Genomic DNA, 57,671 nt, shown 5'->3' with positions numbered 1-57,671 from the left:
GCCTGCGCCTGCTCGCGTGCTTTGTCTAGCTCAATCGCATCCTGGGTCTCGCGAAGCGCGGTCCCTTGTTGGGCCAGTCCGTCTGCGAAGGCGGCCTTGTGGTCACGCGTCAGCCGATAGAGCTGGTTGAGATGCGCATTGACATAACGTCTGTAGGGATAGGCCAGCGCCCAGGTCAAGAGCGTCGCGACCATGCCGCCGATCAGCGGCAGACGGACCAGGCGGCGCTTGAGCCGGTTGCCCCGCAGCTGCCGGAAGGGCTCGCGCTGTCGATCCGCCTCGGCGGAGCTGCTGATCCATGCCAGCACCTGCGCCTTGTCCTCTCCGCCGCGCAGCTCGCCGAGACAGTGCGCAAGCTCCTCGGGCGTCGGCGGACGGTGCAGCAGGAGCAGATAGGCCTGCTCCACCAGCTCCTGATCCTCCAGCCCCAGAAGCTCGGCCAGCGAGCCGACCACGGCGGCCTGCCGTCGCACTGGCCTCTTGCTGAGATCGAATTCCGGGGGGCGCTGCTCCTCGCCCTGCGCATAGCGCTTCAGGCGTGCGCGGATGCTGTCGCTCAGGCGATCGAAGTCGATGTCGGGGTTATTTCTGATCAGCATAGGGTCCTACCGCGGCGCTGGTGCATCGCCAGCGCAAGTGATCGCGTCTCGCTGCTTGGTCGGCCTCGCGCTTCGCTCAGCGCTCGAGCGCCTCTAAGATGACCTGCGCCTCGGAACTGAGGCGGCGAGGATCGGAGCTCAGCGGCAGACGATATCCGACGGGCCTTGAGCGTATCTGACGCAACAGACGAATGTTCCAGCGCCGCTCGAGATATCCGCCGACGCCGGGGATCTTGCTGGCGACCTCGAAGACGATCCAGACGAGCCTGGGGTAACGGTTGAGCAGGGCGCGAGCCAAGGCAACGAGCTTGTACATGAGTAAGGTTCTTGTGCGGACCGCGACGGGGCGGCGGACCGAGGTCACTCCATCTGATCGCGGGGCCGGCGAATTCTAAACCCGATCCAAGAGCGCCTGCACGGTTTCGCGCCCTTGCGATGCCAAGAAGCCGTCCAGCGATCGTCCCCGATGCTGGCGGTGCCGGCGTCGATTGGCTGGCCTCCCGCTGTAGGGGGGCAAGCGCAGCGCAGTCCACCAACGCCGGCGCGGGATTCGGTGGAGCCCTAGGAGCCCGCTTGAAAGGCCATCCCCAAAAGCCGCTTATGGACGCTCAGTATTCCGGCGGTCGTTGCAGTGCCTGGATGACTCCGGCGGGATCGACCGGCCGGTGAGAGGCGATCGCAAAGAGTGAGCGGGCCTCGCGCCAATCGCTTTTTCCGAAGCGCCGCGCCAGGGATCCCGTCGGCTCCTCGTGGTCACCGGCCCAAAGCAGGACATGCGGGAACACCGCGCCGAGCTGGCGACGCATCTGTGTCGGCGATTGCTCGTTGATATGCATTTGCAGCTCGTAGGGGCTGCGTGGCTCGGCGGGCAAGGGTGGCCTGCCCTCTTGGGCCGCGAGACGGCGCTGGCGCGGGTAGGCGTACCTGTAATACCAGAGATTCGGAAAGGTGTGCGCGATGAAGACGCCATCCGCGGCCAGGTGTTGGTGAATCAGGCGATAGAGCTGATCGAGCTCCTCGGGCGCCAGGTGCTCGATGAGATCTGAGGCGAGCACCAAATCGTAAGGTCCGCGATACACGCCCGGATCCGTGACCGAGGCGCACTGCAGCACGGCGCGGCGACGCAGCTCGGGCTCGCCGGCGAAGCAGGCGCCTGCCAGGCGCAGCGCTTCGGGCGAGTAGTCGATGGCATCGACCGCGTGACCGAGTGCGGCGAAGTAGCGCGCGAGCTCGCCGCGCCCGCAGCCCAGGTCCAGCACGCGCAGGCTGGCCTTGTCGTCAAGAAGGCCGGCAAGCCGGGCCATGCAGTCGAGCCGAGGGTCGAGGATCTTGCCGCCGTGTGCGCGATAGGTCTCGTAGCCCCCGCAATCCTCCAGGTAATAATGGGCGCTGTAGGCGTCGCGGATCGCCTCGCTGGTGACCTGGCCCGCTCGGCTCTGGGTGCCGGATGGTGCGGCTGGCGATGCGGCAGGCTCCGAGGGCTCGGCGACCACATCGATGTGGTCGATGCCGCTTGCCTCGAAGCGCCCAAGAAGGAGCTGTGAGTCCTGGGTCCAGGCGAGCGCCTCCTCGGACGTCAGCTCGGCGAAGCGGTAGCCGAGGTCCGTCAGCCAATGGAAGATGGCCTTCCAGTCGCCGCCTGAGACCGCAGTGAGCGCATGCGGGGAGAATGCGAAGACGATGGTCGGATGACAGCGCTTCAATGTCTGCTCGAGCCCCCGGAGCGCCAGATATTCGCCGCCCTCGACGTCCACCTTCACCAGATCGATCTGACGCTCGGGTGCAACGACGAGATCGAGCGGGATCTTGGGCACCAGCGTCTCGGACAGCAGGCCATCGAGCGTCTCGGCCGCTGCGCCGGCAATCCCGTTCGAGTGCGAGCTGTTGTAGGCCAGCAGTCCAAGCTCTTCGCCCGCCGCCGCCAAGAGGACATGCAGCTGGGTGAAGGCGTTGCGCCGCCGGCTCGCCTCGATCAGCTTGACGTTGCTCGCGCTGGGCTCGACCGCGAGCACGTATCCGCTCGGTCCTACGAGAGAGGCGGCCAGCATGGAGAAGTAGCCGATGTTCGCGCCGATATCGATCGCCGCGCCCCCCGCGCTCAGCCTGCGCCGAAAGAGGCCAGCGACATGCGGCTCATAAGCGGTGCCGGCGAGCAGGTGCTTGCCGACCGCGAGATCCGACCGCGAGGCATGAAGGATGAGGCCGTCTCGCTCGAAGGACTCGATGTCCTCCAGGCAAAGGCCGCGGATGAGTCCCTTCATTGCGAACTCGCGCGAGCTCACATAGCTGCTGACGACGCTCGTCAGCTCCTCTCCCGCGCGTGCCGAGTGTCCGCTCCATTCGGCGCGGCTGGGTACGCGCCCCAGGATCAGCCGGAAGCAGTGGAAGATATCGGTCAGCGACGCCTCTGGGATGTGGCTCGCGCTCCACCAGCTCGGGTCGTCCGCGCTGCTCGGAAATGACGCCGCATCCTTGGAATCGCTCACGCCATTGCCTCCTCGTGAATCACGCTGACTTTAGGGTGCATATTGAAATAGCCGTCGTAGCGGATGGCGTCCGGATCCATCTCGACCGTCAGCATCGCCAGGTCGTGCGAAAAGAACAGGATCTCGTCGAAGCTCCCGGTGCCATAGGGCCGATTGCCCACGCCGACGCTGATCGAGTAGTCGCCCTTGATCAGGTTGGCGGCGAGCCGCCACTCGACGCGAATGCGCTCGCCGGCCGCGACCGACGGCGGCGTCTCGCCCATGCAGTAGGTGTTGGTCTCGAACACCGAGTGCCCGAAGCGGTTGCGGATGCCGATCCCATAGTGGGGCTGCTCCAGGTCGCGCCGCGCGCGCAGCTCGGCGACGATGGTCAGGGGCGCCTCGCTGGTGATCTGCTCGATGCGCCGGCCCTGCGCGTCCGCCAGCCGGAGGTCGACCAGCTCGACCTCACCTGTTCCCGCCAGCGGGCTGGCGGGGCGCTCGCTCGCCTGGGGCTCCGGCTCGCTTGGCGTCACGGGCCGGTTGATCGTCACCGGCACATCGCCCTGATGACTGCGGTGCAGGAGCATGGCGTGGTAGTGGTCGACGACGTCCTTGGGGCTGCCGATGTCCACAATGCGCCCGTCTTCCAGGAGCATGGCCTGGTCGCAGAGCGTCTTGATGGCGCTCATGTCGTGCGAGACGAAGAGGATGCTGCCGCCGCGGGCGCGAAAGTCCTGGATGGCGCGCATGCATTTCTGCTGGAAGTAGGCGTCGCCGACCGAGAGCGCCTCGTCGACCACGAAACAGCTCGGATCGGCGTGAATGGCGATCGAGAAGGCCAGACGCATCACCATGCCGGAAGAATAGGTCTTCAGCGGCTCGTGAATGAACTCGCCCAGCTCCGCGAAATCGACGATGAGATCCCGCCGGGCCGCGATCTGACTCGCGCTCATGCCCAGCAGCATGGCATTGGCGCGGATGTTGTCGAGACCGCTCATCTCCATGTTGAAGCCGGTGCCCAGCTCCAGCAGCCCGGTGACCCGCCCCGACATCTGAATCTGTCCACTGTCCGGCAGCAGGACGCCGGTGAGAATCTTGAGCAGCGTCGACTTGCCGGCGCCGTTCTGCCCGATGATGCCGAAGGTCTGCCCGTCCGCGACCTGGAAGGAGACCTCCTCCAGCGCCTGGTAGAGCGTGTGATAGGAGCGCCGCAGCAGGATCTCCTTCAGCCGGTCGGACGGCTTGCGATAGAGCCGGAAGCGCTTGCAGATGTTCTCCGCGCGGATCATGAGCCCTCTCCGAGCAGCCGCTGCCCGACCTGGAAGACGATGAGAAAATAGGCCGTCGACAGCAGGATCATGGAGAGCGTCGTCTGCAAGCCCTGCAGACGACGCAGCAGCACCCAGGCCGTGGCGGCCGTCAGCAAGCCCAGCCCCAGGGCCAGGATCAGAAACACAATCATAGGAAGTCCCGAACGTCGCGCTCCAGCCACTTGAGCAGCAGCCAGCCGAGCAGCAGAGCCGCATGCGCGATCAGCACCAGGCGCGACAAGGCGCCGAAGTCCGGCATCTGGCCGTGCACGAAGATGCCGTGATAGGCGTTGACGAAGAGATAGGCCGGGTTGAGCGTCTCCTGGAGCTGCTGAACCAGTGGCGGCGCGACGCTCGGCACCCAGACGATGGGCGTCAGCCAGAACCAGAAGGTCAGCATCACCCCGACCAGCTCCCTGATGTCCCGCAGGAAGACGTTGAGCACGCCGAAGATCAGCCCGAGTCCGAAGGCGAAGATCTGCTGCAGCACGAAGATGAACGGCAGCATGACGATGGCTTTACCCGGAAGCGCGCCCACCGCGATCAGGAAGACCGCGAAGATCGTCATGGAGATGAGAAAGGTCACGGCCTCGGAAATGACGATGTAGACGGGCAGATAGGCCAGCGCGATGGGGATCTTGCCGATGATGTTGCGCCGGTCCAGAAAGACCGTGGAGCCCCGCGTGACTGTGTTGGCGAAGGCCATCCAGGGCAGCAGCCCGCTCACCAGGTAGACGGCGTAGCCATAGTCGCCCGCCACCCCCGGCAGCCGGGCGCCCATGATGTTGGTGAAGATCACCGTGAAGATGAAGATCATCACCAGCGGATGGATCAGCGCCCACAGCACCCCGAGCACCGAGCCGGAGTAGCGGTCGACGAAGTCCTGGCGGGTGAAGTCCAGCAGCAGGAGCAGATTCATGGTGTACCCGGAAGGATGCGCCGGCGCTCGCCGGCGAGCCGAATCAGTCTTCCTTGAACGCCTTGGCGATGCGGTCCGAGAAGGGGCGGATTAGGTAATCGAGGAAGGTGCGCTCACCCGTCTTGATCATGGTGTCCACAGGCATGCCCGCCTGCAATGTCCGGCCTTTGATCTTGGCGAGGCCCTCCGGGGTGACGCGGATCCTTGCCAGGTAATAAGGCATGTTGGTGGCCTGGTCGATGAGCCGATCCGCGGAGACGGTCTCGACGCGCCCGGAGATCACCGGCGTGGTGCGTGCGTTGAAGGCGCTCAAGCGCAAATCGGCCTCCAGCCCGACGGCCACCCGGTCGATATCGATCGGCTGCACCCGCGCCTCGATGATGAGCGAATCTCCTTCGGGCACGATATCCATGATGTGATCGCCAGCACGAATGACTCCGCCCTCGGTATGGACGCTAGTCCCGACCACGGCGCCGGACACGGGCGCCTTCATCACCGTGCGCTCCAACCTGGCCCCGTAGGCCCGGATCTGCTCGCGCAGGTCGGCGAGCTTGGTCACCACGTCGCGCAGCTCCGACACCACCTCGCTGGTGAATTGACGCTTCAGCTGGGCGGCCTGGATCTCCGTCTCGCCGATCTGCACGCGGGCCGCGGCGACATCGGATTGATGCTGGCCGCGCTCGCCTTCCAGCTCGGCCACCAGTCGCTCCCACTCCCGAAGGCGGCTCTTGTCCCCAAGCCCCTTGTCGAAGAGCTTCATGAGGCCGGCGATCTCTTCCTGATAGAGCTTGATCCGCTTCAGCTTGCTCTCGGCGAGGGCCTCCAAGCCGCGGATCTGCTCGTGAAGCTGCTCGCTGCGCTGCTCCAGCACCTCACGCTCGCCGTCCAGGGCCTGGCGTCGGGCGCGGAAGACGCGCTCTTCGCCCCTGACCGCCTGCTCGATCCTCGGGTCGTCCTGAGACTCCAGCAGCTCAGAGGGGAACTCGATAGCCGGCAGGTCATCCCGCTCGGCCGTCAGCCGAGCCTGCTGAGCGAGCAGCGAGAGGTACTGCCCGCGCGCAATCTCCAGCTGTGCCTCGGCCTCCGTGTCATCGAGCCGGATCAGCACATCGCCTTCGGCCACGCGGTCGCCCTCGCGCACAAAGATCTCCTTGACGATCCCACCGTCTAGGTGCCGGATCGTCTTTTTCGCCGATTCCACCGCGACCACGCCTTGAGCCACGACCGCGCCGTCGAGCGGCGCTAGCGCGGCCCAGGTGCCGAAGCCGCCGAAGGTGATCAGCAGGATGAGCAGGCCGACGATGCGCTCCTTTCGATCACTGGTAGGAAGCGGCGCGTTGTCGCCGTCATGGTCCTCGACGTGGCTTGGGTTGACCGTGATGTCCATCTGGCTGGGTAAGCGTCTCTAAATGTTGTTTGCTTCGGCGTTGTGACCGACCGCAGGTATTCGGCTCCAGCTCATGATCTGAGACTTGGCGGGTCTTGGGATGTTGACCTCAAGGTCAAGCCGTGACGGCTTGGAGGCCGGCACTCCCAGCATGAGCATCGTCCGCATCATGACCGATGCGCGACCTAAAGCAAGATGCCAGCTAGTTGCCGGCGGCATGTCCCGGCAGCGGCTTGAGCCGGCTAGCGCCGACACCGGTGGGCCGAGCGAATTGCGCGAGAACCTGATCGCGCGGACCGAACGCTTCTACCATGCCCTCGCGTAACATCAGGATCTTGTCCACAGCATTGAGGATGCTCAGTCGGTGCGTAATGATCAGAACCGTCGTGCCCTCGGCCTTGAGCTGGCCGACCGCGCGAACCAGGGCGGCCTCGCCCTGATCGTCCAGATTGGAGTTGGGCTCGTCCAAGACGACCAATGCCGGACTGCCGTACATGGCGCGTGCAAGGCCGATGCGCTGACGCTGTCCGCCTGACAAGGCCGCGCCACTCTCGCCGATTGGCGTGTCGTAGCCCTTGGGTAGGCGCAAGATCATTTCGTGAACCTGGGCGCGTCTGGCCGCGGCCACCACCAGATCCGAGTCGACGTCGCCGAAGCGCGCGATGTTCTCGCTGACCGTGCCATCCAGCAGCTCGATGTCTTGCGGCAGGTAACCGATGTAAGGACCCAGCTCATCGCGATTCCAGTGCGTGATATCGGCATCGCTCAGGCGTACCTTGCCGGCGGCCAATGGCCAAACGCCGAGAATCACCCGAGCCAAGGTCGACTTACCAGCCGCGCTTGGCCCGATGATGCCGACGACCTCTCCAGCATTGACGTCGAAATTGATGCCTCGCAGCACACGCGCCGTTGTACCCGGCGGTGACGCGACCACTGTTTCCAACCTCAGTGCGCCGTCGGGGGCGGGCAGACTCATGTACCGCGGCCGCTCTGGGATCGTGCTCAGTAGTGAGCTCAAGCGTCGGTAGGACGATCGCGCGCCGAGGAAGCCCTTCCAGCCGTTGATGAGTAGATCGATCGGCGCCAAGGCCCGCCCGAGAATGATGGAGCCGGCGATCATGACACCGGCCGTGAACTGTTGCTCCAACACCAGATAGGCGCCGAGCCCCAAGATCATCGACTGCAACATGACGCGCAGCGCCTTACTCGTGTTGGCGAGCACAGCCGCGCGATCGCTCGCAAGTGCTTGGAGTCTCAAGACCTCATGATGCATCTGAGACAGCCACCTATCGTGGACGCGATGCAACATGCCCATCGCCTCGAGCGCTTCGACATTGCGTAGATTGCCGCCGAGGTAGCTGCGGCCCGCAATCGCCATCGAGTTCGCCTTGTTCAAGGGCTTGCGGGTCACAAGCTCGTTTGCCATCGCGAGCGCGAGCAGCAGCAGCGCCGCGCCGATGCCGAACCAGCCCAGCCAGGGGTGCATGAAGAACAAGACAGCAATGTAGACAGGTATCCACGGAGTATCGAAGAAGGCGAACAGCCCGTTGCCCGTCAGGAATTGCCGCAAACTCGTGAGATCGTCGATCGGCTGCGTTCCTGCGCCGCGCCCGTCTCGCAGTTTGGCGTCGAACATCGCTCCGAAGAGGCGTCCGTTCAGCAACATGTCCAAGCGCGCACTGACCCGAACTAGAATGCGCGCGCGCAGAACCTCCAATGACCCCATGACGACGAACAGTCCGACGACGACGATCGTCAGCATCAACAGTGTCGACTCGCTCCTGCTCGCCAGTACGCGGTCGTAGACCTGGAGCATGTAGATCGCGGGCGTCAGCATCAGCAGGTTAATGAAAAGGCTGAACAGCCCGGCGAACAGAAAGGAGTTGCGGCTCGTTTTCAAGGCCGCGCGAAGCTCATCCTCGTGACGATCGTGCGTGCTCACAGGTGCTCTCGGGAGGGGTGAATTGGATCTATGGTGGGAGCTGGCGCGCAAAGACGAGCCCAGATAGCGCCGCAGCCCCCAAGTATACACTCATGTAGAAGCGAAGTGCAGATGCCGAAGCGCGGTCTTGCCCCAACGCGCCCAGCCTAGCGCTCAATCCCCGACCAAGCCGGCCAGGAGGCCAGGGATGCTTGCGATTGCCGCATCTCTCGTGGCCGTATCAGCGGTGACGCCTGACAGCACCTCGGCACCCGCATGCCGAAGCCTGAGCTGCCCCGCTTCATCCAAGCTGCTGTAGGTGATGCCCTGTGTCGACTGATAGGCAGCGAACTCCAGCGCGACCTCCACGCGATTGCTGAAACGCGCCATGTCTTCGGCTGCCTCGATGTTCGCCCAGCCGCCGTTGATCAGGCTGATGATCATCTGGTTGCGCAAGACGCGATTCGCCGCCAGCTCGGCAAGCCAATACTCGCGCCCGGCGTCATCCGGATCCCTCCCGAAGATGTTCTGGTAGAGCGCCGTGATCAGCGGAGAATGCCCGAGGGTTTCCGGATACTGCTCCTGAACGAGCGGCTGATCGAAGAAGCTCTGTGCCACCGTGGTCGCCGTCCAGCCGATCCCTGCATCCAGCTCACCCACCCAGTACTCCAGCCCTTGGTTGTCGGGCGCATAGCCCATGGTCGCGATATAGATCTCCGCGACCTGCCAGGCGTGGCCGCGCGCGGGGCGCTGAGCCACATCCCAGACATGGATGACGGTCTCGCCGGACGGGCCTGCTATCTGCTCGGCGACGTAGAGCCGTTGCCGCTCAGCGTCATAGGCGACGTCACCGAGCCCGTTGCAGCTCGCATCGCCAAGCACGCGGCTGCTCGCGTCGACGATGGCGTAAGGAAGCACCGACCAGGGATCCCGCTCGCCCGAGGTGGAGGCACGCAGATCCTCGGGATCGTATAGCAGGATCTGAGCTTGGTAGGGATAGGCATGATAGCCGCGGGACTCGCGACAGGGATCGCCGCCACAGGCCTCTGCGGTGTCGTAGCAATTGGCTCCCAGCGCCTTGGTGCCGAAGAGGAGCACGGCGGCGCGCTCGCCGCTCTCGACCCAGGCGCCCCCGTCCCATCGATCCGCGGCCCGGTAGCTCGGAAAATCGCATTCCCCCGCTGTGGGCATCGGATTGATGCGCTCCTCGCCGAGCCAGACGCAGTCGTAGTGCTCGCGGTAGTACAGCAGCGACTGAGCAGCCAGCTCCTGGCTCGCTGCCGGCGGGCTTCCATCCTGCCAGGGCGCGACGGCAACGAGTGTCGGTCCTTGAGAGCCGCCAAAGGCGCCCGCCTCGCGGTGATTGCCCGCGATCAGGGTGCGACCGGACAGATTGCTAGCGGCAAACGCGGATGGGGCCGAGAAGAGATAGTCCGCCGTCTTCGCATTGTGAAACACCTCGTTTCCACGCGGACCGATGTGCCAGACACCGGCCGCCCCGCTCAGGTCCAGATCGCTCCACCCCAGGGAGTCTTGGTCGTAGCCGGCGGTGTTGTACCAGTCGTTGAGATTCCAGGCGATCCGCTCGACATTCGCCAGATAGGCAAGGCCGTCGACCACGCGATAGATGCACTCCGGATGATAGGTGCAGTTATCGATCCAGCCACCCGTGATATCCGTGAGCGGACGCAGCACGGAGGCAGCCGGAAGCGCTGTGAAATCGTCTGAAATAAGGGGTGCCGGAATGGCAATCTCGCCGACGAGATTCTGGGTGGCGTTGCCGGCCAGATAGAGCGACCCCGGATAACCGTCCTCCGAGCCTGCAGCATCGCCGTTCGGATAGTAAGTGACCGCCTGGCCTCCATAGGCCCAGTCATCGCCAGACACCGCAAAGGCGCCCTGATAGATGAGATCGGCGGGCTGGAGCCGCTGCGCCCCGGTTTGCGCTAGAGCTGTGAGCTGCGCGCCAACGCAGAGCAGGCCTATGGCAGCGATCAGGTATTGCGTAACGATCGTCGATGGCTGTCGCATGAGAGAACCCTCCCGTCGAGCAGTGACGCCAGCACGGCCGCTTGGGCTGAAAGCGCTGTCCTGCAGCCCGATCATGACGTCGCGCTCAATCATTGGCAGCCCACCGCAAAGGAGGCTGCGCCACCGCTCAGGGCACAACCACTTGGCGAGGGGACAATTTCCGCGCCCGACTTCTGTCGATCGACGCCGGGCATGCCTGGTCTTGTCGCTTCTCCACGGACCGCCTCAATCGCCGACCGCCCTGATGGACCGAAACGACATCCCCATGAGCAAGTAAAGCAGAGCTTCGCCGGCTAGCAATCAAGCACCCCCAACGAACACGGAGAGGCGGAGAGGCGGGTTTCAAGCCACCCAAACGAGCGTCACCGCGTCGCATTTTCCGATCGAAGATCTTGACTTGCATCAAAACAGTGCCCGTTTTGCGCTCTCCGGTTCTTATATAGTTGCCTAGGGGGTTATCGTGCCGTGGGGTTACAGCGCAGGCTCTGAACAGGGGCTCGAGGAACGACTCTACCTATAGATTCAACCTGTTCCGCGTGAGAAACAGCCCCCAAACCCAGCCTATTCTTGCGCCAAAGTCAATGCACGATCATCGGGAAGAGGTAAACAATGGCTACCGATGCAGTCAACAGACTCAGCAGGCGCCTTTCGCGAAGTTGGCGGATGGCATTTCTTTTGATTTCTACACTCATGGTCTCTGTCGCCCAAGGACAAGGAATTTTCAGTCAGACCGATACGCTCGCCGAGGTCAATCGCAACACCGTTTGGCGCGTCGCAGAGATCTATGTCGCAACCATGGGCTATGCCCCAGACGACGAAGGCCTGCAGTATTGGGTAGGCAACATCCAGTCGGGGGGATGGCAGCCGGTCACCGTCGCACAGAGTTTTTTCGACCAGCCCCTCGTCAAGGAAAAGTACCCGGATTCTCTTGGCTATGGTGCTCTCATCGATGCCCTGTACCAGAATATTTTTGGCCGCGCGGCGGACGATGAAGGCAGGGCCTATTGGCTAGCCGAGCTTGAATCCGGCACGCGCATGCGCAATGAAATGATCATCGCCCTCATCGAGGGAGGCTGGGCGAATCCAGACGCGGCCGAGGACATGGAGCGATTTGGCAATCGCATCCAAGTCGCGATCGCCTTCGCCGAGGCTCAAGGAGAGCGCGGGATCGTCTACTCGGCACTGTCCAGCGATGTCCAGCAAAGCCTTCGCCAAGCGGGTACAGATGTGCTTGCCGGAGTCTCCTCCGACCCGGCAACCCGCGACGCCGCTATCGCCCAAATCGATGGACTGCTCGATGCCGTCGTGGGGGGCAATACGCCTCCGGTTGCAAGCGATCTATCGGTACAGGCAGACTTGGCGATTCCTCTCGTGCAGATCGACCTGATCGCCAGCGACGCAGACAATGACACGCTGAGCTACCTCCTGGTCTCGGAGGACGACGGCGCAGGTTATCAGGACGCCTATGTGGGTCCGGAATCTGGGCGTCTCTATGCGAACCTGGATGGCTCAGGGCAAAGCTTCGCACTGACCTACCGGGTCTCGGACGGTCTTGCTTACAGTCAGCCTGCCACGGTCAGCGTCACCGTCGTGACCGATGCAGAAGACCGCAATACCGGAGACGAAGGCGTCGATCCACTCGACTACGGCCAGTTTCCGATCATCAACCCCTATGGTGACCTCTCTGGAGCGCCAGGCGACACGCCCCAGTTGCCTAGCTCGGTGGATCTCAGCAGCAGTTTCCCGACTCCCGGCAACCAGGGCGGACAGGGCAGTTGCGTGGGCTGGTCGACCGCCTACGCACTCAAGAGCTATCAAGAGCGGGTCGAGATCAACTGGGAGCTGAATCGCCAAGACCATCTCTTCAGCCCGGCTTTCGTGTATAACCAGATCAAGGTCGGAGGATGCGACGCCGGCTCCCGGATCTCAGACGCGCTCGAGCTCTTCCGGGCCACGGGTGCCGCCACCTGGGACAAAATGCCCTACACGGATACCGAATGCTCGACACAGCCCTCGAGCGAGGCGCTTCAACAAGCTGCCGGATTCAAGATTGCCAGCTGGGGGCGCCTGCAAGGTAACGACTCGATCAAAGCCGAGCTCGCCAACCACCGCCCCGTCGTAATCGGCATTCCCGCCTATGATTCACTCATGAATCTGAGCGGTCCGGACTCCGTCTACAACACGCTCAGTGGCACCAACAGGGGCGGCCACGCAGTCACCATCGTTGGCTATGACGACAACAGCTATGGCGGCGCCTTCAAGGTCATCAATTCCTGGGGCACGGGCTGGGGTGACAACGGCTACTTCTGGCTGACCTACGACCTCGGTCGGCAGGGCGTCATTCAGCAGGCTTACAGCGCACAGGATGCCGAAAACCAAGACGACCCGGAGCCAGTCGACCCCGAGCCGCCTCCATCCAGCGCACCGAACCTTGAGATCATGAGCTGGACTGCGGATTACGATCCGTCTCCAGGCGGGCAAGGCGAGCTGCAGTGGCGCGTTGCCAATACAGGCTCGGAGCCCGCGCCTGCTGGTGCCTACGTCAACCTGATGCTCTCGGAGAATGCGGATATTTCGAGTGGCGACATCTTCGTGGTCTATGAGCAGATACCCTTCGATCTAGATCCCGGCTCCGCCGCTTATCGTGACGAAGGTAACACGATCGGGTTCAGCTTCCCCGATACCCTAGCCCCTGGCACTTACTATATGGCGCTTTGGGTGGACGACCTGAACTGGGTCGAAGAGTCCAACGAAGACGACAACATCTCATTTGGCACAGATCTGATCTCGATCACCAGTAACCTACCCGATCTCGTGATTCAGTATTGGTACGCGGAATGGGATTGGGCCGGCCAAGGCGCATTCCTTTACGAGGTGGTGAACAGCGGGCAAAGTCCGTCCGCCGCTGGCTGGGATATCAACCTGGTCGTCACCCCTGATGAAGTCCTTGGCAATGGCAATGACTACTTCCTCTTCTATGAGGACGTGCCCTATGAGCTCTACCCAGGCGAGTACGTCTATCGCGACGAAGGCAATTCGGCTTCCTTCGATATGTCATCGCTGCCAGCCGGCGTCTACTACATGGCCGCATGGGCGGATGACCTGAACGAAGTGAGCGAGTCCAACGAGCGCAACAATACGTCCTGGGGCTGGGGGCCGATCACCTGGGGCTGGGGGCAGACGGCGAGCGAGCAATCCGGGCTGCTGGATGCGGTAACGCCGCCTACGTCCAGATTCCAGACTAGCGAGCGGTCGTGCATGCTGAACGGCAAGAACCTCTCCGAGAAGCCAATCGCGCTGCGTCAGGTCGAGATCGTCGCGACCCCGTCTGGTGGTGGTGTCATGCGACTCGTCGAGGGAGCCAAGGCAGCGTTGACCGAATCCGCGCCCATCACGCGGCCGGATGTCAGCGCAACGCAAGCATTGCGGCCATTGAAGACGATCGAGTCGCACGACATTGGCATCTTCCCTGTAGCCACGGAGATCCCCATGCCTGGCACCGACTGATCGGTTGCGGATCCAGCGCACTAGAGAAGCTTCGGTGCGATACATGGAAGACCATGGATGGTCACTTACGGGGCCGCGCCCCTAGGCTCGACCCATGCCGCCACTGCATGGGTCTTTTTCATCGAGGTTGATTGTGAAGATGACTGCCAGCGCCCCGCCCTGGATCACAGAGCGGGGCGCTCTCGCCATTTGCATGTTGATCTGCGCTTGCTTTTTGAGCGCGAGCGGGTTTGGGAGCAACGAAATACCGAGCCAGCCCAAGGAGAAACCGTCGTCCTCGAGCAGCCTGACCGCAATGCCTTTTGCGGGCCTCGCAAACCCGGCGGAGCGGAAGTGCCGGGAAGCCGGGTATGTGGTCGTACCCAGCTTCACCAACGGAATTCCCACTGACAGCCTCTGCGTCAACCCGCGCAACGCGCGCCGCTGCCCAGTCTGGGATTTCTATCGCGGCCGCTGCCGGTTGAACGGCAAAGGACGGTAGACACCCTCGACAGGGAGCTGGAAAGTGGACGGAGCAGTTTCGCGCATCTCCGCATTCCGGAAGCCAGGCCCGGACAAGCGATTGCAAAGCCCACCGAGCCCCGCACCTGCGCTGGTGAGCTGCGCGGCGCTTTTGCCCCCGAGAGATAATTGTCCGACACCATGGTCAGAGCCAGAAACCACCTTTGGTCCACCTTAGAAATGCAGAAGATCGTCGTCCTGAAGCACGAACTGATCCGCAGCCGGCTTCTTCGGAACGAGCGCGGCCTTGGCCTTCACGGCCGCGAGCTGTTGCAGGGCGCCGAGATGATGCATGGATAGCAACTGGCAATAGGCCATTGGCAGAGCACCCGACTTTCGCAGACGCAGGAATGCGTCGTCCGGGAGCTTGCCGAGGCCACCCTCGTCGACCTTGAAGAGACCTTCCACTTGTCGGTCTCCAGCTGTTGTCTTGATCTTGATCGGCCAAGGCTGAAGCAGATCATGGCTCGCAAGCTCGGCGCAGGCCGCGCGCGTCGGCGCCTTGTTGCGCTCGATCTCCTGGAGGAACCCCAAGACCTGAGCCAAAGCATCGCTTGGCTCCCCCTGCTCGCTGAACAAGCCCTCTCCCTCGGCACCATCCGTCAACAATCCGCTCTCTTCGTCGACGCAGAGCACCAGCTGGTCTCCATCCGCTTGGGCCAGACTGAAAGGGTGGCTGCGAAAGGCAGAGGGAACATAGCTGCCGGCCCAACGTCCGTCGTCCTGCACGAATAGATTCATGCCTGGCTCCAGTCCCAAGACCGCGACTGGAGCATAGGCGTCCCCCTGCTCGATGAATGCCAACGGCAAGGACACGGCCGCTCTCGGAAGCTCAGCCGCAACCAGTTGGGCGAGCGCGGATCGCGCAGCGAACGAATAGGACGTGAAACGTCTCCAACGCTTTGTCCCGTGTCTCTCACGGGAAATGGGAACAAACTTCGGCATAGCAGATAGAGCCCTCCTCAGATGATCGGATCCTGGCCAAAGCCTACCGGTGGATGATTGAGGGACATCACGGAGATCGCGAGCCAGCGCGCATCCTCAGCGCGAAGAAACGCCACCTAAGGCGATTTCCGGGAAACAGATTCCCCGATGGACAAAGCGCAGCTTGCCCATCGTCCAGGCGCCTGAGCGACCTGGGTGGGCACGCCCCACAAACGTCTTCCCCATGCGCGCCGGCGTGCCAGGGGCTTTGCCCATCTTACTGGAGGCGCTGTTCTGGGTAGGATCATTTCAGGAAATCGCCTAAAGACATCGGGAGGCCGTTCGCCAACGAGCCAATGCCGCCTCCCCGTGCCTGGCTAGAGCCGCACCAAACGGTTTGCCAGGGCTCGGTACCACACCGCATAAGGCTGAGCCAGCCACCACTTCAGCGGGACACGCCCGTAGTACTTCCGAACGACACCCATGGCTTCATCATAGTGGAGGCGGCGCTGGGTCTGCGTCTTGGTCTCATCATGCTCACGGTTGACCGCAACCCAAGCGTCGACAAAACAAAGGGGACCGCAGTCTTTATGGAGCCGCCACCAGAGGTCGTAATCCATCGCCATCTGGAGGCTGGTGTCCAGACCTCCCACGGCTTCCCATGCCGAGCGCCGCATCAGCGTGCCTGGCTGAGCGATCGTGCAAACCCGCGCAAACAGCCACTCGCTGAATGGCATCACGAGCGCAGAACGGCGACGCCCAGTAGCCTGGCTGAGATTCCAGGCTCGGCCATAAACGCCAGCGGCATGGGGCCGAGAGCGCAGGTCACCGAGCAAGCGCGCCAGCCCGCCAGGCAGGTAGAGGTCATCGCTATTAAGCCAGCAAACGTAGGGCGCACGGCCTGCGGCGATGCCCTCGTTGATCGCCGCGGACTGACCGGCGTCCGGATGACTGCGCCAGCCTGCCAATCGGTCCGCCCAACGCCGGATGATGTCGACCGAGCCGTCGGTCGATCCTCCGTCTAGGACATAGACTTCCAGCGGAAGATCCTGCTGGAAGATGGATTCGAGCGCCAGCTCGAGGTACCGCGCCTGGTTGAAGGACGGGACCGCGACGGTGACGAGAGGCTCCGGCGACATCGCGCTACTCGTGACGATCGAACGCCTTGAAGCCGTGCTGCTTGACCAGCTCGTCGCGCTCAGTCGCCTTGAGATCTTCGCGCACCATCTCCTTGACGAGCTTCTGGAAGCTGATTTTGGGCACCCACCCGAGCTTCTCGCGCGCCTTGGAGGGATCGCCGAGCAGGGTCTCCACCTCGGTGGGCCTGAAGTAGCGAGGATCGACTTGGACGATGACCTTGCCCTGGTCGTCGGTGCCGATCTCCTCGACTCCTTGCCCGGACCAGGTCATCGACATCCCAAGCTCGCGCGCGGCGGCCTCGACGAAGTCGCGGACGCTGTATTGCACCCCGGTCGCGATGACGAAATCCTCGGGCCGCTCCTGTTGGAGCATCAGCCACTGCATTTCGACATAGTCGCGCGCATGGCCCCAGTCGCGCTTGGCGTCGAGATTGCCGAGATAGAGGCAATCCTGGAGACCGAGCTTGATCCTCGATAGCGCGCGCGTGATCTTGCGGGTGACGAAGGTCTCGCCCCGAATAGGCGATTCGTGGTTGAACAGGATGCCGTTGCAGGCGTAGATGCCGTAGGCCTCGCGATAGTTTACGGTGATCCAATAGGCGTAGAGCTTGGCAACGGCATAGGGACTGCGCGGATAGAAGGGCGTCTTCTCCGTCTGGGGCACTTCTTGGACCAGGCCGTAGAGCTCGGAGGTCGAGGCCTGGTAGAAGCGGGTCTTCTTCTCGAGCCCGAGGATTCGAATCGCCTCGAGAATCCGCAGCGCCCCGAGCGCATCCGAGTTGGCGGTGTACTCGGGCTCTTCGAAGGAGACCGCGACGTGACTCTGCGCAGCCAAGTTGTAGATCTCGTCCGGCTGCGTCTGCTGGATGATGCGAATCAGACTGCTGGAGTCGGTGAGGTCGCCATGATGCAGCACGAAACGCCGGTCCGGCTCGTGCGGATCCTGGTAGAGATGGTCGATGCGATCCGTGTTGAAGAGGGACGTGCGGCGCTTGATACCGTGCACGACATAGCCCTTCTCGAGCAGCAGCTCGGCGAGATAGGCGCCATCCTGCCCGGTCACGCCGGTAATGAGAGCAGTCTTCTGGTTGGACATGGTCAAGCGGATCCTTCGGATGCTTTGTTGGAGAGCGACCGCACCTCGAAGTCGGTCATTTCGCGGATGAGCGCATCGAACGAGGTCGTCGCGGACCAGCCGAGCTGCGCCTCGGCCTTGCTGGGATCGCCGACGAGGTGAAGCGGCTCCGCCGGGCGCAGAAAATGCGGATCGAACCGCACGAAGGCTTGCCAATCGAGGTCTACGGCGGCAAACGCGGCTTCGATCACATCTTGGACACGGTGCAGCTTCCCTGTCGCGAAGACGTAATCGCCGGCGGTCTCATGCGTGAGCGCAAGCCACATGCCTCGCACATAGTCGCGGGCATGCCCCCAATCACGCTGGGCGCTGGTGTCACCCAAGGACAGCTCTTTCTGCCGCCCGAGCTTGATCGCCGCGGCGGCCCGACAGATCTTGCGCGTCACGAAGTTCTCGCCGCGCCTGGGGGACTCATGGTTGTAGAGAATCCCGTTCACCATGAAGAGGCCATGGCTCTCGCGATAGACGCGCACCATCTGGGTCGCAAACCCCTTCGCGCAGCCGTAGGGGTTGACGGGTGCGATCGGCGTCTCCTCGGTTTGCGGGCTATGCGCCGGCCGCCCGAAGATCTCGCTCGAGGTGGCGTGGAAGAAGCGTGGGGGCTCCGGCAGGTCACGTACGATCTCGAGCAGGCGCAGGGTTCCCATGGCGGTGAACTCGCACGTCGTCTCCGGAATCTCGAAGCTCAGCCCGACGTGGCTCTGTCCGGCAAGGTGATAGAGCTCCTGCGGCTGGACCCGCCCGAGGACGCGTCGCAGCGTCGTGGGATCGTCGAGATCCGCATAATGCAAGAACAGACGCTCGTTGTAGATCCTGGGGTCCGCGTAGAGGTGCGCCAGACGGCTCCTCTCGAGCGTGCTGGTGCGCCGCACCGAGCCATGGACCTCGTAGCCTTGCTCGAGCAGTAGCTCGGTCAGGTAAGATCCATCCTGACCCGTGATTCCGGTGATGAATGCCTTTTTCGTCACAAGTCCTCTTCCGTCAAGAGCTCAGAGCCGCCGGCGATGGCGGATGTACGAGGAGACGCCGCACTGCCCGCGAGACGAGCGATCGGCCCCCGTCCGCGCCGAAACCGATCGAAGCGCAGCAGACACGCCCTGCTCACCACAGAGATACGGATGGGCGGGCGCGCAGGGCGCCGTCCGCTTTGCGAGGTCTCATCATAGCGCACTCGCCTTGCTAGCCGGCTCGAGCTGAGCCAGTCACGGATGCGCGAGCGCTTGCGACCGCCTCCTGAAAGACGCGCCAGTAGTCGTCCGCCATCCGTCGCGCGTCCTCGTAATCCCGAGCGCGGGCCAGACCGGCACGAAGGAGAGCCGCCCTGTGGCGCTGATCCTTTGCGAGGGAGATCAAGGCCTGGGCGATGTCATCGGCCGACATGGGATCGAAGTAGATGGCCGCATCCCCCGCAACTTCCGGCAAAGCGGTGCAGTTGCTACACGCGACAGGGATGCCTGCGGCCATGGCCTCGAGAACCGGCAGTCCAAAGCCCTCGTAGAGCGAGGGGAAGACGAGCCCAGCGGAGCGAGCCATTAGATTGCCGAGATCCGCATCTGAGACATAGCCTGGCAGAGCCACGACGGCCTCGAGCCCCATGTCCCTCGCGCGCTCGCGCAGTGCCTCCATGCCCGGCCCCGGCGCCCCGGTGCACAGCAGCTTGATTCCGGTCGGCAGCCCGCGCTCCCGCGCCCGCAAAAAGGCCTCGAGCAAGCGCACATGATTCTTGTGCGGCCAGAAATTCGCCGGGTAAACGAGGTAAGCCTTAGCCGCGAGACCGAAATCTGCGAGCGTGCGCCCTGACTCCTGGTGCTCACAGCTCAAGCGGCGCGCCATACGCAGCGGAATCGCCACGACACGCTCGGGGTCGGCGCAGCCCTGGGAAAGGGCCACCGCCCGAGAGTACGCTGAGATCGTAACCATGCGAGAGGCACGCCGACAGGCTTCGACGAAAGCATGCTCTCTGTTGGCGAGATCTTCGTCCGTAAAGAACGTTGGGTACTCCTTGAACTGCAGGTCATAGAGAACGCAGACGGTTGCGATGCCCGGCTCCCGATAGGTCGGTGCGGTGAAAGGACAGAACAGCAGATCGACACCCCAGCGCCTGAGCCGGGTCGAGGCCCCACCCCGCTTGAGCGCGGTGTGCAGCCCATAGCCCAGTCGACCGCTCCATCTTCGCAGCGGTTTGGGCAGCAGCGGCAGCCCCCAGCGAGCCGCCGCGACGAGACTCGAGCGCAACGTCCCGCCGACCAGCTTTCCGACGACGAGGCGTCGCGTCACATTGGGGCGATCGAGCTCGGCCAGCTGCTCGTGCGATGCGGCTTGGGTCAAGAGAACGAAGTGCGTCTGGGGGGCCAGGGCGAACAACTGCCGAAGCAGCTCCAAGACGAAGACCCTGGCACCACCGTTCTCTCCGCCAGGCAGGACCGGGGTCAAGTCGACGGCAACGCAAGCCGGCCCCTTCGCCGCCAACCCAGCAGAGCCCTCCCGCGTGGGCATCGACTCGCTAGGCGAGCGGCTGGCCGCGCTATACTCCGCAACGGAGACGTCAGGCAATTGCGCCAATTCTAGAGCTCTCGCTGGATCGTCGGCCTAACAAGCTGGGCCGACTGTTCCGCAACCGATGGAGGGGATCATGGTACGGCATCGCTATCTCACACTCTGCTCTATGCTGGCCTCCGTTCCGCTGCAAGCGGCGGTACTCTCCCCCTGCAGCGACACCTGCCTGCTCGAAACGACGGGCAGCGACGCGAGCTGCGAGCTTTGGGAGACGTCGAGCCAAAGCTGGCTGGCGTTGCCGCCGACTGGTGGCGATGCCATGCACAATCTGGCCCGCGACTATACCAGATGGCTGCACGCTTGGATGATGCCCGCCGGGGGCGTCATGGCTACTCAGTTCACGGATGACACCCTGAGCGAGGTGCTGGCCTACAGCAGCCGGCGTGACTCGGCGATCTGGACGGGCACCTATCTGGCCTCCGAGGCGCTACGCTTCATGACGAACGAAGCGCCGGATGCCGCACGCTGGATGGACGAGACACTGCAGACGCTGCACCTTTGGTGGAATATTGCTGGCGACCCAGGCTACCTGGCCCGCTATGCGGCCCCCGCCGACAGCCCGGCGCCCATCCAGGCGATTCTCAGCGACAGCGAGGACGAAGTTCACCGTGACGTGCTCTACGAAGGTGAGCTGTGGCATTGGCGCGGCAACATCAGCCGGGACCAGTATCAGGGCGTCATGCTCGGCTACTCCTTCGCCTACGAGGCCACGCAGAGCCCGGCGCTGCGCGAGCTGATCCGTCAGGATGTGGTCGAATTCGTCGAGCAGCTGATGAACAGCGAGAGCCAGCCCGTGCGGCTCATCCTCGACGGCCGGGTGCTGAGCACCGAGGCCGAGATCCCATACGCCGTCTTCAGCCAGGCGGACGCGCCAGAAGGCGGACCCGCGCTGACCCTGACATTGAGCCCCTTCGATGCCGCGGGCGAGGGCATCCTCTTCTTCTCGCCCAATGCGGCCGAGCTGGCTCGCCAGGTCCCTGGCTTCGGCTCCTTCCCGAATATTTACCAGCCGACGCAAGCGATTCAGCTCGGCGCCATGTTCAATGTCGCGCTTCAGGTCACGGAGGGCATCCCGGACTATGCCGAGCGGCGCGCGGCGATCGCCCAGCACTACGCGCAGCACGCGGACGAATGGCTGGATATCGCCTCGGGCTGGCGCAACACCAACCGCTGCGACGATGGCTATTTCGGGCTGAACATCGGCTTCATGCCGCTCTACAGCTGGATCCGCCTGGAGCAAGACCCGGCGAGGAAGCTCAGACTGCAGCGCGAGGTGCTGCGCGACGCCATGTGGGAGGAAGTGAAGGATCACAAAAACGTCTTCTTCGCCTTCATCTACGCCTCTCAAGCCGCGGCGGAAGACGATGTGCAGTCGGTTGCCGATTTCCACGCGGATCAGCTCGCGCGCTTCCCCACCGCACCCAATCTGGCGCTGCCCCGTGACTTGACCGGCATCTACCCGGAGAGCGAGCAGTGCGAGGGTATCTCGGCGGTTGCGGTGAATGTCGACGAGCGCGTGCCAGCCTCCTTCACCTGGGAGCGGCAGCCCTGGAAGCTGGTCGACGCCGGCACCCCCAACCAGGCCTATGGCGGCGTGGACTATCTGATGGCCTACTGGATGGGGCGCCATTACGGCTTCATCGAGGATGACGCGCCCGGCACCTGCCTGCTCTGGCGGCGGAGTGAGTAGCCCGCTCGGGGACCAAGCTCCAGAGAGACCAATCCAATGAGCGCCGGCCTACAGCCAGAGGATCTCCCGCACTACAGCGTCGAGGACTACGTGCAGTGGAGCGGAGACTGGGAGCTAATCCACGGCATTCCCTATGCCATGAGCCCCGCGCCGACGAAGCTGCATCAGAAGCTGACGTTGGCGATCGGCAATCAACTGCTGAGCGAAAGCGCGGAGTGTCCGGATTGCGAGGTCTTGCTGGAGACCGACTGGGTGATCCGCGCCGACACCCTGCTGCGGCCAGACGTCGCAGTGGTCTGCGGTGACGACAATCCTAGGCATATCGCCAAGACGCCCGACATCGTCTGCGAGGTGCTCAGCCCCTCGACCGCGAGGCGCGATGAGGGACTAAAGCTGCGCGAGTACGAGGAGGCGGGCGTCCGCTACTACGTCCTTATCGATCCGGAGCAGCTCATGGCGAGAGTCTTTCAGCACAGTGGCAAGGGTTTTCAGGGGCCAGCCGAGTGTACGCGTGAGCACTTCCGCTTTGAGAAAAGCCGCTGCCCCCTCAGCCTGGACTTCGACGCGCTGTTCCGACCTTTTCGGTAATCCCCACGCACGCACTTGACGACGTCGCGGCTTAGGGTGGACGAGCCAGAGAGACTGTGAGAGTCATCCAAGCGCACCGCGAAGATCGCAGATTGCTGTAGGTTGGGCCGACGCAGGAGGCCAAACAATCAAAGCGTTAGGCTAGCCGCCATGTTGGGCTTCGTACCTCAGCCCAACCTACGCAGAATTTCTTCACAGTCTCCAGAGCGAAGTCCACCGAGCCCCGCTCCGAAGCCGGCGGACTGCGCTGCGCTTGCCCACCCCACGGGCTCAGCGCTTCTTTCTTGGCTTGCGCGATGCGGCGGTTGCCGTACGCCCAGCAGCGATTCCCGCCGGAACAATATTTGCTTTATAAACAAGCAGCTGGCTTCGAGCGCCGGGGCGCCGCGTGGGATGACTCCCCCACGGCTCCCGCAGGTCCGGACGTGCCCAATTCGGGCATCCGGCTCCTCGATCTAACACGCACTGCGTCACGTCGATGCTATGCACGACGCGCGCGGGCGGGAGTGGGCCGCGCGTGGCAAGACGGGCGAAGGCGGCCGCCGCGCGTCGTCTCCCCCGCTCGAAGGCCAGCGTTGGTCGACAAACCCACTCTGGTGGCGATCTGGGCGGCTGCTACTGCGGCGCCCGCACCGCATCGTTGGCGAGGAACGGCTGAGCCCTCCCAGGCTCCTGGGTGACCCTTGCGACCATGCCCTGCTCTCAGCCCCCAGTGGAGCGCTCAAGTCCGTTGGGTGCGCTGCGACCTCAGCTCCAGAGGTTGCTGAGCTCAAGCTTTAGAGCGTCGAAGGGTGCGACCGCAATGGCCTCGTTCCCCGAGGCCTTGGCAAGTAAACGCCATTCGCCGTTGTCCAGTGCATAGGCCTCCAGGGTGCACCGCTTGGGATCGACGAGCCAAGCATACGCCACACCATAGTGGGCGTAGATGGGCATCTTGACTTCACGGTCTTTGCTTTCGGTCGATGGTGAAAGGATCTCGCAGACCCAGTCCGGTACCACCTCGAAGCGGTGACCTTCCGGGATCTGCGGCATGCGTTCCTTACGCCAGCCTGCCAGGTCGGGTACGGCGACTTCGCGATCGGTGATGAAATGGATCTCTGGCTCCACAAGTATCCACCAGCCGCCCGGTCCGCCCCGACCACGCCCATAGCTGCCGACGAGATCGTACGTCAGCTCGCTCGCTGTCCGAGCGTGGGGTCCGGCTGGCCGCGGCTGTGTGTGCAACTGTCCGTTTAGGATCTCTCCGGTCAATCCCTCGGGCAGCGCTTCGAGCTGTTCGTAAAGCGTTTGCTTGTAGGCATGTTGCATGAGGTTTCCCCGAAACTCCGTCCTCCAAGCAGGGCGTAGACGGTTCGTTCTACCTGTCGAGGCCGACACTTTAGATCATAATCCGCTCGACCTCATCGAGGTTGACCTGGTCGTTGCGGAGAGATTCAGTGATCCCCGTGGCCCGAAAGGTATGGCAGCCGGCCGCCGTCCCAATCCCGGCGTCGAGGACGCGCCGACGGATCATTCGGTAGACCTCGTTCTGCTGCAGTGGTGGCTCGGTGAGCTCACCAGGCTTGCCAGGAGCGGTAGGGAAGAGGACCGCCTTGGGCTGGCTGCCTAGTCCGGTCACCTCCAGATCGCGCTCTAGCGAGGCTTCGAGGTTATGGTGGCAGGGCATTTCATGGCGCTTTCCACCTTCCTCATGCAATCTGACCCAGGTGCGCCGCCCCTGAATATCGACGTCCTAAACACGCATCAGCAATTCCCGCCGGAAACATATTTGCTTTATAAACACGCAACTGGCTTCGAGCTGAAAAAAGTCTTTCGTAAACTTTTGACGTGAAATCAATCTACTGCCATCGCTTTCCCAGGTTGCGAGGCAGGTATCGATGACTGCGCCCTTCTCACGTGAGCATCTCAGCGCGGCTGGACTCTTGCCCGAGGCGCGCCGGGTCGCTGCCAAGATTCCTGATGGTACCGGCAACGAGAGCGAAGTCCACCGAGCCCCGCTCCGAAGCCGGCGGACTGCGCTGCGCTCGTCCACCTTCGGGCTTACCGCTTCTTTCTTGGCTTGCGCGATGCGGCGGTTGGCGTGCGTCTAGGAGACGCCTTGACAGGCTTGCGCCGCCCCTCGGGCACGCCCCCCGTCCCGGCCGGCTGAAAGCTGGGCACTAGGTGCCGCTTTCCGTTCCCGATCAGATCGGCGCGCCCCATCTCGTTCAAGCGGCGGGTGGACGAGCCAAAGAGACTGTGAAGAAATTCTGCGTAGGTTGGGCTGAGGTACGAAGCCCAACATGGCGGCTAGCCTAACGCTTTGATTGTTGGGCCTCCTGCGTCGGCCCAACCTACACCAATCTGCGATCTTCGCGGTGCACTTGGATTACTGTCACAGTCTCCAAAGCGAAGTCCACCGAATCCCGCTCCGGAGCCGGTGGACTGCGCTGCGCTCGTCCACCCGGATCTAGCGACGCTTTCTTGGCTTGCGCGATGCGGCGGTTGGCGTGCGTCGAGAAGACGCCTTGACAGGCTTCCGCCGCCCCTCGGGCACGCCCCCCGTCCCGGCCGGCTGAAAGCTGGGCACTAGGTGCCGCTTTCCGTTCCCGATCAGATCGGCGCGCCCCATCTCGTTCAAGCGGCGGGTGGACGAGCCAAAGAGACCGTGAAGAAATTCTGCGTAGGTTGGGCTGAGGTACGAAGCCCAACATGGCGGCTAGCCTAACGCTTTGATTGTTGGGCCTCCTGCGTCGGCCCAACCTACACCAATCTGCGATCTTCGCGGTGCGCTTGGATGACTCTCACAGTCTCCAAAGCGAAGTCCACCGAATCCCGCTCCGGAGCCGGTGGACTGCGCTGCGATTGTCCACCCGGATCTAGCGACGCTTTCTTGGCTTGCGCGATGCGGCGGTTGGCGTGCGTCGAGAAGACGCCTTGACAGGCTTGCGCCGCCCCTCGGGCACGCCTCCGGTTCCGGCCGGCTGGAAGCTGGGCACCAGATGGCGCTTGCCGTTGCCGATGAGGTCGGCCCTGCCCATGTCCTTGAGCGCTTTGCGCAGCAGCGGCCAGTTCTCCGGATCATGGTAGCGCAGCAAGGCTTTCTGCAGCCGGCGCTGGCGCTGGCCGCGTACCACGGCGACGCGCTCGGACTGGCGCCTGACCTTCTTCAGCGGATTGAGCCCCGTGTGGTACATGGCGGAGGCGATGGCGAGCGGCGTCGGCAGGAAGGCCTGGACCTGGTCCAGCCGAAAGCCGTTGCGCTTGAGCCAGAGGGCGAGGTTGACCATGTCGGCGTCCGACGTGCCTGGGTGCGCGGAGATGAAGTAGGGGATGAGGTACTGCTCCTTGCCGGCCTCCTTGGAGTACTTGTCGAACAGGGCCTTGAAGCGGTCGTAGGCGCCGATGCCGGGCTTCATCATCTTGCTGAGCGGCCCGGCTTCCGTGTGCTCGGGCGCGATCTTGAGATAACCGCCGACATGGTAGGTCACCAGCTCGCGGATGTAGGCGGGCGAGCGCACCGCCAAGTCGTAGCGCAGCCCGGAGGCGATCAAGATGCGCTTGATGCCCGGCACGGCGCGCGCCTTGCGGTAAAGCCGAATCAGCGGACCATGGTCCGTATTGAGATTGCGGCAGATGTCCGGGTAGACGCAGGAGAGCTTGCGGCAGGCGGCCTCGATGCGGCGATCCTTGCAGGCCAGGCGCCACATGTTGGCGGTGGGCCCACCCAGGTCTGAGATGGTGCCGGTGAAGCCGGGGGCGCGGTCGCGCACGTCGCCGATCTCGCGCAGGATGGACGCCTCCGAGCGATTCTGGATGATGCGCCCCTCGTGCTCTGTGATGGAGCAGAAGGTGCAGCCGCCGAAGCAGCCGCGCATGATGCTGATGGAGTGGCGGATCATCTCCCAGGCCGGCAGCCGAGCGCCTTCGTAGCGCGAGTGCGGCTTGCGGGTGAAGGGCAGCTCGTAGATCTGATCCAGCTCCTCGCTGGTCAGCGGGATGGGCGGCGGATTGAGCCAGACGTCGCGGTCGCCGTGCGCCTGGACCAGGGCGCGGGCATTGCCGGGATTGGTCTCCAGGTGAAAGACGCGCGAGGCGTGCGCGTAGAGGACGGGGTCAGCCCGGACCTGCTCATACGACGGCAGCCGCACCACGGTCGTCGCCCGGTCGCTCCTGCGCGGCGGCCCGTGCAGGGTGGAGGTCTCGGGCCTGTCGTCGCAGGCGGGGTCCGGCTCGTAGGGGTCGTTGTACCGCGTCAGCGGACCGGGCGCGTCGATCTGGCTGGAATCCATCAGGGTCCAGCCCTCGGGCAGATCGCGGCGCAGGAAGGCGGTGCCGCGCAGGTCGCGGATCTCCCGGATCGGATCTCCGCGCGCCAGCCGATGGGCGACTTCGACCACCGCGCGCTCGGCATTACCAAAGATCAGCAGGTCCGCCTTGGAGTCCATGAGGGCCGAGCGCCTTACCTTCTCGGACCAGTAGTCGAAGTGCCCGATGCGCCTCAGGCTTGCCTCGATCCCGCCGATGACGACCGGCACGCCCTTGTAGGCCTCCCGCGCGCGCTGGGCGTAGACGGTCACCGAGCGGTCGGGGCGGCGCCCGGCCTCGGCATTCGGGGTGTAGGCGTCGTCCGAGCGCAAGCGGCGGTCGGCCGTGTAGCGGTTGACCATGGAATCCATGTTCCCCGCCGTAATGCCGAAAAAGAGGTTGGGCCGCCCGAGACGCCGGAAGTCCTCGGCGGAGGTCCAGTCCGGCTGATCGAGGATGCCGACCCGGAACCCGTGCGCCTCCAGCAAACGCCCGATGACGGCCATGCCGAACGAGGGGTGATCGACATAGGCGTCGCCCGTGACGATGATGACGTCGCAGCTATCCCAGCCGAGCAGGTCCATCTCGGCGCGCGAGATCGGCAGCTCGGGCGCTGGGCCGAGCTTGTGCGCCCAATGCTTGCGGTAAGAGAAGAGATCGGGCACGGCGCTCATAGCTGCTGTGATACCAGGTTCACCCTTTTCGGATCGGCCGAAACGGATCGGTGGATTTGACCGGCGGGAAGGTCGAGAATGCAGCCCCTAGGCTGGGAGCCGACGAACAGACGTCGGCGTCACATACTAATGTACAACGACCCGACGGTCAGCAGACCGTCGAGCTGATGTTTCGGGGAGAGCTGTAGTGGATCTGGCGACCTTGCTCGGGCTGATCGGCGCTGTTGGCGTCATCGTGGGCGCGATCGCGCTCGGCGGCGACGTCATGCTCTTCATCAACGTGCCGTCCCTGGTCATCGTCATCGGCGGCACCGCCTTCGCCGTCCTCTTCCGCAGCACGCTCGGCCAGTTCCTCGGCAGCTTCAAGGTCGCCTTGGGGGCCTTCTTCGCCAAGACCACACCGCCGCAGAAGCTCATCGAAGAGGCGGTCGACCTGGCCAATGTGGCGCGCCGCGAGGGCCTGCTCGCGCTCGAGGGCAAGGAGATCTCCCACCCCTTCTTGGAAACTGGCATCAGCCTCTGTATCGACGGCCACCCGCCGGAGGTCGTCTCCAAGGTGCTGAGCAAGGACATCAACCTCACCATCCAGCGCCAAGAGGCCGGCTACAACGTCTTCAAGGCGACCGGCGACGTCGCGCCCGCCATGGGCATGATCGGCACCCTCATCGGGCTGGTGCAGATGCTCGCCAACATGGACGACCCCAAAAGCATCGGCCCCGCCATGGCCGTGGCCTTGCTGACGACGCTCTACGGCGCGGTCATCGCCAACGCCTTCGCAATTCCCATCGCCGAGAAGCTCAAGCTGCGGAGCGCCGAGGAGAAGCTCAACAAGACCCTGATTCTGGAGTCGATCTCCGGCATCCAGGAGGGCCTGAACCCGCGCGTCTTGGAGCAGCTGCTCATGACCTACTTGCCCGAGAGCCAGCGCACGAGCAAGGACAAAGACTGACCCCAATCATCGCGCGCCGCCAATAGGGTGTAGAGATGGAAGAGACCGAATGCGATCAGCAAGAGTGTCCGGAGGGAGCGCCCGCATGGGTCATGACCTTCGCCGATCTCATGTCCTTGATGATGTGCTTCTTCGTGCTGCTGCTGTCCTTCTCGGAGATGGACGTGCTCAAGTACAAGCAGGTCGCGGGCTCCATGAAGTTCGCCTTCGGCGTCCAGCGCGACGTCAAGGTGTCCGACATCCCGGCAGGCACCAGCATCATCACCCAAGAGTTCTCCCCCGCCCAGCCCGAGCCGACGCTGATCAATCAGATCACGCAGGAGACCATCGACGAGATGCGCGACTTCCTCAAGATCGAGGAGACCATCGCCGATGCGGAGGAGAAGGCCGAAGAGCTTCGCGAGGCGCTCAAGGAAGAGATCGAGCAAGGCCTGCTCGAGATCAGCACCATCGACGATCAGGTCGTCATCCGCATCCGCGAGAAGGGCTCTTTCGAATCGGCATCGGACGCGATCAGCGCGGAGTTTCGCGACATGCTGGTCAAGATCGGCGATGCGCTCAACCGCGTCGATGGCAAGATCATCGTCGCCGGGCATACCGACGACATCCCGATCGAGACCTATGAGTTCCCCTCCAACTGGGTGCTCTCGGCGGCGCGCGCGGCGGCGGTTGCGCACACCATGACCGAGATCGGCGCCGTGGATCCCAACCGCATCGAGATCCGGGCCTACGGCGATAACCAGCCGCTGGAGTCCAACGACACCGCCGAGGGCCGCGCGGCCAATCGGCGCGTCGAGATCATCGTTCTCAGCGACCGCGATACCGAGACCATGATCCAGGACCTCACCCAGACGCTCGACGAGCAAGCAGCGAAGGCCCAGCCCGATGAGTAAGGCATCCGAGCAAAGCGCACAGGACCAGGAAAGACGCAGGTACTTCCGGATCGAGGACGAAGTCGGACTCTCGGTGGTGCCCATCGCCGCGGCGGACGAGGCCGCGGCAATCTCAGGCTTCGACGACGAGGGAAGTCACGCCAGTCTCATGAACGAGCTGCGCGCCCTGCGCGATACGCATCTCCCGCAGCGGCGCAGTCTGGAGTACAAATTCCCCACGGTTGCGGCCTACATGCGCATGGTCGAGAAGCAGATCGATCTGCTGGCGGCCTCGGTTGGCGACGGGGACGGCTACGCCTCGGCGCCGGACACGCGCGTCAACCTGAGCGCTCAGGGTCTGAGCTATGAAGCCAGGGAGACCTTTGAGCTGGGGTCGCTCGTAGAGGTTCGGCTCACGCTCTTCCCGGATCGATGCGGCATCAAGACGCTCGGGCGCATCGTGCGCTGCGAGCGTGGAGCGGGCTGCGAATCCACCGCCGTGGAGTTCACGCAGATCCGCGACGCCGATCGCGAGGCCATCATCCGGCACGTTCACATGCTTCAACGGCTGCGCCTTCAGGCAAGCTCAGAGAGCGCATTCGACTAGCGGCCAGCGGCCAGCGGCCAGCGGCCAGCGGCCAGCGGCCAGCGGCCAGGATTCTAGCCAGCCATCGAGGACGCCGCGCAATCGGAGCCGTCAGCCCCTCGCATGGCATAGCGTTGCCGGCGCCTGATGACTGATTCCGGCACCAATGACAAGAAGCGTCTTTGTCTTTCTTTGCGCCCTTTGCGCCCTTTGCGGCTCCAATTGGGGTGGCTACCTTCCCTTACATCGCGTTGACACGCCGCTCCGCACCCGGCCATTCCGAGCAGGGCGCACGCCGGTGATACTCGCGAGCCTCGATCGGCCGACCGCCGAAGAGCTGACCGTTCAGCCGAGCGATCAAGGCCAATCCATCCGCACGGCTAGCCGCCCGGGCGACGAAGTAGTGATAGTTGCGGTTGTCTTTGTCGCGCCCCTCGTAGCAATGGTAATCCGGCTTGAGCGCGACGCCTTCCAAGAAGCCCGTCAGCTCGACAATCGTCGCCTGGCCAGGCAGGTTCCCAATGAATATCTCCATCCGCCAGCTCCTCATGATCTCTACCAACCGCAGCACTGCCGGCAATTAGAGACGGGGAGAAACGGCGAAAACTTGACGTACTACAGGTTATGACGACAAGGTCTGGCGATCTCAGGGATCCTGTTGCGCATCTGTGAACTGGAGCAGCCAAGCGCCCCGGCCGGCCTAGGTCGCTTCGACCGACGCGCGCTCTACCTTAGCCGCCGCAGGCTTCATCCGTCCGCGAATCAGCACGAAGAACAGCGGCACGAAGAGCACGCCGAGCATGCTCGCCGCAACCACGCCGCCGAGCACGCCGGTGCCGATGGCGTTCCGCCCGCCCGAGCCTGCCCCCGTGCCGATGGCGAGCGGCAGCACGCCGAAGCCGAAGGCGAGCGAGGTCATGACGATGGGGCGAATTCGCATGCGCGCCGCCTCCAGCGCCGCGGACACCGCGTCCTTGCCCTGCTCCTGCAGCGTCTTGGCGAACTCGACGATGAGGATGGCATTCTTGGCCGAGAGGCCGATGGTCGCCAGCAGCCCCACCTGGAAGTAGATGTCGCTCGGCAGCCCAACCGCGCTCGCGGCGACCACCGCGCCCAAGACACCCAGGGGCACCACCAGCATGACCGAGAAGGGCACGGACCAGCTCTCATAGAGCGCCGCCAGCGCCAGGAAGACCACCAGCGCTGAGAGCGCATAGAGCGCCGGGGCCTGGGCGCCCGCCGCCCGCTCCTCGTAGGAGAGCCCGGTCCACTCCAGGCCGAAGCCCTTGGGCAGCTTGGAGGCGAGCTCCTGGACCAGGTTCATGGCCTCGCCCGAGCTCACGCCAGGCGCCGCCTGACCGAGGATCTCCGACGACGGCAGGCCGTTGTAGCGCTCCAGGCGCGGCGAGCCGAAGGTCCAGCCCCCCGAGGCGAAGGCCGAGAAAGGCACCATGTCGCCATCCCCGTTGCGCACGTACCAGTCGTCCAGGTCCTCGGGGAGCATGCGGTAGGGTGCGTCGGCCTGCATGTAGACCTTCTTCACGCGGCCCTCGTGGACGAAGTCGTCGACATAGGCGCTGCCCCAGCCGACCGACAGGGTCTGGTTGATGTTGTCGAGCGAAAGGCCGAGCGCACCCGCCTTGGTCCGGTCGACCTCGACCTGGAATTGCGGCTCATCCTCGCGGCCGTTGGGGCGGACGCCGACGAGCTTGGGATGCTGCATCGCCATGCCGAGCAGCTGCCCGCGCGCCTCCATCAGCGCCTCGTGCCCGAGCCCCGCGCGGTCCTGCAGCTGAACGTCCCAGCCGGAGGCCGTGCCCAGCTCGATGACCGCAGGCGGCGCGAAGGCGAAGACGCGGGCATCACGGATCTGGGACAAGGCTCCCATGGCACGGCCCGCGATGGCCTGGACCCTCAGATCCGGGCGATCGCGCAGGTCCCAGTCCTTTAGGCGCACGAAGCCGATCGCCATGTTCTGGCCCTGCCCGGCGAAGCTGAAGCCGGCGACCGTGATCAGCTCCTGAACGGTCTCCTGCTCGTTCTCGCGAAAGTAGCCCTCGACCTGCTCCAGCACCTGGATGGTGCGCTCGCGGGTCGCGCCCGAGGGCAGCATGACCTGGAGGATGAGAATGCCCTGGTCCTCTTCCGGCAGAAAGGAGGTCGGCATGCGCTCGTGCAGGCCCCACATGACGGCCGCCAAGATCAGATAGACGCCGACGAAGCGCCAGCGCCGCTTGAGGATGCCGCCCACGCCCTTCTCGTAGAGATCCACCGAGCGCGCGAAGTTGCGGTTGAACCAGCCGAAGAAGCCGCGCCGCGGGCCGTGCGGGATGGGCTTGAGCAGGGTCGCGGTCAGGGCGGGGCTCAGGGTCAGCGCGACCACCACGGACAGCAGCATGGCCGAGACGATGGTGATGGAGAACTGGCGATAGATGACCCCGGTCGAGCCGCCGAAGAAGGCCATGGGGACGAACACGGCGGAGAGCACCAGGGCGATGCCGACCAGGGCGCTGGTGATCTGGTCCATGGAGCGACGCGTCGCCTCCTTGGGCGGCAGCTGCTCCTCGCGCATCACGCGCTCGACGTTCTCCACCACCACGATGGCGTCGTCCACCAGCAGGCCGATGGCCAGCACCATGGCGAAGAGCGTCAGGGTATTGATGGAGAAGCCGAAGGCCGCCAGCACGCCGAAGGTGCCCAGCAGGACGACCGGGACGGCGATGGCCGGGATGAGCGTCGCCCGGAAGTTCTGCAGGAAGAGGTACATCACCAAGAAGACCAGGATGACCGCCTCGATCAGGGTCTTGATCACCTCCTTGATGGAGATGCTCACGAAGGGCGTGGTGTCATAGGGATAGACGGCCTCCATTCCCGGCGGGAAGAAAGCGGACAGCTCCGTCACCTTCTTCTTGACGGCCTCCGCCGTTTCCAGGGCATTGGCGCCCGTCGCGAGCCGAATGGCCATGCCGGCGGCAGGCTTGCCATTGTGCCTGGCCGTCTTGGTATAGCTCTCGCTGCCCAGCTCGATGCGCGCCACGTCGCGCAGCAGCACGGTGGAGCCATCGGCCTCGGTGCGCAGACGGATGGCGCCGAACGCATCCGGCGTATTCAGGCGGCTCTGGACATTCACCGTCGCGGTCAGACGCTGCCCTTGGACGGCCGGAATCGCCCCGAGCTGGCCGGCCGAGACCTGGGCATTCTCGGCCTCGATCGCCGCCATCACGTCCGCCGGGCTCAGCCCGTACTGGTTGAGCCGGTTCGGGTCCAGCCAGATCCGCATCGCATACTGGGCCTCGAACAGGGTGATCTCGCCGACGCCCGGCACCCGGCTCAGGGGGTCCTTCACCAGGCTCGCGGCATAGTCGCCCAGGTCGGCGCTGCCCAGGCTGCCGTCGCGCGAGACGAAGGCGACGACCATGAGGAAGTTCCTCACGGACTTGGCGACCTGAAGCCCCTGCTGCTGGACCGCCGAGGGCAGGACGGCGGTGGCGAGCTGCAGCTTGTTCTGCACCTGCATCTGCGCGACGTCGGGGTCCACGCCGTTGTTGAAGGTCAGCGTCACCGTGGCGACGCCGTTCGACTCGCTGGTCGACGACATATATCTCAGCCCATCCAGCCCGTTCATCTGCTGCTCGATGACCTGCGTCACCGAGTCCTGCACGGTCTGGGCGGAGGCGCCCGGATAGGTCGCCGTGATCGAGATCGCCGGCGGCGCGATGCTCGGGTACTGGGACACCGGCAGCGACAGGATGGAGAGGACGCCCGCCAGCATGATGACGATGGCGATCACCCAGGCGAAGACGGGACGGTCGATGAAGAAACGGGCCATGGATGAGGGTCCTCGGGTCCTATGGGTGGGTCCGGTGCGAACGCGCGCACCGAGCGCGAGAATCGATCGATCAGACGCTGCCAGCCACCAGCGGCCAGCCTAGCGCTTTGGTTTGGAGCTGCGCTCAGTCGTTCTACCTGGATTCGGCAATTCGAGCCTCAGAGCAAAGGCGCAAAAGACACCAGGTAAAACAAAGGGTTGCTCAATACATCCATGTCACCCCCTTGGGCATCGATCATCGATTCGGCCAGTGGTCTCCCGTCGGGTGGACGAGCGCAGCGCAGTCCACCAACGCCGGCGCGGGATTCGGTGGACTTCGCTCTCGCTCGTCCACCCTACCGGCCTGCTCGATCTAGGATTCAGGATCGCGTAGCGTCTGCCTCCTTGCTCGGGCACGAGCTTCGTGGGAGCGCAGCCCCGGCGCGACGAGGCATGCTCCGACCACGCCAATCGCGGCGAGGCGCCGCTCCCACGGATCGCGCGCTCTTCGTGCGCTTTGCGGTCCAAGGGCTCTTTTCAGGATCAAGGGCTGGTCGAGGCGACTGCCTCCGCGAGCTTCTCGCTCAGGTCGACGCCCTTCGCCTTGGCCCCGGCACGCACCTTTTGCGTGCCCTCGACGATCAAGCGGTCGCCCGGGGCCAGACCCGAGTCGATCAGCCACTGATCGCCCATGGCGCGATCCGTCTTCAAGGTGCGCTGCTCGACCTCTCCCGATTCGGTCAGGACCAAGGCCGTGGGGTTGCCGCGACGGTCGCGCTGAACGCCCTGCTGGGGCACCAGGATGGCGTCCGGCCGGATGCCCTCCTCCACGCTGGCACGCACGAACATGCCGGGCAGCAAGACATGATCCGGATTGGGGAAGCTCGCGCGCAGGGTGACCGCACCCGTGCCCTGGTCGACCGTAACTTCGGAGAATTCCAGACGCCCCTCCAAGGGATAGCGCGTGCCGTCTTCCAGCGTCAGGGTCACCTTGGGCTGATCGCCGTCGGGCCGCTTCAGGCGACCGTCCTCCAGGGCGCGACGCAGGCGCAGGAGCTGAGCGCTCGACTGCGTCAGGTCGACATAGATGGGATCGAGCTGCTGCACCGTGGCCAGCGCCAGCTCTTGGTTGGCGGTCACCAGGGCGCCCTGGGTCACGGTGGAGCGCCCGATTCGCCCGGCGATGGGCGAGGTCACGCGCGTGTACTCCAGGTCGATGCGCGCCGTGGCCAGGTCGGCCTCGTCGACCGCGACGCTCGCGGCCGCCTCCTTGAGCGCGGCCTCGGCGTCGTCGTGATCTTCCTGACTGACGGCATTCGCCTTGACCAGGCCGGCATAGCGCTCGGCCTTGAGCCGGGCGCGCTCCAGGGTCGCCTTGGAGCGCGCCAGCGCGGCCTTGGCGCTGTCGTAGGTCGCTTGGTAGACCGCCGGATCGATCTGGTAGAGCACCTGACCGATGGAGATCTGCCCGCCCTCTTTGAAGAGACGCTCCTGGATGATGCCGCCGACCTGGGGCCGAACCTCCGCGATGCGGTAGGGCGTCGTGCGGCCGGGAAGCTCCGTCGACAGGGTCGCTGGACGGGTCCGGACGGTCACCGTGCCCACTTCAGGAGTCGCCGCACCACCACCGCCCGGCCCGGCGGCCTGGTCCGGCGCGCCGCAGCCCGTCAGGAGCAATGCAGCGGTCAGCGGGAAGAGCGCGGCCGTCAATGGCCGCCGAGCGTCGGCAATCATGATCACCTCGGGCTGGAAAAACAGCGACTGAACGTTCATTCTAGAATGAATGTTCAATCTAGTGATCGAGACGGCCGACGTCAAGTGTCAAGCTTGCATTCCCGAGACGAGCCTCGACCCCCCAAAGGGGCGGCACGGCCCGCAGACAGCCGCAGACGCCAGAGCCAGACGAGGAGCCACGCATGACAGATCAGCCGACCTGCGAATCAGCCCGCTGCCACGCCAGACGCAGCCAGATTCTCGAGGCGGCCGCCAGCTGCTTCGCGCAGCACGGCTTTCACGCCACCAGCATCGCCAAGCTCTCGCAGGCGTGCGGCATGAGCCCGGGGCACATCTACCACTTCTTCCCGAGCAAGGAGGCGATCATCACCGCGCTGATCGAGCAAAAGCTCGATCAGTCGCTGGACATGGTGCGGCAATTCGAGGACGCGGAAGACGTCTTCCAGGCCATGCTCGACCGCGTCGACCTCGGTCTGCAGGAGAGGTCGGATCTGGAGAGCGCCGCGCTAGAGCTGGAGATCCTGGCGGAGGCGGCCCGCAACCCCAGGGTCGCGGAGAGCGTTCGGACGGCGGACAAGGTCAGACGGGAGCGTCTGCGCGAGCTGATGCAGCGGGCGAGCCGCGAGCGCGGCCGCGAGCCCACGGACAAGGCCGCCGAGACAGAGATCATGATCACCCTGTTCGACGGCCTCTACGCGCGCTTCGTCAATCATCCGGAGCTAGACCGCGAGGCCCTGGCTCCATTGTTGCGGAAGGCCTTGGAGACCTTCGTCTAGCCGAGCGCTCGGCGCCGCCGCGAGCTTGAACTGCGTCGCCCGCTCGCGCAGCTCGGAGGCAAGGCCCTCGAGGCCCTTGCCCGCCTGCTCGAGCTCCAGCATGTTGTCGCTCGAGCGGCGGCTGGCCTGGTGGATGGAGGCCGCGCCGCGGCTGATCTCAGTGGCCACGGCCGTTTGCTCCTCGGCGGCGCTCGCGATCTGCGTCATGCTCGTCGAGATCCCGTCGACGGCCGCCGTGATGGCGCCCAGCGCCTCGCCCGCCTTGCCCGCCGTCTCCACGGAGGAGGCCGCGCCGTCCTGGCTGCGCACCATCTCGTAAGCGACCTGCTGCGCTCTCTGCTGCAGCCGGCGCACCATGTCCTCGATCTCCTCGGCCGAGGACTGGGTGCGCTGCGCCAGTGTCCGCACCTCGTCCGCCACGACGGCGAATCCCCGGCCGGCCTCGCCCGCGCGCGCTGCCTCGATGGCCGCATTCAGCGCCAGAAGACCGGTCTGGCTGGTGATTTCCTGAATCACGTCCAGCACCTTACCGATGTCCTGGGTATCCTGCTCCAGGATGCGCACGCTCTCCGCCGCGTCCGCGACGCTCGACGCCAGTCCCGACATGGCCTCGATCGCCTGAGTCACGGCACCTTGCCCCTCGTCCGCGAGGCGCTTGGACTGCTGGGCCGCGCCGGCTGCCATGGAGGTATTGCGGGCCACCTCCTCGGCAGAGGCGGTCATCTCCTCGACGGCTGTAGCGACCTGATCCGTCTCCTGACGCTGCCGCTCGGCCACCTCCCGCACCTGGATCAGATTGCCCGACATCTGGCCGGTCGCGCTCGAGAGAGTCATGGCGGAGCCGTTGATCTGCTCCACCAGCAGACGCAGCTTGGCGACCATGTCATCGAAGCTGCGGGCGATGGCGCCGATCTCGTTCTTGGAGACGATGCCCGAGGAGACGGACAGATCGGCCTGCTCGACGATGCGCCCCATGGCGGTCCTCAGGCGGCCGAGCTGCCCCATGATGGAGCGGTAGAAGACCCAGCCGAGGAGCATGCCACCAATTACGGCGACGCTCGCGAGCAGGACGAAGGCCCTCAGCGAGGTCGCATAGAGCTGGTGGGCATGCTCGCGCTCCTCTTGTGCAACCCTGAGCTGAAGATCGACCAGCTCGGTGATCTTGCTGCTGATGGGGTCGATTTGGTCGTAGAGGGGACCATCGAAGGCCGCCAGCTGTCCCTCGACGCGCCCGCGCAGGCGGCCGAGCCGCTCGGCCAGGGCCGCGATGGTCGCGTCCGCCTGCTCGAAGAGCAGCTTCGTCTCTGCCACCAGCTGCGCCTCCTCGGGCGTGAGCTGGGTCTCGAGATAGGCGGCCCAGCGCGCATGGATGCTCTCTTGCGCGCGGCGAATGCTCTCGAGCGCCTCCTCCGCGCTGAAGCGCCCGGCGTTCGCTTTATTGACTGCGTCGATCACGAGCACGGCGTAATCGTCGGCGATGGTCTTGAGGTCCTGAAGCGGCACGACGCGGTCCAGGTAGATCCGATCGACGCCCTGATTGACTTGTTTCAGCAGCGTGGAGGCGACCAAGCCGAGGAGCAGCATGGCCAAGGTGGGAAAGAGCACTAGCGCGATCAGCTTGGCGCCGATCTTGGTGTCATCGACGATTCTCACTGGGATCCTCCTGGGCAATCCCTGAATCCATTGCCCGAGTAAGCCAAGATTCCGATGGTCGCACCTCGCCGCCAGCCGATTCGGGCCGGTCGGGTCATTGGGTGCAGCTAGGGGAGCAAAGACGCGGTCGATTGCCATCGTCGCGGGCATCCAACAGCGACGCCCATTCCAACGGAGGATGGCGAGGCGCCGACCACGTCGCTGCGCGGTCGCGCCTTGGACCCCAATTGTCCGGCAATCCGGGCGGTGCCGGTAGTCGGCAAAGCTTGCGTAAGGTCACAGTTCGGGAAACCGGCGACCGATGGCCCCGAAACGAGATCGTCATGAAGCACGCCCTGGCGCGCCGCCGAGACGGCACGCCAGGGGGCTCACCGAGAGGCGAGAATCAGTCGGTCCAGTAGAAAGACTGCTCCAAGGCCCCGCTCGCCGGGACCTTGACCTCCCGGGTCTGCGCCTGCCCGGCGTTATCGACCGTCAGGATATAGCGTCCGGGAGACAGGCTGGCGTAGAACCAAGGCCCCTGGGATACGGCATCGAGCAGCGTCGGACCGGCCGCGTCGTCGATCCGCACCTTGACGTCGGCCAAGTAGGATCCGGACCCCTTGATCGCGAAGAGCAGGCGCAGATTGAACCTGGATTTCAGCGATTCCATCTCCTCGCGGCCGGAGACGCCAATACCGCCGCTGATGTAGGGAACCCCGGTTGCGGCATCCACGTCCACGGCATTCTTGGGGGCCGGCGCATAGGTCGAGGCGGGCGCCACAGGCGTCTCCGGCAGCAGGGCACCACCAGGCAAGACAGTGCCAGCGGGCAAGACGGTCTCGTCTTGCAGCACCGTCCCCTCTGGAAGCGCCCCGGCCGGCGCGCCTGTGCCCTCTGGCGCAATCGCCCATTCGGTGCGCACACCGTCCCGCCATCTAGGCTCTGGCTGCATCTCCTCCGCCCCGGCCGAGGGGGCAGCCCCGCAGACCGAGAACCCGATCCACGCGGTCGAGCACAGCATCAGCTTGCGTCTTCTCATGTAAAGCCTCCTTCATGTCGGCTCGAACGATTCAGGTCGAACGATCGAAACACCCAACAACCAGCTTGGAGCTACGCCCAAGTCTAATGCAGGTGAGGCACACTGCTCATCTGTGGCCGAACGGGGGATGAGCCCAAATAGAGCTGCCAGCTTCCTGCCTCCAGCGACCAGCTTTTTCCGATCAATCAGTTGGTCGACACGGCGTGCCCGCCCGAGCTCACCCAATGGGTGAAGGCTTCGCCAGGCGAGGACCTAGGCAAACCAACAGCTGGCCGCTGGCGGCTGGCCGCTGGCGGCTGACGGCTGACGGCTCTTTCTAGGATGAAACACCGTCGACCCGGAAACCCCACCGTGGGCTGAGGCTCCAGTCCGATCTGCCGTTAGGAGTCATCGACGGTCTTAGCGCCCTGCGCGGCCTTGGGATTCGCAGAAAGCCCTGGGGCGCCGACGGCCCTCAATCCTCTGCATCCGCAGGTGCGCCCCCCTGACCCTGCTGCGGCCCGGCCGCGCACCCGCTCCAGCGGCGCGGAAACTGGCTCTCGATGACGCCCGAGCGATGGAAGATGGCGACGCCCAGGGCATGGCCGGCATAGGTCACCATCATCTGTCCCCGCTGATCCAATGCCGCTTGCGCCGCGGTCGGCTCGAAGGTCTCGCGGCGCATGTAGGCGTCGCGCTGCGCCTGTGTCAGCTCGAGCCGAAACCGGCTGACGTCACGCCCGAGCAGCAGGGCACCGGCGGTCGTCGGCTTGGGCGGGCGCACGTTGGTGCGGTGAAAGAAGAGGCCGCTGCCCTCGGACTTGGGCACGGCCGGCGGGACGTGATCCGCCGCCATCAGGTGCAGCCCGCGCCGCGTCTGGCGGTTGACGCGGTAGTGCGTCCAGTAGTCCTCCGGAAAGCCGTACTTGGCATCCAGGCCCGTCAGCCAGTCGTCATGCTCCGCGTCGCTGAGCTCGGCGGGCTTGGGCTCGGGCTCCGACGGCAGGTCGCCGCGCTTCTCCAGCACCGCGATGAAGAAGCCGCCCGTGTCGTTATGGTGGGGCCAGAAGCGATGACAGTGCGCGAGATCAGCGGGTAGCTCCCTCCCCTGCCAGGCGGTGATGCCAGGCGCCGTCCGAAAGCCCGGGATGCTCACAGGCACCAGCCGCAGGGCATCCGGCAGCTCCGCGAGGATATCCGCGACCACCAGCTCGTTCTCCTCGGGCGCGAAGGTGCAGGTCGAGTAGAGAATGCGACCGCCCGGACGACAACGCTGGACCGCCTTGCGCAGCAAGGCGCGCTGCCGCGGCCCGAGACGCTCCGAGTTGGCTAGAGCCATCCGCTGCAGCAGCGAGGCATTGCGCCGTACCGTGCCCTCGCTGGAGCAGGGCGCGTCGACCAGGATGCGGTCGAACTGGCCGCCGGCGGCCGGCCAGTTGCCCGCGTCGCCGCAGGTCGTCGTCACATTGACCACACCCAGCCGATCCAGATTGCCCTGCAGCGCCTTGATGCGCTGAAAGGAGACATCATTGGCGACCAGGGTGCCGCGATTCCCCAGCGCGAAGGCGATCTGCGCCGTCTTGCCGCCGGGCGCCGCGCACATATCCAGCACCCGCTGCCCGGGCCTCAGGTCCATCAGCGTCGCCGGGATCTGCGACACCACCTCCTGGGCATGCGCCAAGCCGATGCAATACCACCACTGCTGACCCGTCCGAAAGCTCGCCGGCACCTGCAATGCGCCAGGCAATCCCGACACCGGCACAGCCTCCACGCCCTGCTCCGCGAGCAGCCCTGCAAGCGCGTCGACACCGATCCGCGTCGGATTCGCCCAGACGCTCCCGGGCAGCGGACGGCACAGGGCCGCGGCAAAGGCGTCCCAGTCGTCGACCAGATCGCGATAGCGTGAGAGCGCCGATGCCGCAACATCGGCCGGAGTATTGAGCGAGGCCGCGCTGCCGCGACCCGAGTGTTCTGTCATGGGCTCGTCCTAGGAAACCGAAAAAGATGGAGGCGCGAAAGATGCAGCGACCAGCGTGAGTTTGAATGGCTCAAGGCGCGACGCCGATCGATCGCTTGGTGGGCGAGATGCTCAACGTCGAAGCCGAAGCCGAAGCCGCAGCTCGGAACTGACACCTGACACCTGACACCTGACACCTCAGATTTTCCGCGCCCGACGCCGATCGAGCCGCTCGACCATCTCACCGATCAAACGCGCATAGAGCTGGTCGCCGAGCACCCTGTCCTCGACGTCGGCATCCAGGCTGGGGTTGTCGTTGACCTCGATGACGACCGAACCGGCGGCCGTCTCCTTGAGATCGACGCCATAGAGACCGTCGCCGATCAGGTCGGCCGCGCGCAAGGCCGTCTTGATGACCGCCGGCGGGACCGCTTCGACCGCCAGGGTCTCATGGCCGCCGGTCTCGTGGCGACCATCGACCTCGTGCTTGACGATCTGCCAGTGGTCGCGACTCATCAGGTACTTGCAGGCGTATAAGGGCTTACGCCCGAGCACGCCGATCCGCCAATCGAAGGGCGTATAGAGAAATTCCTGCGCCAGGATGAGATCGGATTCCTTGAACAGCCGAGCCGCGATGCGCGTCAGGCTGCTGCGATCCTCCGCCTTGAAGACGCCGCGCGAGAAGGAGCCCTCCGGAATCTTGAGCACGATGGGGTAGCCGATCTGCTCCTCGGCATCCATCAGATTCTCCTTGCGCAGAATGATCGTCTTGGGCCGCGGGATGCGATTCGCCGCCAACAGCTCGGCGAGATAGACCTTGTTGGTGCAGCGCATGATGGAGTCGGGATCGTCGATGACCACCATGCCCTCGCTGTCGGCCTTCTTGGCGAAGCGGAAGGTGTGATGCCCGATGCGCGTCGTCTCGCGGATGAAGAGCGCGTCGTATTCTGCCAGCCGGCCGTAGTCCTTGCGCTGGATCAGCTCGACGTTCACGCCCTGGGCCTTGCCGGCCTTGACGAAGCGCGCCAGTGCCTTGGCATCCGAAGGCGGCAGCTCTTCGTTGGGGTCGTGCAGGATCGCCAGATCATAGCGATAAGACAGCCGCGCGCGCGGCTGCCGCCAGCGCTTCGAGAGGTAGCCCTCCAGCGCGGCGAACAGCGGGCTGTCCGCATCGTCACCGATTGAAGTGATCGGCAGGGCCTTGATGGCCCCGATCCGCCAGGTCCCCTGAAACCGAAACTCGACCTTGAGGATGGGGCATCGGAACGTCTCGAAGATCTGACGGGCCAGCGGCTGCAGCTCCTTCAGGTCGCACTGACCGAAGCAGATGGTCAGCTCATAGGCCGTCGGGACCAGGGCCGTCGTCTTGCGCCGGCCGAGGAGGCGCTGCGCCAGGGCATTGAGCTCCTCGGTCTCGAGCCCGTAGATCTCCCGGCTGGAGAGCTCCTGAATGGTTCGGACGGACGGGATCACCTTGTGCCCGCGGGCCTCGGCGAGCAATGAGCAGTAATAGCCCAGCGACAGATAGCGGTAGCTGCGGCAGAGGTTGATGACCCTGAGATCGCGCTTGGCGGCCAGATCGCCGCCGGCAAGGTAGTCCCGCGCCGTCACGACCGGGAGGCGCGGATAGCCCGGCTTCCAGTCGCCTTGCTGCTCGACCAGCAACAGATGCTCAGCCATGGCCGCGCGGCTCGGACACCAGGACGACGGCCTGCAGACCCACGCGGCCATAGCGGGCCATGCGGCGAAGCTCGTCGCGTTGAATGGGCATATCGATGGAGTCCAGCGTGGTCTCTCCGTTGTCGTAGTCGACGTAGGGGTCGTGGACGTAGACGAAGTGCTCGTCGAAGCCGGTGATTACGACCCAGTGAGGGAATTTTTCCTGATAGATGCGATAGGAGCTGATGAGGACCAGGGGCACGACGCCCGCGTCCCAGCGCGCCTGCAGGTCGGCAATGCTCAGCGTCTCGTAGTGGATCGGAATGCCGCGCTGCTCGGCCTCGGCGAGCATGTCCTCGTGGACCAGGCGCATCACCTCCTTCTTCTCCGGGCTGCGCACGGAGTCGACGAGCAAAACGCCGGTGTCGTTCACGAAGACCTCGACCTCGAACCCGCGCCGATGCGCCGCGAGCGCCAGCCCGAGCGGCCCGCAGCCACCATGCCCGGACGTCATGAAGATGGTGGTGGATTCGCGCCAGACGCGCAGCTCGAGGGTCCGATTGAGTTCAAGGCTCGGGCGCAGGGCCTGCATGGCCATCATCAGCGACGAGGGGCCGCAGGTGAAATCCAGGGTCTGCTCGTAGAAGGGCACGCGCTTGAGCTCCGGCTTGAGCTCGGGTGCGATCAGCTTCTCGTAGCGTAGCGCCTCCATGTGGTCTTCGTAATAGTCCGAGAGCACACCGAAACGGCGGTAGCCCGCTTGCTCGAAGAGCGCCTGAGAGGCCAGGTTGTCGCGACGGATCTCCAAGCGCATGTAGGCGCGGTCCTCCTCCCAGGCCACGCGCTCCGCCGCATCGACGAGGAGCCGGCCGACGCCGCGCCCGCGCGCCTGCTCCGAGACCGCGATCGAATAGAGCCGCGCGACCGAGGTCGCCCGGCTGAAGAGGACGAGGACATAGCCGAGCAAGATCGCGGACGCTTCGGCCACCAGTACGCGAGCCCGACCGCGCGTCAAGAGATAGCGAAACTGCCGTCGGTTGATGCGGTCCGTCTCGAAGCAAGCCTCCTCCAGCCGGAGCAAGGCACTGAGGTCGCTGATGACGGCCGCTCGCACCAATGGCGTCTCAGCGCCGCTGGCGCGCGACAAAGGTGTCACGGAGGGGGTTGGCAAGGCGGGGAGCCCGAGGACGAGATTTCGCTGGAATCTACCGCAGCGCTGCAAAAAAGCAAGCGAGCTTACCCAGGCCGAACCTCAACGGCCGCCCGGCGAGCACATTCGACGAAGCAGCACATTGAAATCCTTCGCATCCTTCGCGCCTTTGCGGCTCAGCTCCTCTTTTCAGCATAATCATGGCCTCAGCATAATCATGGCCCGATCTCCATCGGGAGCAGCACGCCATGCCGGCCTCACTCATCCCAGCGGACTCCGTCTTTGGCATCAGCGCTGCGTTGACGCTCATCGGAGCCGTCGCGCTCTGGCTCGAGCAGCGCGGGATCGGCCGGCGCATCTCGGGCGTCGTCATGGGCATCCTGGGCGGGATGCTCTTCTCCAACCTCGGCATCCTGCCCTTCGCCTCGCCTGTCTATGATTTCATCTGGAGTCAGGCGCTGCCCTTCGGGCTGGTGCTGCTCCTGCTGCACGCCGACCTAAGGCGCATCTTTCGGGAGACGCGGCGGCTGATGCAGGCCTTCCTGATCGGCGCATTGGGCACCTTGGCCGGCGCCCTGACGGCCTTTGCGCTCTTCTCCTCCTTGCCCCACGCCGCCGAGCTGAGCGGCACCTTCGCGGCGAGCTACATCGGCGGCTCCATCAACTTCCTAGCCACCTCCAAGGCACTGGGGCTGGATGCCTTCCCGAGCGTCCAGGCCGGGGCCATGGCGGCGGACAATCTGGTGATGGCCGCCTATTTCGTGCTGCTCTTCTCGCTGCCGGAGATCCCGGTGCTTCAGCGGCTCTTCGCCAAGCGCGGCGGCGAGATCCAGCTGACAGCAAGCGCAGGTGACCAGCTCGAGACGGCAGCGGAAAGGAGGCTACGGCCTTGGGATGTCCTCATGACCTTGGCGCTCGCCGCAGCCATCTGCTTCGTCGGGGATTGGCTGGCCGGATTCACCGACTTCGCCGGGGCCGGCATCCTCTGGACGACCGCGCTGGCCGTCGCCGTCGCCACCCTGGGCAGCCGGCCGATCGCCAAGATCCGCGGCATCCAGCCCCTGGGCCTGGCCCTGATGCAGCTCTTCTTCGTGGTGATCGGTGCCGCCGCCAGTCTGCCGGCGGTGATCGAGATCGGCCCCGTGGTGGTGCTCTTCCTGAGCGTCTTGATCGCCGTCCATCTGCTCTTCCTGCTGGTCGGCGGCTGGATCGCGCGCCTCGACCTGCGCGAGATCGCCGCCGCCTCCAACGCCAACTGCGGCGGCCCGACGACGGCGGCGGCCATGGTGCTCGCCAAGCGCTGGGATCCGCTGGTGGTGCCCATCGTCCTCTGCGGCACCTTCGGCTATGCGGTCGCCAACTTCGTCGGGGTCGCGCTCGGGACCTGGCTAGCCGGTTGACCCGAGACGCCGCCAATGGTCCGCGCTCGGCCGGGCGTTGATCGCCCGGCTTTCGCCCGCATCCATCCTCTGCGATAACAATGACACGACCGCGAGGATGGTAATGAGATCCGATGAGCTACGCGCACTGCAGGCGCCCCTCAAAGACCGCTACGGCGAGAGCCCCGAGGCCGCCCTGGTCACCCTTAAGGCCGAGGGCCAGCTTGGCGAGAATCTGGCCTGCTCCGTCGATACCGGGCGCGCACTGGTCGAGGCCGGCCTGCATCCGGCCACGGGCGGCAGCGGCACCCAGGCCTGCTCGGGCGACATGCTGCTCCAGGCGCTTGCGGCCTGCGCCGGCGTCACCCTCCAGGCCGTCGCGACCGCCTTCGGCGTCGCGGTCAGATCGGGCAAGGTGATCGCGGAGGGCGATCTCGACTTTCGCGGGACACTGGGCGTCGCCAAGGACTGCCCCGTCGGCTTTCGCGAGATCCGCATGCGCTTCGAGCTGGATGCCGATGCCGAGGATGCGCTGCTGGACAAGGTCGTCGCCGTGACCGAGCGCTACTGCGTGGTCCTCCAGACCCTGCGCAGCTCACCACCAGTCACCGTCTCGCGCACAGATGCCCCCGCAGGCTGAGCGCGCCCCCTTCCCCCACCCACTAGGACCCTCTCCATGCCCGCACCGGCCCCATCCCTGAAGTCCATGCTCGAAGGGCTGATCGGCACGCTCTCCGTGAGCAGCGTGACGCCCGACTTCGACCACAGCAACCGCCCGCTCGTCGAGCTGCTCGCGGGCTGGCTCGAGCAGGCGGGCTTCGCGGTCGAGATCCTCGAGATCCCGGGCCATCCCGACAAATGCAATCTCCTGGCAACGCTCGGCAGCGGGCCCGGCGGCCTGGTGCTCGCCGGCCATACCGACACCGTCCCCTTCAACGCGCCCCTCTGGGACCATGACCCGCTCAAGCTGACCGAGGCGGACGGCCGCTACTACGGGCTGGGCACCTCGGACATGAAGTCCTTTTTCGCCTTTGCGATCGAGGCCGCGCGCGGCTTTGCGGCGGCGGACCTCAAGTGCCCACTGATGATCCTGGCGACCGCCGACGAGGAGTCGGCCATGCACGGCGCCCGCGCCCTGGCCAACGCCGGCCGCCCGATCGGACGCTATGCCGTCATCGGCGAGCCGACCGGGCTCAGACCCGTGCGGCTGCACAAGGGGGTGATGGGCGAGGCGGTGCGCCTGGTCGGGCGCAGCGGCCATGCCAGCGATCCCAGCCTGGGGAACAACGCGCTCGAGGGCATGCACGAGGCCATGAGCGCGCTCCTGGCCTGGCGCGAGGAGCTCAAGCAGAGCTATCGACACGACGCCTTCCAGATCCCCTACCCCACGCTCAATCTCGGCCACATCCACGGCGGCGACAACCCCAACCGCATCTGCGGCGACTGCGAGCTGCACCTGGACATGCGCCTGCTGCCAGGGCTGACCGCAGAAGATCTGCGGACAGAGCTGGCCCGGCGGGTCTCCGAGGTCGGCGAGCGCCGCGGGCTGAAGTGGTCGGTCGCGCCCCTGTTCGAGGCCATCCCGCCCGCCGAGACCCCGGCCGAATCCGCCATCGTGCGGGCCAGCGAGACGCTCACCGGACATGCCGCGGAGGCCGTCAACTTCGGCACCGAGGCGCCCTTCTTCAATCAGCTGGGCATGGAGACCCTGGTGCTCGGCCCTGGAGACATTGCGCAGGCCCACCAGCCGAACGAATACTTGCTGCTGGAGCGGATACCGCCGACCTTGGAGATTCTGAGATCGCTAATTCGGCAGTTCTGCGTGGAAGGCGGCGCATAACGCCGCTTCGCTTCTCGTTCCCAGGCTCCGCGTGGGAATGCAGTCTGCCCGCTCTGCGGGCCGTAGTCGAAGACGCGACGCAGAGCGTCGCTGGACTGCTCCCACGCGGAGCGTGGGAGCCAGAGAGCCAGACATAGCGGAGAGCGTCCATGCGCTGGAAAACAGGTAGGCGAAGCGAGAACGTCGAGGATCGCAGGGGTAGCGGATTAGGCGGACTGCCCTATGGCGGCTCGCGCCGTCCCCATGGGGTCGGACGCAAGGTTGGAGTCGGCGGCGGGCTCGGGACCATCGTCATCGTGGTGGTCATGCTCTTCCTCGGCGTCGACCCGACGGTGCTGCTCTCTCAGCTCGGCCAGGCCCCCACGGGCCAGAGCCAGCCCTATGACTCGACGGCCACGCAAGGGCAGTTTCGGGCGCCCTCGGGCCAAGACCAGCTCGCGGACTTCGTCTCCGTGGTCCTCGCCGATACCGAGGACACCTGGAGCACCATCTTCAGCGAGCGCGGCGAGCGCTACCTGGACCCGCACCTCGTGCTCTTCTCCGGCATGACCCGCTCCGCCTGCGGCCTGGGTCAGGCCGCGATGGGGCCCTTCTACTGCCCGGCCGACCAGAAGGTCTACATCGATCTCGCCTTCTATGACGAGCTGCGCAACCAATTCGGCGCACCGGGCGACTTCGCCCAGGCCTATGTGATCGCGCACGAGGTCGGTCATCACGTCCAGAAGCTGCTCGGCATCTCCGACCAAGTCCATACCCTGCAACAGCGCGCTGGCAAGGTGGAGGCGAATCAGCTCTCGGTCCGCCTCGAGCTGCAGGCCGACTGCTTCGCCGGGCTCTGGGCCAACCGGGCGCAGCGGGCACGCAACATTTTGGAGCAAGGTGACCTCGAGGAAGGCCTGAGAGCCGCTTCCGCGATCGGCGATGATCGGCTGCAACGTCAGAGCCGCGGCAGGGTGACGCCGGACAGCTTCACCCATGGCAGCTCCGCCCAGCGGGTGCGCTGGTTCAAACGAGGGCTGGAGTCGGGCAAGCTCTCGGCCTGCGACACCTTCTCGACAGAACGCCTCTAACGGCGGGCGATGCCTGACACCCCTCAGGCATCGACAAACCCCGACTTTCGCCTGAGCGCAGACTTCGCACCGGCATCGAGCACACCGACAGGCAGATAGCACCACTTCGGTGCGCAGCGGCAGTGCTACGTGACTCAGATCACGATTGAATCGCACGGCCTGTGCCCGGACGGCTCGCCTCGCCCCCCATGGCACAGCCTTTGCTGATCCGCAGACCCGAACGATCCCCCCCGAAACCATACCCTGGGAGTCCTTCGCTCATATGACCAAGACCAAGCGCTTCGCGTCCGCGTCAGCCCTGGCTGCCGCCCTGTCATTCGGCATCACCGCGCTCGCGAATGCCGCCGACACCATCAAGGTCGGCATCCTGCATTCGCTCTCCGGCACCATGGCCATCAGTGAGACCACGCTTAAAGACACCATGCTGATGCTCATCGACGAGCAGAACAAAAAGGGCGGCCTGCTCGGCAAGCAGCTCGAGGCCGTGGTCGTCGATCCAGCCTCCAATTGGCCGCTGTTCGCCGAGAAGGCCCGCGAGCTGATCGAGAAGGACAAGGTCGCCGCTGTGTTCGGCTGCTGGACCTCGGTTTCGCGCAAATCTGTCCTTCCCGTGTTCGAGGAGCTGAACGGCCTGCTCTTCTACCCGGTCCAGTACGAGGGCGAAGAATCCTCCAAGAACGTCTTCTACACGGGCGCCGCGCCCAACCAGCAAGCCATTCCGGCGGTCGACTATCTGATGGACGACCTGGAGGTGAAGCGCTGGGTCTTGGCGGGCACGGACTACGTCTATCCGCGCACCACCAACAAGATCCTCGAGGCCTACCTGAAGTCCAAGGGCGTGGCCGAGGAGGACATCATGATCAACTACACGCCCTTCGGTCATTCCGATTGGCAGAGCATCGTCTCCGAGATCAAGAAATTCGGCTCGGCCGGCAAGAAGACGGCCGTGGTCTCGACCATCAACGGCGATGCTAACGTGCCCTTCTACAAGGAGTTGGGCAACCAGGGCCTCTCCTCGGAAGACATCCCGGTCGTCGCCTTCTCCGTGGGTGAGGAAGAGCTCTCCGGCATCGACACCAAGCCGCTGGTCGGCCACCTGGCCGCCTGGAACTACTTCATGAGCGTCGACACGCCCGAGAACGAGGCCTTCATCGACACCTGGCACGGGTTCATCAAGAACGACGACCGCGTCACGAACGATCCGATGGAGGCCCACTACATCGGCTTCAATCTCTGGACGCAGGCAGTCGAGAAGGCCGGCAGCACGGACACCGACAAGGTCGTGGAGGCCATCATCGGGCTCGAAACGCCGAACCTGACCGGCGGCAAGGCCGTGATGCTCAAGAACCACCACATCACCAAGCCGGTGCTCATCGGCGAGATCCAGGACGACGGTCAGTTCGCCGTGGTCTGGGAGACGGACGCGGAAGTGCCGGGCGATGCCTGGTCCGACTTCCTGCCCGGCAGCAAGGACATCGTCGCCGACTGGACGCCGCCGATCTCCTGCGGCAACTACAACAGCGTCACCAAGAAGTGCTCGGGGCAGAATTACTGATCAGTGGTCAGTGGTCAGTGGTCAGTGGTCAGTGGTCAGTGGTCAGTGGTCAGTGGTCAGTGGTCAGTGGTCAGGATGGTGCGTCCATCTGGTGACGAGGCCCTGCTTCACCAAGTTGACGCCCGCACTCACTGACGACCGCTGACGCTGACCAGGCCACTCGGCAAGGCGCCGCAGCGACTTGCGGCGCCCCCTATCACGACGAATCCCGATCACTCCGTCACCCAACTCCAGCAGGGCCGCATTCCTAACTCCTGCGGCTCGAGGTTCCGGTATGCCAACCCGATTGCTTCGCAGCCCGCTCTCGGCGCTGCGTCTCTGGCTCCTCGTGGCGCTCGCGCTCTGCGCTTTCGCCCAAGCCGCCCTGGCCGGCTCGGCCGAGCTCGAGCAGGGCATCGCGCTGATCAAGACGAACAAATACGATCAGGTCGAGGAAGGGGTCACCCTGGTCGCCAGCAGCCGCGACCCGCGCGCCGTCGGCCTGCTCGCGGCGCTCCAGGATTCCGACCTCTACCTCCGCAAGGCAGACGGCCGGCTCTTCATCGCGACCCGCAGCGACGCCGGCTACGACCTGATCGATCCCTTGACCCAGGCCCCGGCGGGAACGGCCGGCAAACGCGATCTGAAGCGCATCCGCATCAACAACCGCCTGCGCTCCCAGCTCCGCACGGCCGTCGCGACGCTCAATCTGACCCATCCGGAGGCGTCCGTGCGCCTCGCCGCGGTGAACGAGATGCTCGACCGCCTGGACGCGGATAGCCTGGCCCTGCTGCGCGACCTGGCCGGCGATGAGAAGAACGCAGAGGTGCGCGCGGGAATGACCGCCGCCATCGCGCTGGCCGACCTCAATGCGGATGAGCCGGCCCGACGGATCGAGGCACTCGATCAGCTGGAGGGCAACCTGCACCCGGCGGTTCAGGGCGGCATCCAGCGCCTGCTCGATCGGGAGCAGGACGAGGCCGTGCGGGCAACCGCCGAGCGCGTGCTCGAGGGACTCCAATTCAAGCGCGACCTTTACGGCTTCGCCGAGACCCTCTTCTTCGGGCTGAGCCTGGGCTCGGTCCTGGTGCTGGCCGCGATCGGGCTGGCGATCACGTTCGGCGTCATGGGCGTCATCAACATGGCCCACGGCGAGCTGATCATGCTCGGCGCCTATACCACCTACATCGTCCAGCAGCTCATGCCCGAGCACATCGGCCTGGCCCTCTTCCTGGCGATCCCGGCGGCCTTCGTCGTCTCGGGCGCGGTCGGCATCCTCATCGAGCGCGGCGTGATCCGCTTCCTCTACGGACGACCGCTGGAGACGCTCCTGGCCACCTTCGGCATCAGTCTCATCCTGCAGCAGCTGGTGCGCACGCTCATCTCGCCGCAGAACGTGCCGGTCGCCAACCCGGACTGGATGTCCGGCTCCTGGCAGATCAACAGCGTGCTGTCGCTGACCATGAACCGGATGTACATCATCGCCTTCTGCCTGATCGTCTTCACCGCGCTCTATCTGGTGATGCGCAGGACGTCGCTGGGGCTGCAGGTGCGGGCCGTGTCCCAGAACCGTGCCATGGCGCGCGCCATGGGGGTGCGCTCCGCGCGGGTCGATGCCCTGACCTTTGGGCTAGGCTCCGGCATCGCCGGCGTGGCGGGCGTGGCGCTCAGCCAGCTCACCAATGTCGGCCCCAACCTGGGGCAGTCCTACATCATCGACTCCTTCATGGTCGTGGTCTTCGGCGGGGTCGGAAACCTCTGGGGGACCCTGGTGGCCGGCATGTCGCTCGGCGTGGTCAACAAGATCCTGGAGCCCTGGGCCGGCGCCGTGCTGGCGAAGATCCTGGTCCTGATCTTCATCATCCTCTTCATCCAGAAACGGCCGCGCGGGCTCTTCCCGCAGAAGGGCCGGGCAGCGGAGGGCTGACCGGCCATGCGACTCGGCACACTTCATCTGGATCGCGGCGGGCAGATCTTCCTGGCACTGCTCGCGTTGACGACCCTCCTGGTCCCCATCCTGAACCTGGCCGTTCCGGCGGACAGCCCGCTGCACGTCTCGACCTTCACGGTGACGCTGCTGGGCAAGTACCTGACCTACGCCCTGCTCGCCATCGCCGTCGATCTGGTCTGGGGCTATCTCGGCATCCTGAGCCTGGGACACGGGGCCTTCTTCGCCCTCGGCGGCTATGCCATGGGCATGTACCTGATGCGCCAGATCGGCGACCGCGGCGTCTACGGCAACCCGGAGCTACCGGACTTCATGGTCTTCCTCAACTGGCAGGAGCTGCCCTGGTTCTGGCACGGCTTCGACATGTTCTGGTTCGCGGCACTCATGGTGATGCTGGTACCGGGCGCATTGGCCTTCGTCTTCGGCTGGCTGGCCTTCCGCTCGCGCGTCACCGGGGTCTATCTGTCGATCATCACCCAGGCGCTGACCTATGCCCTGATGCTGGCCTTCTTCCGCAATGAGATGGGCTTCGGCGGCAACAACGGGCTGACCGATTTCAAGGATCTGCTCGGCTTCGACCTCCAGTCGGACGCCACGCGCATCGGCCTCTTCATCGCCAGCGCCCTGGCCGTGGCCGGCGGCTACCTGGCCTGCCGCACCATCGTCACCTCCAAGCTCGGGCGGGTGACGGTCGCCATCCGCGACGCCGAGAGCCGCACGCGCTTCATCGGCTATCGGGTGGAGCGCTTCAAACTCTGGGTCTTCACCTTCTCCGCCGTGCTGGCGGGCATCGCCGGCGCCCTCTATGTGCCCCAGGTCGGCATCATCAATCCGGGCGAGTTCTCGCCCATCAACTCCATCGAGATCGTCGTCTGGGTCGCCATCGGCGGGCGCGCGACCCTCTATGGCGCGGTCCTAGGCGCACTGCTGGTGAACTACGGCAAGACCTATCTGACTGGCGTCATGCCGGACGCCTGGCTGTTCGCCCTGGGCGGGCTCTTCGTGCTGGTGACACTGCTGCTGCCCCAGGGCATCGCCGGTCTGCTGCGCCGCAAGGAGGCGACGGCATGAAGACGCTGGACACCCTGCGCACCACCATGCGCCGCGACCAGGTCTGGGAAATCATGGTCCCCAAGACCGGGCTAGAGCTGGACATCAGCCACGGCACCATCCTCTACCTGGAGGACATCTCGGTGACCTTCGACGGCTTCCGCGCCATCGACCGGCTCAACCTCTACATCGACGCGGGCGAGCTGCGCTGCATCATCGGGCCGAACGGCGCCGGCAAGACGACCATGATGGACATCATCACCGGCAAGACGCGGCCCGACACCGGCACCGCCTGGTTCGGCCAGACCATCGACCTGCTGCGCCTGAGCGAGCCCGAGATCGCCAGCGTCGGCATCGGTCGCAAGTTCCAGAAGCCCACGGTCTTCGAGCACCACTCGGTGATGGAGAACCTGGAGCTGGCCATGGCCGCGGACAAGCGCGTCTGGCCGACCCTGGTCGCCCGCCTGACGCCCGAGCAGCACGCGCGCATCGACGCCGTGTTGGAGACCATCGGCCTGCAAGCGCACCGCGCCCGCCGCGCCGGCGCCCTCTCGCACGGGCAGAAGCAGTGGCTGGAGATCGGGATGCTGCTGATGCAGGACCCGCACCTGCTGCTGGTCGACGAGCCCGTCGCCGGCATGACCCACCAGGAGATGGACCGCACCGCCGAGCTGCTGAAGTCGCTCGCCGGGCGGCACACCGTCGTGGTCGTCGAGCACGACATGGACTTCGTCCGCTCCATCGCCAACAAGGTCACGGTGCTGCATCAAGGCAGCGTGCTTGCGGAGGGCACCATGGACGAGGTCCAGAACGACGCGCGCGTCATCGAGGTGTATTTAGGGGGCGATGAGGGCCATTGAGATCCAGTCCCGCACATCTGATCTGTTGTCCGGCGAGGTCGATGAGCAGACAATGTCAGTACAGTTTCAGCGCAATCCTCACCCACTCGGAGGCCGTCTATGCCCAGGGTCGAAAATGCCGAGCCCAAACGCCAGAGCCTGAATCTCCGCGTCAAGCCAGAGGAGCGAAACCTGATCGATCGCGCAGCGAGGGTCAGCGGCAAGAACCGCTCGGAGTTCATTCTGGAGGCCTCGCGTCGGGCAGCCGAGGAGACGCTTCTCGATCAAGCCTTGCTCCGCGTCGATCCAGAGCGCTTCGCCGCATTCCAGGCGCAGCTCGATAGCCCCGCCGCTCCCAACGCACGACTGCTCAAGACCATGCAGACAAAGGCACCCTGGGACGATGCGTGAAGCTCTCGGCGCCAGAGCCGCTCCAGGCGGCTCATTCGCTTGAGGGCTTCTCCTGCGGCTACGCCTCCCTCGACCGCTGGCTCAAGAAACGCGCCTTGGCAAATCAAGCCAGCGGCGCCTCACGAACCTTCGTGGTCTGCGCAGAAGGACGCGTGGTCGCCTTCTATGCACTGGCGGCAAGCGCTATCGCGGTCGATCAAGCGACCGGTCGGCTGAAGCGAAACATGCCCGACCCGATCCCGGTCGTCGTGCTCGCGAGACTTGCTGTGGACGCCATGATGCAAGGGCAGGGTTTGGGCCGCGCGCTGATGGGAGACGCGGGCCGCCGCATCGTCAACGCCGCCGACGCAATCGGCATTCGCGGCGTCATCGTTCACGCCCTGGACGACTCGGCGCGGGCCTTTTACGACCGACTCGGATTCGATCCATCGCCACTGGATCCGATGACCTTGATGACCAGGGTCTCCGACCTACGAGCGAGCATACGCCCCGGTGATCGATAGCTAGATTGCGCCAAGACCGGAAGGGGCCTTGATCATCGATTGGACCAGTAGGCTGGACGAGCGAGAGAGACTGTGAAGACATTCTGCGTAGGTTGGGCTGAGGTACGAAGCCCAACATGGCGGCTAGCCTAACGCTTTGATTGTTGGGCCTCCTGCGTCGGCCCAACCTACAGCAATCTGCGATCTTCGCGGTGCGCTTGGATGACGCTCACAGTCTCGAGAGCAAAGTCCACCGAGCCCCGCACCGAGGCTGCTGCACTGCGCCGCGCTTGGCCGACCTCGGAGTCGAGGCGGGCGGAACGATCATCGATGCCCCGGACGGCGGCGCTTTATGAGCAAGGGGGCGACCTGCCAGCGCGCAAGATGGCCGAAATGCGGCGCCTGGAGCCACATGGACAGTCGCGGCACATAGAGGTGGGGGAGGCTATGGGCGATGTCTGTTCCGCGATCCAGCTCATCCCTGGATCGCTTTCCAAGGCGGTCAGAAACACGAGCACGAGCCGGTAGACCATGCTAAGCATCCAAGCCCTCAATCAGTTTTACGGCGAGAGCCACACCCTCTGGGACCTCGACCTGGAGGTCCCCGAAGGCCAGTGCACCTGCATCATGGGCCGCAACGGCGTCGGCAAGACCACGCTGCTTCAGTGCATCATGGGTCTGCTGCCGGTCGCCTCCGGGCGCATGGTCTACCGCGACATGGATCTCTCGAAGCAGTCCGCCGAGAAGCGCGCCGGCCTGGGCATCGGCTATGTCCCCCAGGGCCGCCAGATCTTCCCGCTGCTGACCGTGGAGGAAAACCTGCGCATCGGCCTGCCGGCACGCCCGGACCGCAAGCGCGACATCCCGCCCTTCATCTTCGAGCTCTTCCCCGTGCTCAAGGAGATGATGGGCCGCCGCGGCGGCGACCTCTCCGGCGGCCAGCAGCAACAGCTCGCCATCGGCCGCGCGCTTGGCATCGACCCCAAGCTCCTCATCCTCGACGAGCCGACCGAAGGCATCCAGCCCAACATCGTCGCCGAGATCGGCGACATCATCCGCAAGCTGAATCGTGAGCTTGGGCTGACGGTGATCCTGGTGGAGCAAAAGCTGCCGTTCGCCCGGCGAGTCGCGGATCGGTTCTGTATTCTCGATCGGGGCCGGGCTGTGGCGAAGGGATTGATGGAGGAGCTGGACGAAAAGCTGGTGCGGGAATATTTGACCGTGTGAGCACGACTCCAACACTTGCTCTAGCGGAAATGAGAAGCGCAGAGGCTCAATGCCTTCCCTGCTTTCCCCCAGAGCGAAGCCGCGCTTTCCAGCAAGAGCCCTCTTTTCGGCCGAAGCTAAGAAGCTGTCTGGAAGCCGCTGGCTGCGTGTGGGAGCGCCGCCTCGGCGCGACGTCCCCTGGGCTTCGTCGCGGCGAGGCGCCGCTCCCACCAATGTCGGTGGATGTTTTCAGACAACCTCTAGAGCAATCCATCCAAAGGACTGACCACACCTTTACCACCGCGGTTGAGCACATGGGTGTAGATCATGGTCGTCGACACATCCGCATGCCCGAGCAATTCCTGAACCGTGCGAATATCATAGCCCGATTCCAATAGATGCGTTGCAAACGAGTGGCGCAAGCTATGGCAATTCACCTTCTTCGAGATCCCCATCCGCTGCGCCGCCGCCTTCACCGCCTTCTGCAAGCCGTTCTCATGCAGATGATGCCGCCGCGTCTTGCCGCTGCGGGGGTCCACCGACAAGCGCCCACTGGGAAACAGGTACTGCCAGATCCATTCCTTCGCCGCCTTGGGCCATTTGCGCGCCAAGGCATCCGGCAGAAACACCTCGCCATGCCCCTGCGCGAGATCCTGCTCATGCAGCTCGCGAACGCTCTGCAGATGCTCCCGCAACGGCTGCTCCAGCCGCGCCGGCAAGGGCACCACCCGGTCCTTCTGTCCCTTGCCGTCACGCACGACGATCTGGTGATACGCGAAATCGAGATCCTGAACACGTAAGCGCACGCACTCCATCAGCCGCATCCCGGTGCCGTACAAGAGCGCCGCCATCAGATGCTGCGTCCCCTCGATCCCGGAGAGCAGGCGCACCACCTCACCGCGCTCCAGCACCACGGGCAGCCGCTTCGGCCGCTTCGCCCGGGTGAAGTCCCCCAACGCGTCCAACGACCGCCCGAGCACCTGCTTATACAGGAACACGATGGCATTCAAGGCTTGGCTCTGCGTGCTCGCCGATACAGTGCCACGCACCGCCAGGTCTTCGAGAAACGCGCGGATGCGGTCCACGTCGATCGTCTCTGGATCACGGTTGCCGCAGAACAGAATGAAGCGGCACACCCAAGATTCATAAGCCTGCTCCGTGCGAATCGAATACTTGCGCCGCCGGATCTCAGCCACCATCCGCTCCAGCAGCGCGCGATGCGCCTCGCGCGCGTTATCGAGCGCCGACGGCGCATTCTGCTTCTGCTTGAACCGAGCCCCCGATACCGCCTTCTCTTCCCCTGAGCCGATCTGAGCCGGTAGTGACTCCCGTGCAATCGTCGGATGATCCGGTGTCAGCGTGCGCGCCGAATCGCGCCAGTATTCCCAGTCGATCTCATCGACGATCGGCGCCCGTGCGGTCTCCAGAAGATTCTGTATCGCATCGACGATTTGCTCGAACTGCCAGTCCGAGATTCTGTCTAGCCGGCCCACCCGCTCGAGATAGCCGGCAACGTCCTGTGCCGAATGCATGACAAGACGCTTCTCCGGGAACGCCTTCAGATAGGTCTCAGCATGCCGCACATACCAAGGTAGCGCGGAGTCCTTCGCGCCCCGATTCCGCGCAAGATCGAGAAATCGCTCCCAAAAGCGTTCGATCGCATGAGCAGTGGTTGAGTCGCCTTGCGCCATGTGCTAGCGTCCAGTGCCGTGTACTTTCAGCCGGATTGTACACAGCAAGCCAGTTGTCGCAACCGAGGGGCTTGCGGAGCTAGGCAGAATCCACCCTATCGGAACTAGGCAGAATCTGCCTATCTCACCGGACCGACATTCTGTCTACTCAACTGTTGAACTAATCCGCTCCGCGGGGCTTTGAAGAGCCTCGTCGCTCACCCGCGCCTGACAGCGGTTTCACGCATCGTCGTCCACACTCGCCATGACCCAATCGGGGTCGTTGACCGAGGACCGGATGATGACAGCGTTGCGCCAACGCATGATCGTGGCCATGCAGATGCATGGTTTCTCCCCGCGCACCCATGAGAGCTACCTCGCCGCGGTGCGGGATCTGGCGAAGTTCACCCACCGCGCGCCCGATTGCCTTGCGCCGGAGGACTTGCGCGCGTACTTCGAGCA

At 64.7% G+C, this 57,671-nt stretch carries 47 protein-coding genes and 1 pseudogene (1 of these 48 running past the window's edge); 19 read left to right on the top strand and 29 right to left on the bottom strand.

Annotated elements, in window-relative coordinates:
• The 9 genes from G3446_RS04210 to G3446_RS04170 all read right to left on the bottom strand — a co-directional run.
• A protein-coding gene (locus G3446_RS04210) for a class I SAM-dependent methyltransferase (protein ID WP_164451160.1) crosses the window boundary here: on the bottom strand, positions 1–599 show its start. 985 nt of this gene lie to the left of the window's left edge; only the first 599 of its 1,584 coding nucleotides appear in the window; the start codon lies at positions 597–599; its stop codon lies beyond the left edge, outside the window.
• 76 nt (positions 600–675) lie between these two features.
• On the bottom strand, positions 676–915 hold the full coding sequence (locus G3446_RS04205; RefSeq protein WP_164451159.1) for a hypothetical protein: 240 nt from the start codon (positions 913–915) through the stop codon (positions 676–678).
• Between the two features lie 292 nt (positions 916–1,207).
• Positions 1,208–3,085: an FkbM family methyltransferase gene (locus G3446_RS04200; protein ID WP_164451158.1), complete on the bottom strand. Its 1,878-nt coding sequence runs from the start codon at positions 3,083–3,085 to the stop codon at positions 1,208–1,210.
• Positions 3,082–4,356, bottom strand: coding sequence for an ABC transporter ATP-binding protein (locus tag G3446_RS04195; protein ID WP_164451157.1), 1,275 nt, complete (start codon positions 4,354–4,356; stop codon positions 3,082–3,084). The genes G3446_RS04200 and G3446_RS04195 overlap by 4 nt, the downstream gene beginning before the upstream one ends.
• Positions 4,353–4,529, bottom strand: a complete 177-nt coding sequence (locus G3446_RS04190; protein WP_164451156.1) for a hypothetical protein — start codon at positions 4,527–4,529, stop codon at positions 4,353–4,355. The genes G3446_RS04195 and G3446_RS04190 overlap by 4 nt, the downstream gene beginning before the upstream one ends.
• Positions 4,526–5,296, bottom strand: a complete 771-nt coding sequence (locus G3446_RS04185) for an ABC transporter permease (protein WP_164451155.1) — start codon at positions 5,294–5,296, stop codon at positions 4,526–4,528. The genes G3446_RS04190 and G3446_RS04185 overlap by 4 nt, the downstream gene beginning before the upstream one ends.
• A gap of 43 nt (positions 5,297–5,339) precedes the next feature.
• Positions 5,340–6,683: an HlyD family type I secretion periplasmic adaptor subunit gene (locus G3446_RS04180; RefSeq protein WP_164451154.1), complete on the bottom strand. Its 1,344-nt coding sequence runs from the start codon at positions 6,681–6,683 to the stop codon at positions 5,340–5,342.
• Positions 6,684–6,885: 202 nt separating this feature from the next.
• Complete coding sequence (locus G3446_RS04175) at positions 6,886–8,625, bottom strand: type I secretion system permease/ATPase (RefSeq protein ID WP_164451153.1); 1,740 nt, start codon at positions 8,623–8,625, stop codon at positions 6,886–6,888.
• A 153-nt stretch (positions 8,626–8,778) separates the two neighbouring features.
• Positions 8,779–10,635: a DUF4214 domain-containing protein gene (locus G3446_RS04170; RefSeq protein WP_164451152.1), complete on the bottom strand. Its 1,857-nt coding sequence runs from the start codon at positions 10,633–10,635 to the stop codon at positions 8,779–8,781.
• Between the two features lie 663 nt (positions 10,636–11,298).
• On the opposite strand from G3446_RS04170, the gene G3446_RS04165 reads away from it, so the two are divergent.
• Positions 11,299–14,142, top strand: coding sequence for a C1 family peptidase (locus G3446_RS04165; protein WP_164451151.1), 2,844 nt, complete (start codon positions 11,299–11,301; stop codon positions 14,140–14,142).
• An 81-nt stretch (positions 14,143–14,223) separates the two neighbouring features.
• Here the strand turns inward: G3446_RS04165 and G3446_RS04160 are convergent, their stop codons facing one another.
• The 6 genes from G3446_RS04160 to G3446_RS04135 all read right to left on the bottom strand — a co-directional run bounded on the left by G3446_RS04160 (position 14,224) and on the right by G3446_RS04135 (position 20,337).
• On the bottom strand, positions 14,224–14,529 hold the full coding sequence (locus G3446_RS04160; protein ID WP_164451150.1) for a hypothetical protein: 306 nt from the start codon (positions 14,527–14,529) through the stop codon (positions 14,224–14,226).
• 288 nt (positions 14,530–14,817) lie between these two features.
• Positions 14,818–15,588: a SapC family protein gene (locus G3446_RS04155; protein WP_164451149.1), complete on the bottom strand. Its 771-nt coding sequence runs from the start codon at positions 15,586–15,588 to the stop codon at positions 14,818–14,820.
• A gap of 356 nt (positions 15,589–15,944) precedes the next feature.
• On the bottom strand, positions 15,945–16,706 hold the full coding sequence (locus G3446_RS04150) for a glycosyltransferase family 2 protein (protein WP_164451148.1): 762 nt from the start codon (positions 16,704–16,706) through the stop codon (positions 15,945–15,947).
• Positions 16,707–16,710: 4 nt separating this feature from the next.
• On the bottom strand, positions 16,711–17,802 hold the full coding sequence (gmd, locus tag G3446_RS04145; RefSeq protein ID WP_164451147.1) for a GDP-mannose 4,6-dehydratase: 1,092 nt from the start codon (positions 17,800–17,802) through the stop codon (positions 16,711–16,713).
• A gap of 2 nt (positions 17,803–17,804) precedes the next feature.
• On the bottom strand, positions 17,805–18,809 hold the full coding sequence (locus tag G3446_RS04140; protein ID WP_164451146.1) for a GDP-mannose 4,6-dehydratase: 1,005 nt from the start codon (positions 18,807–18,809) through the stop codon (positions 17,805–17,807).
• A 211-nt stretch (positions 18,810–19,020) separates the two neighbouring features.
• A complete protein-coding gene (locus tag G3446_RS04135) occupies positions 19,021–20,337 on the bottom strand; it encodes a glycosyltransferase family 4 protein (RefSeq protein ID WP_164451145.1) in 1,317 nt (438 codons plus the stop codon).
• Positions 20,338–20,473: 136 nt separating this feature from the next.
• Between G3446_RS04135 and G3446_RS04130 the strand changes: the two genes are divergently transcribed.
• The gene (locus tag G3446_RS04130) at positions 20,474–22,087 is read left to right on the top strand and encodes a hypothetical protein (protein ID WP_164451144.1); all 1,614 of its coding nucleotides are present in this window, start codon (positions 20,474–20,476) and stop codon (positions 22,085–22,087) included.
• Between the two features lie 36 nt (positions 22,088–22,123).
• A complete protein-coding gene (locus G3446_RS04125) occupies positions 22,124–22,675 on the top strand; it encodes a Uma2 family endonuclease (protein WP_164451143.1) in 552 nt (183 codons plus the stop codon).
• Between the two features lie 747 nt (positions 22,676–23,422).
• Here G3446_RS04125 and G3446_RS04120 read toward each other — a convergent pair.
• The 5 genes and pseudogenes from G3446_RS04120 to G3446_RS04100 form a co-directional block, all read right to left on the bottom strand.
• The gene (locus tag G3446_RS04120) at positions 23,423–23,983 is read right to left on the bottom strand and encodes a Uma2 family endonuclease (protein WP_164451142.1); all 561 of its coding nucleotides are present in this window, start codon (positions 23,981–23,983) and stop codon (positions 23,423–23,425) included.
• A gap of 70 nt (positions 23,984–24,053) precedes the next feature.
• Entirely contained in the window at positions 24,054–24,341 is a 288-nt protein-coding gene (locus G3446_RS04115; protein WP_164451141.1) for a site-specific integrase, read from the bottom strand.
• Between the two features lie 374 nt (positions 24,342–24,715).
• A pseudogene (locus tag G3446_RS29100) lies at positions 24,716–24,886 on the bottom strand (DUF3362 domain-containing protein); the annotation flags it as partial.
• Positions 24,887–25,124: 238 nt separating this feature from the next.
• A complete protein-coding gene (locus tag G3446_RS29095; RefSeq protein WP_425338379.1) occupies positions 25,125–25,286 on the bottom strand; it encodes a DUF3362 domain-containing protein in 162 nt (53 codons plus the stop codon).
• Positions 25,287–25,533: 247 nt separating this feature from the next.
• A complete protein-coding gene (locus G3446_RS04100; protein WP_164451138.1) occupies positions 25,534–27,636 on the bottom strand; it encodes a YgiQ family radical SAM protein in 2,103 nt (700 codons plus the stop codon).
• Positions 27,637–27,823: 187 nt separating this feature from the next.
• Here G3446_RS04100 and pomA point away from each other — a divergent pair, with 187 nt between their 5' ends.
• From pomA to G3446_RS04085, 3 genes are read left to right on the top strand one after another with little or no spacing between them, the layout of a single operon-like run.
• Positions 27,824–28,585 carry a flagellar motor protein PomA gene (pomA, locus tag G3446_RS04095; RefSeq protein WP_164451137.1) on the top strand — a complete coding sequence of 254 codons (762 nt, stop codon included), beginning with the start codon at positions 27,824–27,826 and terminating at the stop codon, positions 28,583–28,585.
• Positions 28,586–28,620: 35 nt separating this feature from the next.
• Complete coding sequence (tssL, locus tag G3446_RS04090; RefSeq protein ID WP_164451136.1) at positions 28,621–29,478, top strand: type VI secretion system protein TssL, long form; 858 nt, start codon at positions 28,621–28,623, stop codon at positions 29,476–29,478.
• The gene (locus tag G3446_RS04085; RefSeq protein WP_164451135.1) at positions 29,471–30,064 is read left to right on the top strand and encodes a PilZ domain-containing protein; all 594 of its coding nucleotides are present in this window, start codon (positions 29,471–29,473) and stop codon (positions 30,062–30,064) included. The genes tssL and G3446_RS04085 overlap by 8 nt, the downstream gene beginning before the upstream one ends.
• Positions 30,065–30,284: 220 nt before the next feature.
• On the opposite strand, the gene G3446_RS04080 is transcribed toward G3446_RS04085, so the two are convergent.
• The 3 genes from G3446_RS04080 to G3446_RS04070 all read right to left on the bottom strand — a co-directional run bounded on the left by G3446_RS04080 (position 30,285) and on the right by G3446_RS04070 (position 35,585).
• Complete coding sequence (locus G3446_RS04080; protein WP_164451134.1) at positions 30,285–30,578, bottom strand: RNA-binding protein; 294 nt, start codon at positions 30,576–30,578, stop codon at positions 30,285–30,287.
• Positions 30,579–30,743: 165 nt separating this feature from the next.
• Positions 30,744–33,872, bottom strand: coding sequence for an efflux RND transporter permease subunit (locus G3446_RS04075; RefSeq protein WP_164451133.1), 3,129 nt, complete (start codon positions 33,870–33,872; stop codon positions 30,744–30,746).
• 522 nt (positions 33,873–34,394) lie between these two features.
• Positions 34,395–35,585, bottom strand: a complete 1,191-nt coding sequence (locus tag G3446_RS04070; protein ID WP_164451132.1) for an efflux RND transporter periplasmic adaptor subunit — start codon at positions 35,583–35,585, stop codon at positions 34,395–34,397.
• 182 nt (positions 35,586–35,767) lie between these two features.
• On the opposite strand from G3446_RS04070, the gene G3446_RS04065 reads away from it, so the two are divergent.
• Complete coding sequence (locus G3446_RS04065; protein ID WP_164451131.1) at positions 35,768–36,361, top strand: TetR/AcrR family transcriptional regulator; 594 nt, start codon at positions 35,768–35,770, stop codon at positions 36,359–36,361.
• Here the strand turns inward: G3446_RS04065 and G3446_RS04060 are convergent.
• The 5 genes from G3446_RS04060 to G3446_RS04040 all read right to left on the bottom strand — a co-directional run bounded on the left by G3446_RS04060 (position 36,305) and on the right by G3446_RS04040 (position 43,747).
• Positions 36,305–38,014, bottom strand: a complete 1,710-nt coding sequence (locus G3446_RS04060; protein WP_164451130.1) for a methyl-accepting chemotaxis protein — start codon at positions 38,012–38,014, stop codon at positions 36,305–36,307. The genes G3446_RS04065 and G3446_RS04060 overlap by 57 nt on opposite strands.
• A gap of 385 nt (positions 38,015–38,399) precedes the next feature.
• Positions 38,400–39,035 carry a carboxypeptidase regulatory-like domain-containing protein gene (locus tag G3446_RS04055; RefSeq protein WP_209262253.1) on the bottom strand — a complete coding sequence of 212 codons (636 nt, stop codon included), beginning with the start codon at positions 39,033–39,035 and terminating at the stop codon, positions 38,400–38,402.
• Positions 39,036–39,489: 454 nt separating this feature from the next.
• Entirely contained in the window at positions 39,490–40,992 is a 1,503-nt protein-coding gene (locus tag G3446_RS04050; protein ID WP_164451129.1) for an RsmB/NOP family class I SAM-dependent RNA methyltransferase, read from the bottom strand.
• 177 nt (positions 40,993–41,169) lie between these two features.
• Positions 41,170–42,651 carry a RimK family protein gene (locus G3446_RS04045; RefSeq protein ID WP_164451128.1) on the bottom strand — a complete coding sequence of 494 codons (1,482 nt, stop codon included), beginning with the start codon at positions 42,649–42,651 and terminating at the stop codon, positions 41,170–41,172.
• Positions 42,644–43,747 carry a GNAT family N-acetyltransferase/peptidase C39 family protein gene (locus tag G3446_RS04040; RefSeq protein WP_164451127.1) on the bottom strand — a complete coding sequence of 368 codons (1,104 nt, stop codon included), beginning with the start codon at positions 43,745–43,747 and terminating at the stop codon, positions 42,644–42,646. Before G3446_RS04040 ends, G3446_RS04045 begins: the two co-directional genes overlap by 8 nt.
• A gap of 281 nt (positions 43,748–44,028) precedes the next feature.
• On the opposite strand from G3446_RS04040, the gene G3446_RS04035 reads away from it, so the two are divergent.
• The 11 genes from G3446_RS04035 (at position 44,029) to urtE (ending at position 55,560) form a co-directional block, all read left to right on the top strand.
• Complete coding sequence (locus tag G3446_RS04035) at positions 44,029–45,180, top strand: DUF819 family protein (protein WP_164451126.1); 1,152 nt, start codon at positions 44,029–44,031, stop codon at positions 45,178–45,180.
• A 103-nt stretch (positions 45,181–45,283) separates the two neighbouring features.
• Positions 45,284–45,799 carry an OsmC family protein gene (locus tag G3446_RS04030; RefSeq protein WP_164451125.1) on the top strand — a complete coding sequence of 172 codons (516 nt, stop codon included), beginning with the start codon at positions 45,284–45,286 and terminating at the stop codon, positions 45,797–45,799.
• A gap of 36 nt (positions 45,800–45,835) precedes the next feature.
• Positions 45,836–46,999 (top strand): acetylornithine deacetylase, encoded by a 1,164-nt coding sequence (gene argE, locus G3446_RS04025; protein ID WP_164451124.1) that lies wholly within the window; start codon positions 45,836–45,838, stop codon positions 46,997–46,999.
• A gap of 149 nt (positions 47,000–47,148) precedes the next feature.
• Positions 47,149–48,069, top strand: a complete 921-nt coding sequence (gene ypfJ, locus G3446_RS04020) for a KPN_02809 family neutral zinc metallopeptidase (RefSeq protein WP_164451123.1) — start codon at positions 47,149–47,151, stop codon at positions 48,067–48,069.
• 262 nt (positions 48,070–48,331) lie between these two features.
• Entirely contained in the window at positions 48,332–49,624 is a 1,293-nt protein-coding gene (urtA, locus tag G3446_RS04015; RefSeq protein ID WP_164451122.1) for an urea ABC transporter substrate-binding protein, read from the top strand.
• A 274-nt stretch (positions 49,625–49,898) separates the two neighbouring features.
• The gene (urtB, locus tag G3446_RS04010; protein WP_164451121.1) at positions 49,899–51,530 is read left to right on the top strand and encodes an urea ABC transporter permease subunit UrtB; all 1,632 of its coding nucleotides are present in this window, start codon (positions 49,899–49,901) and stop codon (positions 51,528–51,530) included.
• Positions 51,531–51,536: 6 nt separating this feature from the next.
• Positions 51,537–52,622 carry an urea ABC transporter permease subunit UrtC gene (gene urtC / locus G3446_RS04005; RefSeq protein WP_164451120.1) on the top strand — a complete coding sequence of 362 codons (1,086 nt, stop codon included), beginning with the start codon at positions 51,537–51,539 and terminating at the stop codon, positions 52,620–52,622.
• Positions 52,619–53,461, top strand: a complete 843-nt coding sequence (gene urtD, locus G3446_RS04000; protein WP_164451119.1) for an urea ABC transporter ATP-binding protein UrtD — start codon at positions 52,619–52,621, stop codon at positions 53,459–53,461. Before urtC ends, urtD begins: the two co-directional genes overlap by 4 nt.
• Before the next feature lie 99 nt (positions 53,462–53,560).
• Positions 53,561–53,851 carry a type II toxin-antitoxin system TacA family antitoxin gene (locus tag G3446_RS03995; RefSeq protein WP_164451118.1) on the top strand — a complete coding sequence of 97 codons (291 nt, stop codon included), beginning with the start codon at positions 53,561–53,563 and terminating at the stop codon, positions 53,849–53,851.
• Positions 53,848–54,354, top strand: coding sequence for a GNAT family N-acetyltransferase (locus tag G3446_RS03990; RefSeq protein WP_164451117.1), 507 nt, complete (start codon positions 53,848–53,850; stop codon positions 54,352–54,354). The genes G3446_RS03995 and G3446_RS03990 overlap by 4 nt, the downstream gene beginning before the upstream one ends.
• A 510-nt stretch (positions 54,355–54,864) precedes the next feature.
• A complete protein-coding gene (gene urtE, locus G3446_RS03985) occupies positions 54,865–55,560 on the top strand; it encodes an urea ABC transporter ATP-binding subunit UrtE (protein WP_164451116.1) in 696 nt (231 codons plus the stop codon).
• 239 nt (positions 55,561–55,799) lie between these two features.
• Here the strand turns inward: urtE and G3446_RS03980 are convergent, their stop codons facing one another.
• A complete protein-coding gene (locus G3446_RS03980) occupies positions 55,800–57,230 on the bottom strand; it encodes an integron integrase (RefSeq protein WP_164451115.1) in 1,431 nt (476 codons plus the stop codon).
• Between the two features lie 244 nt (positions 57,231–57,474).
• Here G3446_RS03980 and G3446_RS03975 point away from each other — a divergent pair.
• Positions 57,475–57,671, top strand: a 197-nt coding sequence (locus G3446_RS03975) for a phage integrase N-terminal SAM-like domain-containing protein (RefSeq protein WP_342450029.1), incomplete at its 3' end; no start/stop codon positions are given.

The sequence above is a fragment of the Thiorhodococcus minor genome (assembly GCF_010820565.1).
Taxonomy (GTDB): Bacteria; Pseudomonadota; Gammaproteobacteria; order Chromatiales; family Chromatiaceae; genus Thiorhodococcus; species Thiorhodococcus minor.
The sequence above is the reverse complement of the archived record's forward strand: the minus strand, read 5'-3'. Positions and strand labels throughout refer to the sequence as shown.

Coding starts and splice junctions, on each gene's coding strand:
- G3446_RS04035 (WP_164451126.1), top strand. CDS start 44,029: ATGCCGGCCTCACTCATCCCAGCGGACTCCGTCTTTGGCATCAGCGCT.
- G3446_RS04155 (WP_164451149.1), bottom strand. CDS start 15,588: ATGCCGAAGTTTGTTCCCATTTCCCGTGAGAGACACGGGACAAAGCGT.
- G3446_RS04070 (WP_164451132.1), bottom strand. CDS start 35,585: ATGATTGCCGACGCTCGGCGGCCATTGACGGCCGCGCTCTTCCCGCTG.
- urtA (WP_164451122.1), top strand. CDS start 48,332: ATGACCAAGACCAAGCGCTTCGCGTCCGCGTCAGCCCTGGCTGCCGCC.
- G3446_RS04195 (WP_164451157.1), bottom strand. CDS start 4,356: ATGATCCGCGCGGAGAACATCTGCAAGCGCTTCCGGCTCTATCGCAAG.
- urtC (WP_164451120.1), top strand. CDS start 51,537: ATGCGACTCGGCACACTTCATCTGGATCGCGGCGGGCAGATCTTCCTG.
- G3446_RS04130 (WP_164451144.1), top strand. CDS start 20,474: ATGGTACGGCATCGCTATCTCACACTCTGCTCTATGCTGGCCTCCGTT.
- G3446_RS04085 (WP_164451135.1), top strand. CDS start 29,471: ATGAGTAAGGCATCCGAGCAAAGCGCACAGGACCAGGAAAGACGCAGG.
- G3446_RS04100 (WP_164451138.1), bottom strand. CDS start 27,636: ATGAGCGCCGTGCCCGATCTCTTCTCTTACCGCAAGCATTGGGCGCAC.
- G3446_RS04125 (WP_164451143.1), top strand. CDS start 22,124: ATGAGCGCCGGCCTACAGCCAGAGGATCTCCCGCACTACAGCGTCGAG.
- G3446_RS04045 (WP_164451128.1), bottom strand. CDS start 42,651: ATGGCTGAGCATCTGTTGCTGGTCGAGCAGCAAGGCGACTGGAAGCCG.
- G3446_RS04165 (WP_164451151.1), top strand. CDS start 11,299: ATGGCATTTCTTTTGATTTCTACACTCATGGTCTCTGTCGCCCAAGGA.
- urtB (WP_164451121.1), top strand. CDS start 49,899: ATGCCAACCCGATTGCTTCGCAGCCCGCTCTCGGCGCTGCGTCTCTGG.
- gmd (WP_164451147.1), bottom strand. CDS start 17,802: ATGTCCAACCAGAAGACTGCTCTCATTACCGGCGTGACCGGGCAGGAT.
- G3446_RS04115 (WP_164451141.1), bottom strand. CDS start 24,341: ATGCCCTGCCACCATAACCTCGAAGCCTCGCTAGAGCGCGATCTGGAG.
- G3446_RS04080 (WP_164451134.1), bottom strand. CDS start 30,578: ATGGAGATATTCATTGGGAACCTGCCTGGCCAGGCGACGATTGTCGAG.
- G3446_RS04050 (WP_164451129.1), bottom strand. CDS start 40,992: ATGACAGAACACTCGGGTCGCGGCAGCGCGGCCTCGCTCAATACTCCG.
- G3446_RS04150 (WP_164451148.1), bottom strand. CDS start 16,706: ATGTCGCCGGAGCCTCTCGTCACCGTCGCGGTCCCGTCCTTCAACCAG.
- G3446_RS29095 (WP_425338379.1), bottom strand. CDS start 25,286: ATGGGGCGCGCCGATCTGATCGGGAACGGAAAGCGGCACCTAGTGCCC.
- G3446_RS04120 (WP_164451142.1), bottom strand. CDS start 23,983: ATGCAACATGCCTACAAGCAAACGCTTTACGAACAGCTCGAAGCGCTG.
- urtD (WP_164451119.1), top strand. CDS start 52,619: ATGAAGACGCTGGACACCCTGCGCACCACCATGCGCCGCGACCAGGTC.
- G3446_RS03995 (WP_164451118.1), top strand. CDS start 53,561: ATGCCCAGGGTCGAAAATGCCGAGCCCAAACGCCAGAGCCTGAATCTC.
- G3446_RS04075 (WP_164451133.1), bottom strand. CDS start 33,872: ATGGCCCGTTTCTTCATCGACCGTCCCGTCTTCGCCTGGGTGATCGCC.
- G3446_RS04055 (WP_209262253.1), bottom strand. CDS start 39,035: ATGAGAAGACGCAAGCTGATGCTGTGCTCGACCGCGTGGATCGGGTTC.
- G3446_RS04185 (WP_164451155.1), bottom strand. CDS start 5,296: ATGAATCTGCTCCTGCTGCTGGACTTCACCCGCCAGGACTTCGTCGAC.
- G3446_RS04135 (WP_164451145.1), bottom strand. CDS start 20,337: ATGCCCACGCGGGAGGGCTCTGCTGGGTTGGCGGCGAAGGGGCCGGCT.
- ypfJ (WP_164451123.1), top strand. CDS start 47,149: ATGCGCTGGAAAACAGGTAGGCGAAGCGAGAACGTCGAGGATCGCAGG.
- G3446_RS03980 (WP_164451115.1), bottom strand. CDS start 57,230: ATGGCGCAAGGCGACTCAACCACTGCTCATGCGATCGAACGCTTTTGG.
- urtE (WP_164451116.1), top strand. CDS start 54,865: ATGCTAAGCATCCAAGCCCTCAATCAGTTTTACGGCGAGAGCCACACC.
- G3446_RS04030 (WP_164451125.1), top strand. CDS start 45,284: ATGAGATCCGATGAGCTACGCGCACTGCAGGCGCCCCTCAAAGACCGC.
- G3446_RS04205 (WP_164451159.1), bottom strand. CDS start 915: ATGTACAAGCTCGTTGCCTTGGCTCGCGCCCTGCTCAACCGTTACCCC.
- G3446_RS04065 (WP_164451131.1), top strand. CDS start 35,768: ATGACAGATCAGCCGACCTGCGAATCAGCCCGCTGCCACGCCAGACGC.
- G3446_RS04180 (WP_164451154.1), bottom strand. CDS start 6,683: ATGGACATCACGGTCAACCCAAGCCACGTCGAGGACCATGACGGCGAC.
- G3446_RS04190 (WP_164451156.1), bottom strand. CDS start 4,529: ATGATTGTGTTTCTGATCCTGGCCCTGGGGCTGGGCTTGCTGACGGCC.
- argE (WP_164451124.1), top strand. CDS start 45,836: ATGCCCGCACCGGCCCCATCCCTGAAGTCCATGCTCGAAGGGCTGATC.
- tssL (WP_164451136.1), top strand. CDS start 28,621: ATGGAAGAGACCGAATGCGATCAGCAAGAGTGTCCGGAGGGAGCGCCC.
- G3446_RS04170 (WP_164451152.1), bottom strand. CDS start 10,635: ATGCGACAGCCATCGACGATCGTTACGCAATACCTGATCGCTGCCATA.